The sequence below is a fragment of the Mesorhizobium sp. B2-3-4 genome (assembly GCF_006442315.1).
Lineage (GTDB): Bacteria > Pseudomonadota > Alphaproteobacteria > Rhizobiales > Rhizobiaceae > Mesorhizobium.
On the sequence record NZ_VFVY01000014.1, the window covers coordinates 55559 to 109821 of the forward strand.

62 protein-coding genes and 1 riboswitch (2 of these 63 running past the window's edge) are annotated in these 54263 nt (G+C 63.9%); of the genes, 24 read left to right on the forward strand and 38 right to left on the reverse strand.

Features of this window, described 5'->3' with window-relative positions; all coding sequences use genetic code 11:
* The 4 genes in view from FJ967_RS20475 to FJ967_RS20490 are tightly spaced (at most 37 nt apart) and all read right to left on the reverse strand, a layout consistent with a single transcriptional unit that may run on beyond the window.
* Positions 1 to 674: the 5' portion of a pirin family protein gene (locus FJ967_RS20475; RefSeq protein WP_140733639.1), read on the reverse strand. Its footprint begins 247 nt before the window's first position; only the first 674 of its 921 coding nucleotides appear in the window; its start codon is at positions 672 to 674; the stop codon falls past the left edge of the window.
* Between the two features lie 10 nt (positions 675 to 684).
* The gene (locus FJ967_RS20480) at positions 685 to 951 is read right to left on the reverse strand and encodes a DUF2277 domain-containing protein (protein WP_140733640.1); all 267 of its coding nucleotides are present in this window, start codon (positions 949 to 951) and stop codon (positions 685 to 687) included.
* A gap of 37 nt (positions 952 to 988) precedes the next feature.
* Positions 989 to 1240, reverse strand: coding sequence for an exodeoxyribonuclease VII small subunit (locus FJ967_RS20485; RefSeq protein ID WP_115139957.1), 252 nt, complete (start codon positions 1238 to 1240; stop codon positions 989 to 991).
* A gap of 3 nt (positions 1241 to 1243) precedes the next feature.
* Complete coding sequence (locus FJ967_RS20490) at positions 1244 to 2170, reverse strand: histone deacetylase family protein (protein WP_140733641.1); 927 nt, start codon at positions 2168 to 2170, stop codon at positions 1244 to 1246.
* A gap of 186 nt (positions 2171 to 2356) precedes the next feature.
* Positions 2357 to 2532, forward strand: a riboswitch (cobalamin riboswitch).
* A gap of 59 nt (positions 2533 to 2591) precedes the next feature.
* Here FJ967_RS20490 and bluB point away from each other — a divergent pair.
* Positions 2592 to 3419 carry a 5,6-dimethylbenzimidazole synthase gene (gene bluB / locus FJ967_RS20495; RefSeq protein WP_246675324.1) on the forward strand — a complete coding sequence of 276 codons (828 nt, stop codon included), beginning with the start codon at positions 2592 to 2594 and terminating at the stop codon, positions 3417 to 3419.
* Here the strand turns inward: bluB and FJ967_RS20500 are convergent.
* Positions 3317 to 4300, reverse strand: a complete 984-nt coding sequence (locus FJ967_RS20500; RefSeq protein ID WP_140733643.1) for a hypothetical protein — start codon at positions 4298 to 4300, stop codon at positions 3317 to 3319. The genes bluB and FJ967_RS20500 overlap by 103 nt on opposite strands.
* A gap of 56 nt (positions 4301 to 4356) precedes the next feature.
* Positions 4357 to 5001 (reverse strand): TetR/AcrR family transcriptional regulator, encoded by a 645-nt coding sequence (locus tag FJ967_RS20505; RefSeq protein ID WP_140733644.1) that lies wholly within the window; start codon positions 4999 to 5001, stop codon positions 4357 to 4359.
* A 120-nt stretch (positions 5002 to 5121) separates the two neighbouring features.
* On the opposite strand from FJ967_RS20505, the gene FJ967_RS20510 reads away from it, so the two are divergent.
* Positions 5122 to 6345, forward strand: coding sequence for an MFS transporter (locus FJ967_RS20510; protein WP_140733645.1), 1224 nt, complete (start codon positions 5122 to 5124; stop codon positions 6343 to 6345).
* A gap of 96 nt (positions 6346 to 6441) precedes the next feature.
* On the opposite strand, the gene ribB is transcribed toward FJ967_RS20510, so the two are convergent.
* Positions 6442 to 7542: a 3,4-dihydroxy-2-butanone-4-phosphate synthase gene (gene ribB, locus FJ967_RS20515; protein ID WP_140733646.1), complete on the reverse strand. Its 1101-nt coding sequence runs from the start codon at positions 7540 to 7542 to the stop codon at positions 6442 to 6444.
* 77 nt (positions 7543 to 7619) lie between these two features.
* A complete protein-coding gene (gene aroC, locus FJ967_RS20520) occupies positions 7620 to 8735 on the reverse strand; it encodes a chorismate synthase (protein WP_140733647.1) in 1116 nt (371 codons plus the stop codon).
* A gap of 185 nt (positions 8736 to 8920) precedes the next feature.
* Here aroC and FJ967_RS20525 point away from each other — a divergent pair, with 185 nt between their 5' ends.
* Positions 8921 to 9181, forward strand: a complete 261-nt coding sequence (locus FJ967_RS20525; protein ID WP_140733648.1) for a DUF1344 domain-containing protein — start codon at positions 8921 to 8923, stop codon at positions 9179 to 9181.
* Between the two features lie 78 nt (positions 9182 to 9259).
* Here FJ967_RS20525 and FJ967_RS20530 read toward each other — a convergent pair whose 3' ends face one another.
* The 4 genes from FJ967_RS20530 to FJ967_RS20545 form a co-directional block, all read right to left on the reverse strand.
* Positions 9260 to 9847 carry a histidine phosphatase family protein gene (locus FJ967_RS20530; RefSeq protein ID WP_140733649.1) on the reverse strand — a complete coding sequence of 196 codons (588 nt, stop codon included), beginning with the start codon at positions 9845 to 9847 and terminating at the stop codon, positions 9260 to 9262.
* A 46-nt stretch (positions 9848 to 9893) separates the two neighbouring features.
* Positions 9894 to 10712, reverse strand: coding sequence for an enoyl-ACP reductase FabI (fabI, locus tag FJ967_RS20535; RefSeq protein WP_140733650.1), 819 nt, complete (start codon positions 10710 to 10712; stop codon positions 9894 to 9896).
* A gap of 107 nt (positions 10713 to 10819) precedes the next feature.
* Positions 10820 to 11752 (reverse strand): J domain-containing protein, encoded by a 933-nt coding sequence (locus FJ967_RS20540; RefSeq protein ID WP_140733651.1) that lies wholly within the window; start codon positions 11750 to 11752, stop codon positions 10820 to 10822.
* A 100-nt stretch (positions 11753 to 11852) separates the two neighbouring features.
* A complete protein-coding gene (locus tag FJ967_RS20545; protein WP_140733652.1) occupies positions 11853 to 12314 on the reverse strand; it encodes an RT0821/Lpp0805 family surface protein in 462 nt (153 codons plus the stop codon).
* 58 nt (positions 12315 to 12372) lie between these two features.
* Here FJ967_RS20545 and pdxH point away from each other — a divergent pair, with 58 nt between their 5' ends.
* Complete coding sequence (pdxH, locus tag FJ967_RS20550; RefSeq protein WP_140733653.1) at positions 12373 to 12990, forward strand: pyridoxamine 5'-phosphate oxidase; 618 nt, start codon at positions 12373 to 12375, stop codon at positions 12988 to 12990.
* Between the two features lie 7 nt (positions 12991 to 12997).
* Here pdxH and FJ967_RS20555 read toward each other — a convergent pair whose 3' ends face one another.
* Both FJ967_RS20555 and FJ967_RS20560 read right to left on the reverse strand, forming a co-directional pair.
* Positions 12998 to 13750, reverse strand: a complete 753-nt coding sequence (locus FJ967_RS20555; protein ID WP_140733654.1) for a crotonase/enoyl-CoA hydratase family protein — start codon at positions 13748 to 13750, stop codon at positions 12998 to 13000.
* Between the two features lie 18 nt (positions 13751 to 13768).
* Entirely contained in the window at positions 13769 to 15538 is a 1770-nt protein-coding gene (locus FJ967_RS20560) for an acyl-CoA dehydrogenase family protein (RefSeq protein ID WP_140733655.1), read from the reverse strand.
* A 197-nt stretch (positions 15539 to 15735) separates the two neighbouring features.
* Here FJ967_RS20560 and FJ967_RS20565 point away from each other — a divergent pair, with 197 nt between their 5' ends.
* Both FJ967_RS20565 and FJ967_RS20570 read left to right on the forward strand, forming a co-directional pair.
* The gene (locus tag FJ967_RS20565; protein ID WP_140733656.1) at positions 15736 to 15972 is read left to right on the forward strand and encodes a hypothetical protein; all 237 of its coding nucleotides are present in this window, start codon (positions 15736 to 15738) and stop codon (positions 15970 to 15972) included.
* A 78-nt stretch (positions 15973 to 16050) separates the two neighbouring features.
* Complete coding sequence (locus tag FJ967_RS20570) at positions 16051 to 17208, forward strand: glycoside hydrolase family 25 protein (RefSeq protein WP_140733657.1); 1158 nt, start codon at positions 16051 to 16053, stop codon at positions 17206 to 17208.
* Between the two features lie 22 nt (positions 17209 to 17230).
* Here FJ967_RS20570 and purD read toward each other — a convergent pair whose 3' ends face one another.
* On the reverse strand, positions 17231 to 18508 hold the full coding sequence (gene purD, locus FJ967_RS20575; protein ID WP_140733658.1) for a phosphoribosylamine--glycine ligase: 1278 nt from the start codon (positions 18506 to 18508) through the stop codon (positions 17231 to 17233).
* Between the two features lie 157 nt (positions 18509 to 18665).
* Positions 18666 to 19487, reverse strand: a complete 822-nt coding sequence (locus FJ967_RS20580; protein ID WP_140733659.1) for a phytanoyl-CoA dioxygenase family protein — start codon at positions 19485 to 19487, stop codon at positions 18666 to 18668.
* Between the two features lie 90 nt (positions 19488 to 19577).
* Here FJ967_RS20580 and FJ967_RS20585 point away from each other — a divergent pair, with 90 nt between their 5' ends.
* From FJ967_RS20585 to ubiA, 3 genes are read left to right on the forward strand one after another with little or no spacing between them, the layout of a single operon-like run.
* On the forward strand, positions 19578 to 20489 hold the full coding sequence (locus FJ967_RS20585) for a LysR family transcriptional regulator (RefSeq protein WP_140733660.1): 912 nt from the start codon (positions 19578 to 19580) through the stop codon (positions 20487 to 20489).
* Between the two features lie 45 nt (positions 20490 to 20534).
* Positions 20535 to 21113, forward strand: a complete 579-nt coding sequence (locus FJ967_RS20590) for a GNAT family N-acetyltransferase (protein ID WP_140733661.1) — start codon at positions 20535 to 20537, stop codon at positions 21111 to 21113.
* Between the two features lie 31 nt (positions 21114 to 21144).
* Positions 21145 to 22128, forward strand: coding sequence for a 4-hydroxybenzoate octaprenyltransferase (gene ubiA, locus FJ967_RS20595; RefSeq protein WP_181176039.1), 984 nt, complete (start codon positions 21145 to 21147; stop codon positions 22126 to 22128).
* 47 nt (positions 22129 to 22175) lie between these two features.
* On the opposite strand, the gene FJ967_RS20600 is transcribed toward ubiA, so the two are convergent.
* The 3 genes from FJ967_RS20600 to FJ967_RS20610 form a co-directional block, all read right to left on the reverse strand.
* The gene (locus FJ967_RS20600) at positions 22176 to 22742 is read right to left on the reverse strand and encodes a DUF6101 family protein (protein WP_140733662.1); all 567 of its coding nucleotides are present in this window, start codon (positions 22740 to 22742) and stop codon (positions 22176 to 22178) included.
* Between the two features lie 184 nt (positions 22743 to 22926).
* On the reverse strand, positions 22927 to 24357 hold the full coding sequence (locus FJ967_RS20605) for an FAD-binding oxidoreductase (RefSeq protein WP_140733663.1): 1431 nt from the start codon (positions 24355 to 24357) through the stop codon (positions 22927 to 22929).
* Between the two features lie 9 nt (positions 24358 to 24366).
* The gene (locus FJ967_RS20610) at positions 24367 to 25341 is read right to left on the reverse strand and encodes an L-threonylcarbamoyladenylate synthase (RefSeq protein ID WP_181176041.1); all 975 of its coding nucleotides are present in this window, start codon (positions 25339 to 25341) and stop codon (positions 24367 to 24369) included.
* A 161-nt stretch (positions 25342 to 25502) separates the two neighbouring features.
* Between FJ967_RS20610 and FJ967_RS20615 the strand changes: the two genes are divergently transcribed.
* Positions 25503 to 25943, forward strand: coding sequence for a hypothetical protein (locus FJ967_RS20615; protein WP_246675325.1), 441 nt, complete (start codon positions 25503 to 25505; stop codon positions 25941 to 25943).
* Between the two features lie 170 nt (positions 25944 to 26113).
* Entirely contained in the window at positions 26114 to 26500 is a 387-nt protein-coding gene (locus FJ967_RS20620) for a hypothetical protein (protein WP_140733665.1), read from the forward strand.
* 105 nt (positions 26501 to 26605) lie between these two features.
* Here FJ967_RS20620 and FJ967_RS20625 read toward each other — a convergent pair whose 3' ends face one another.
* Positions 26606 to 26953, reverse strand: a complete 348-nt coding sequence (locus FJ967_RS20625; protein WP_140733666.1) for an ATPase — start codon at positions 26951 to 26953, stop codon at positions 26606 to 26608.
* A 146-nt stretch (positions 26954 to 27099) separates the two neighbouring features.
* Entirely contained in the window at positions 27100 to 29478 is a 2379-nt protein-coding gene (glyS, locus tag FJ967_RS20630; protein WP_140733667.1) for a glycine--tRNA ligase subunit beta, read from the reverse strand.
* 231 nt (positions 29479 to 29709) lie between these two features.
* Here glyS and FJ967_RS20635 point away from each other — a divergent pair, with 231 nt between their 5' ends.
* Positions 29710 to 29898, forward strand: a complete 189-nt coding sequence (locus tag FJ967_RS20635) for a hypothetical protein (protein ID WP_140733668.1) — start codon at positions 29710 to 29712, stop codon at positions 29896 to 29898.
* Here the strand turns inward: FJ967_RS20635 and FJ967_RS20640 are convergent.
* Both FJ967_RS20640 and FJ967_RS20645 read right to left on the reverse strand, forming a co-directional pair.
* On the reverse strand, positions 29859 to 30548 hold the full coding sequence (locus FJ967_RS20640; protein WP_181176043.1) for a DUF4328 domain-containing protein: 690 nt from the start codon (positions 30546 to 30548) through the stop codon (positions 29859 to 29861). The genes FJ967_RS20635 and FJ967_RS20640 overlap by 40 nt on opposite strands.
* 89 nt (positions 30549 to 30637) lie before the next feature.
* Positions 30638 to 31582, reverse strand: a complete 945-nt coding sequence (locus tag FJ967_RS20645) for a glycine--tRNA ligase subunit alpha (protein ID WP_140733670.1) — start codon at positions 31580 to 31582, stop codon at positions 30638 to 30640.
* 181 nt (positions 31583 to 31763) lie between these two features.
* On the opposite strand from FJ967_RS20645, the gene FJ967_RS20650 reads away from it, so the two are divergent.
* On the forward strand, positions 31764 to 32225 hold the full coding sequence (locus tag FJ967_RS20650) for a GNAT family N-acetyltransferase (protein ID WP_140733671.1): 462 nt from the start codon (positions 31764 to 31766) through the stop codon (positions 32223 to 32225).
* 97 nt (positions 32226 to 32322) lie between these two features.
* Here the strand turns inward: FJ967_RS20650 and FJ967_RS20655 are convergent, their stop codons facing one another.
* From FJ967_RS20655 to FJ967_RS20675, 5 genes are all read right to left on the reverse strand, one after another.
* A complete protein-coding gene (locus tag FJ967_RS20655; protein WP_140733764.1) occupies positions 32323 to 34095 on the reverse strand; it encodes a tetratricopeptide repeat protein in 1773 nt (590 codons plus the stop codon).
* A 205-nt stretch (positions 34096 to 34300) separates the two neighbouring features.
* Entirely contained in the window at positions 34301 to 34720 is a 420-nt protein-coding gene (locus tag FJ967_RS20660) for a DUF1284 domain-containing protein (RefSeq protein WP_140733672.1), read from the reverse strand.
* Positions 34717 to 35310, reverse strand: coding sequence for a biotin transporter BioY (locus FJ967_RS20665; RefSeq protein ID WP_140733673.1), 594 nt, complete (start codon positions 35308 to 35310; stop codon positions 34717 to 34719). The genes FJ967_RS20660 and FJ967_RS20665 overlap by 4 nt, the downstream gene beginning before the upstream one ends.
* A gap of 107 nt (positions 35311 to 35417) precedes the next feature.
* A complete protein-coding gene (locus tag FJ967_RS20670; RefSeq protein ID WP_140733674.1) occupies positions 35418 to 36086 on the reverse strand; it encodes a GntR family transcriptional regulator in 669 nt (222 codons plus the stop codon).
* A 108-nt stretch (positions 36087 to 36194) separates the two neighbouring features.
* Entirely contained in the window at positions 36195 to 37211 is a 1017-nt protein-coding gene (locus FJ967_RS20675; protein ID WP_140733675.1) for a polyprenyl synthetase family protein, read from the reverse strand.
* A 154-nt stretch (positions 37212 to 37365) separates the two neighbouring features.
* Between FJ967_RS20675 and FJ967_RS20680 the strand changes: the two genes are divergently transcribed.
* From FJ967_RS20680 to FJ967_RS20715, 8 genes are all read left to right on the forward strand, one after another.
* Positions 37366 to 39012, forward strand: coding sequence for an alpha/beta-hydrolase family protein (locus tag FJ967_RS20680; RefSeq protein WP_140733676.1), 1647 nt, complete (start codon positions 37366 to 37368; stop codon positions 39010 to 39012).
* 73 nt (positions 39013 to 39085) lie between these two features.
* Complete coding sequence (locus FJ967_RS20685) at positions 39086 to 39310, forward strand: DUF2007 domain-containing protein (protein WP_027142312.1); 225 nt, start codon at positions 39086 to 39088, stop codon at positions 39308 to 39310.
* Complete coding sequence (locus FJ967_RS20690) at positions 39310 to 40110, forward strand: methyltransferase (RefSeq protein ID WP_140733677.1); 801 nt, start codon at positions 39310 to 39312, stop codon at positions 40108 to 40110. The genes FJ967_RS20685 and FJ967_RS20690 overlap by 1 nt, the downstream gene beginning before the upstream one ends.
* A 77-nt stretch (positions 40111 to 40187) precedes the next feature.
* Complete coding sequence (locus FJ967_RS20695) at positions 40188 to 41051, forward strand: S49 family peptidase (protein WP_140733765.1); 864 nt, start codon at positions 40188 to 40190, stop codon at positions 41049 to 41051.
* An 83-nt stretch (positions 41052 to 41134) separates the two neighbouring features.
* Positions 41135 to 41320: a hypothetical protein gene (locus tag FJ967_RS20700; RefSeq protein ID WP_127277518.1), complete on the forward strand. Its 186-nt coding sequence runs from the start codon at positions 41135 to 41137 to the stop codon at positions 41318 to 41320.
* Between the two features lie 5 nt (positions 41321 to 41325).
* Positions 41326 to 42234: a 4-(cytidine 5'-diphospho)-2-C-methyl-D-erythritol kinase gene (locus FJ967_RS20705; protein ID WP_181176051.1), complete on the forward strand. Its 909-nt coding sequence runs from the start codon at positions 41326 to 41328 to the stop codon at positions 42232 to 42234.
* A gap of 1 nt (position 42235) precedes the next feature.
* On the forward strand, positions 42236 to 42790 hold the full coding sequence (moaB, locus tag FJ967_RS20710) for a molybdenum cofactor biosynthesis protein B (RefSeq protein ID WP_140733679.1): 555 nt from the start codon (positions 42236 to 42238) through the stop codon (positions 42788 to 42790).
* A gap of 140 nt (positions 42791 to 42930) precedes the next feature.
* The gene (locus FJ967_RS20715; RefSeq protein ID WP_140733680.1) at positions 42931 to 43356 is read left to right on the forward strand and encodes an aldehyde-activating protein; all 426 of its coding nucleotides are present in this window, start codon (positions 42931 to 42933) and stop codon (positions 43354 to 43356) included.
* Between the two features lie 7 nt (positions 43357 to 43363).
* Here the strand turns inward: FJ967_RS20715 and FJ967_RS20720 are convergent, their stop codons facing one another.
* Together FJ967_RS20720 and FJ967_RS20725 are read right to left on the reverse strand one after the other, a co-directional pair.
* Entirely contained in the window at positions 43364 to 44338 is a 975-nt protein-coding gene (locus FJ967_RS20720; RefSeq protein ID WP_140733681.1) for a hypothetical protein, read from the reverse strand.
* A gap of 143 nt (positions 44339 to 44481) precedes the next feature.
* A complete protein-coding gene (locus FJ967_RS20725) occupies positions 44482 to 45003 on the reverse strand; it encodes a glycosyltransferase (RefSeq protein WP_140733682.1) in 522 nt (173 codons plus the stop codon).
* Between the two features lie 149 nt (positions 45004 to 45152).
* Between FJ967_RS20725 and FJ967_RS20730 the strand changes: the two genes are divergently transcribed.
* Positions 45153 to 46307 (forward strand): PA0069 family radical SAM protein, encoded by a 1155-nt coding sequence (locus FJ967_RS20730; RefSeq protein ID WP_140716982.1) that lies wholly within the window; start codon positions 45153 to 45155, stop codon positions 46305 to 46307.
* Between the two features lie 154 nt (positions 46308 to 46461).
* Positions 46462 to 47157: a ribonuclease HII gene (locus FJ967_RS20735; RefSeq protein WP_140733683.1), complete on the forward strand. Its 696-nt coding sequence runs from the start codon at positions 46462 to 46464 to the stop codon at positions 47155 to 47157.
* A 121-nt stretch (positions 47158 to 47278) separates the two neighbouring features.
* Here FJ967_RS20735 and FJ967_RS20740 read toward each other — a convergent pair whose 3' ends face one another.
* The 7 genes from FJ967_RS20740 to FJ967_RS20770 all read right to left on the reverse strand — a co-directional run bounded on the left by FJ967_RS20740 (position 47279) and on the right by FJ967_RS20770 (position 52828).
* A complete protein-coding gene (locus FJ967_RS20740) occupies positions 47279 to 47770 on the reverse strand; it encodes a F0F1 ATP synthase subunit B (RefSeq protein ID WP_140733684.1) in 492 nt (163 codons plus the stop codon).
* A 10-nt stretch (positions 47771 to 47780) separates the two neighbouring features.
* Positions 47781 to 48377, reverse strand: a complete 597-nt coding sequence (locus tag FJ967_RS20745) for a F0F1 ATP synthase subunit B (RefSeq protein ID WP_140733685.1) — start codon at positions 48375 to 48377, stop codon at positions 47781 to 47783.
* A gap of 62 nt (positions 48378 to 48439) precedes the next feature.
* Complete coding sequence (locus tag FJ967_RS20750; RefSeq protein ID WP_013896722.1) at positions 48440 to 48664, reverse strand: F0F1 ATP synthase subunit C; 225 nt, start codon at positions 48662 to 48664, stop codon at positions 48440 to 48442.
* 75 nt (positions 48665 to 48739) lie between these two features.
* Positions 48740 to 49498: a F0F1 ATP synthase subunit A gene (locus FJ967_RS20755; protein WP_140733686.1), complete on the reverse strand. Its 759-nt coding sequence runs from the start codon at positions 49496 to 49498 to the stop codon at positions 48740 to 48742.
* Between the two features lie 54 nt (positions 49499 to 49552).
* Positions 49553 to 49954 carry an AtpZ/AtpI family protein gene (locus tag FJ967_RS20760; protein WP_140733687.1) on the reverse strand — a complete coding sequence of 134 codons (402 nt, stop codon included), beginning with the start codon at positions 49952 to 49954 and terminating at the stop codon, positions 49553 to 49555.
* A gap of 257 nt (positions 49955 to 50211) precedes the next feature.
* Positions 50212 to 51393, reverse strand: coding sequence for a cell wall hydrolase (locus tag FJ967_RS20765; protein ID WP_140733688.1), 1182 nt, complete (start codon positions 51391 to 51393; stop codon positions 50212 to 50214).
* Between the two features lie 145 nt (positions 51394 to 51538).
* Positions 51539 to 52828 (reverse strand): MFS transporter, encoded by a 1290-nt coding sequence (locus tag FJ967_RS20770; protein WP_140733689.1) that lies wholly within the window; start codon positions 52826 to 52828, stop codon positions 51539 to 51541.
* 116 nt (positions 52829 to 52944) lie between these two features.
* On the opposite strand from FJ967_RS20770, the gene FJ967_RS20775 reads away from it, so the two are divergent.
* Entirely contained in the window at positions 52945 to 53865 is a 921-nt protein-coding gene (locus tag FJ967_RS20775) for a LysR substrate-binding domain-containing protein (protein ID WP_140733690.1), read from the forward strand.
* Between the two features lie 36 nt (positions 53866 to 53901).
* Here FJ967_RS20775 and der read toward each other — a convergent pair whose 3' ends face one another.
* Positions 53902 to 54263, reverse strand: partial view of a ribosome biogenesis GTPase Der gene (der, locus tag FJ967_RS20780; protein WP_140733691.1) — the final stretch only. The gene runs 1072 nt beyond the window's last position; only the last 362 of its 1434 coding nucleotides appear in the window; the start codon falls outside the window, past its right edge; the stop codon is at positions 53902 to 53904.

Here is a 54263-nt window from a genome sequence, read left to right on the forward strand (position 1 = left end):
CCGGCGATCGAAACCTCGCCCTCCAGCGTATAGATGGCACGCTCCTCGGCATCTGCCGGGATTTTCACGCTGGCGCCGGCCGCGAGCCGCAGGTCGGCGTAGAGCGTGTCGGAGGCAGCCGAGACCGGCGAGCGCAGCCCTGAAAATTCGCCGATGACGACGCGGCCGCCAATGCCTTCAGCATCGATTTCCGGCAGGCGGATCGCAGCGGTGTTCTCGAATATCGGAGCAATCTCTTCCTTGCCGTCCGGCAAGGCCAGCCAGGTCTGCAGACCGGAGATCGACATCGGCGCGCCGCGCAATTCCTGCGGCGTGCGCTCCGAATGGACGATGCCGCGGCCTGCCGTCATCAGGTTCACGTCGCCCGGCGCGATCACCATTTCGGTGCCGAGCGAGTCCCTGTGTCTGATCTTGCCGTCGAACAGATAGGTGACGGTCGAAAGCCCGATATGCGGATGCGGACGTACATCGAGCGCGGTGCCGGCACGCAAGATGGCCGGGCCCATGCGGTCGAAAAAGATGAACGGCCCGACCAGCCGGCGTTTCGCCGTCGGCAGCGCGCGACGCACCTCGAAGCCGCCAATGTCCTTGGCGTTCGGAATGACCATCAACTCGATCTGGTCGCAGGCGAAAGCGTCGCCGGGCTCGGGATCGTTTCCGGGAAAGAAGCTCATGGGCCAGCCCTCAGGCGAAACGCAGCGCCGACCTGGCTTTCGCCTTGGCCGCCTCTTCCTCGCGGTTGCGCGGTTCCTGGTTGGTTTCGAGCGTGTCGATCAGCTCGCGCGCGATGGCAGCGATCGCCTCGACCGCATGGTGGAAAGCATGCTCGTTGCGCTTGGAAGGCTTGGTTGAACCGCTCAGCTTGCGGACGAACTGAAGTGCCGCGTCATGCACCTCGTCATTGGTCGCCGGCGGCTCGAAATTGGCCAGGGTCTTGATGTTGCGGCACATGGCTTGAACTCCTTACCTGTTTGCTCTGCCCACCAAACTACTCAGCGTCGAGCGGCTCCGTTCCCACCGGCTTGCCGTCGCGCGACAGCCTGATCTTCTCGACCTTGTCCTCGGCGGCCTTCAGCAGCCGGTCGCAATGCGCCTTCAGCGCCTCGCCGCGCTCATAGATCCTTATCGACTGGTCGAGCGGCACATCGCCGCGCTCCAGATCATCGACGATCTTCTCCAGCGCGTCGAGTGCCTGTTCGAAGCTCATCGCCTTGACGTCTTCGTTGGTTTCACCAGCCATCATTCATCCTTTCATCAGTCGCCCGACATGGGCGGCGACCGAAAATGCCAATCCCTGCAGATCGTAGCCGCCCTCGAGCAGGCTGACGAGCCGGTTGCCGCTATGACGCGCCGCGCGCTGCATCAACTGGCCGGTCGCCCAGTCGAAATCATCCTCGGTCAGATTGATCTCGGCCAGCGGATCGCGGTGATGCGCGTCGAAGCCGGCCGAAATGATGATCAGATCGGGGGCAAAGTTGTCGATCGACGGCAGCACGCGCGACAGGAACGCATCGCGGAAAACCTCGCTGCCGGTCTGCGGCGCAAGCGGCGCATTGACGATGTTGCCTGCGCCGGTCTCTGTCTTCGCGCCGGTGCCGGGATAGAGCGGCATCTGGTGCGTCGAGCAATAGAGCACCGAGGGATCGTCCCAGAAGATATCCTGCGTCCCATTGCCGTGATGCACGTCCCAGTCGACGACGGCGACGCGCTCGGCGCCGTGCTTCTTCTGCGCGTAGCGGGCGGCGATCGCCGCCGTGTTGAAGAAGCAGAAGCCCATTGCTGTGGTCTTTTCGGCATGGTGACCGGGCGGCCGCGCGGCGACGAAGACATTGTCGGCGCGGCCGGCAAAAACATCGTCGACGGCAGCATTGGCGGCCCCGATCGCCGTGATCACCGCCTGCCAGCTCTTCGGGCTGGCCGTGGTATCGGCATCGATGCGGGCAATGCCCTCTTCGGGAATGGCCGCGCGAACACGGGCAACAAAATCTTGCGGGTGCGCGTAAAGGATGGTGGCTTCGTCACCTTCCGGCGCCTTGACCCGATCAAGCGCTGAAAAAGCTTCGTCGTCGAGCACGCGCTCGATGGCGCGCAGGCGATCCGGCCGCTCGGGATGACCGGGCGGGGTGAGGTGATCGAGGAAGATCGGGTGCGTGTAGAGACGGGTGGCCATATTCCCTATCTAGTGCCGCGACGGCGCAAAGGCCATGCGCGACGCCTTGATCGCTGGGGAAAATCACGCCTGCGTCCATTCGCGTCGCAACGGGCATTGGCGTTCCCGGCGCTTCGGCGTAAGGTCGCCGCCACTGCCTGGTGCCCGCCGGTCTGTTTGTTCTAGCCGCATCCTGCGGCGCCAAGTGTACCACTTGGCGCGGCAAGTGTTCTGTCGGGAGAATCGGGAACACGGTTTGATTCCGTGGCGTGCCCAACGCTGTAAGGGGGACCGCGCCGGTAAATGCCACTGTCGATGACGGGAAGGCACCGGAGGCGGATTGATCCCGAGCCAGAAGACCGGCCTGGCAGGCATCGATATCCGCATGGTCAGGCGGATATCACGGATTGCAATCGCAAGGGGACACGCGATGCCGGAAGCCATGACCGCTCCCACGGGCGACGGATTTGACCAGAAGGCGCGCGACGCCGTCTATCGCGCCATGTTTACGCGGCGCGATGTGCGAAGCCATTTCACATCGGAGGCGATCGACGACGAGGTACTGGCGCGGCTGCTGCTTGCCGCCCATCACGCGCCCTCGGTCGGCTTCATGCAGCCATGGAATTTCATCGTCATTCGCGATGTCGCACGCCGTGAAAAGGTACGCGACCTGTTCCTGGCGGCGCGAGAGCAGGAACTTCCTGAAATGGAGGCGGAGCGTCAGGCGCTCTATCGCAAGCTCAAGCTGGAAGGCATCAGCGAAAGCGCGCTCAACATCTGCATCACCTGCGACCGCGAGCGCTCGAAAGGCTCGCCGCTGGGCCGCTGGCACAATCCGGAAATGGATCTCTACAGCACGGTCTGCGCGGTGCAGAATTTCTGGCTGGCGGCGCGCGCCGAAGGCGTCGGTGTCGGCTGGGTCAGCATCATCGAGGCCCACGCCCTGAAAGCCCTGCTGTCCATCCCCGGGCATGTGACGCCGGTCGCCTATCTCTGCGTCGGCCGGGTTTCGCAGTTCGCGCCTAGGCCGGATCTCGAGACGCATGGATGGGGACAGCGGCTGCCGCTGCCCGAGCTGATCATGAGCGAAACGTATCGCGGGCAAGGCGAAGCGCCGCTGAAATCAACCGTCGCACGCCTCAAGTCCGTTGAGGCCGAGCCGCACGGTCAGCGTGTCGCGCCGGCCGTGCCCCAGCGCGAGCCGCCGAAGGAGGCCAGCGCCTTGTCCTTCAATTCCCTGAACTTGGAGGACGCTTCGGCCAGCCGCTGATCCCACTGCGGATCCGGCACCTGGCCCTCGATGGTCTTGAAATAGACCTGCATCAGGCAAGCGATGGCGAAGGGCTCGATAAAGGCCGCCTTGAAGGCCCAGGCAAAGACGATCGCCAGCACAAAGGCCCAGCCGGCAAGCTGCCCGGGCATCATGAACAGAATGGCGCCGGCAGGCGCCAGCATCAGCAGGAAGATCACAAACGACACCACCCACATGATGACCGCCAGCCAGACGGCGTTCTTGACCATGGTCTTGCCGTTCTGGGCGTAGAGCACGACGCCCTGGCGCGCGGTTTCGAAGGGCGAGGACGAGTTGATGCGGATGTTATAGCCGAGGATGATCTCGTCGACATAGGTCAGCGACAGGCGGATTACCGTGTTGATGAAGGAGACGAGGCCGCTCAGCCCCGGAATGGGCAGGAAGGCGGCGATGCCGCCAAGCAGGCCGGTGATGGCGCGGATGGCGCCCTTGACCAGCTGGTCGACGACGAAAAGGATATTGGCCTCGGCGAAGCGCTCGGTCACGACCTCTTTTGCATAGGCGATCTGGTTCTGGCCGTCGGGAACGTCATGACCGTCGATGAGATGGACCATGACGGCGATGTGGCCTGCCTTGACGACATAGAGGATGTATTCGCGCAGCCAGTAGACGGCGATCGAAACGACGCCGAAGCCGACCACCCCGCCCCACAGGGCAAAGGACAGCGGGCCGTCCGGATCAGTGGAGATATGGCCAACGCCATAACCGACGGAAGCGCCCGTGCCGGTGGCCATGATGTAGGCCAGCGTGATGCCGAAATAGACGATCATGCGAAAGACAATGAAAGGCCAGGTCCGCATCATGATGGACACCGACCTGCCGATATCGAAATCCCACATGCTCCGAATCTCCCCCTCAGAGATGGCTGGGGAGGATGCGCTCAAACCCGCCGATGTCAATTGCGGACCGTCCCGAGACCCTCATCGCGGTTCGGCTCAGACGCGCTTGGCGGCTTTCTGAGCAGGCCTTCGAGCAATTGCTTGAAGGCGACAACCACCTTCCTCGACGTTGCTTCGGGATCGCTCGAATTGGCGATTCGCTGCGAGGCCTGGCTGCTCGCACCATTGATCAGCCGAGCGGCGGTCTCTGGATCGAGGCTCGGCACGACCACTCCTTCCCGTTGCAGCGCGGTCAGATGATCGGTCATTGAACCGACGCATGCATTGGCATTCGACCATTGCGCCGGATCGCCCAACACGGCCGGGCCATCCCGGAACATGATGCGCTGGATTTCCGGTTCCAAGGCCATTTCGATGTAGGTCGTGCATTCGTCGACGAAATGCTGCCAGCGGGTCGGCGCCCGAGACGCGACCTCGTTCACCCGGGCGGCCATTTCCGCGTCGATCTCGGCGATGACCGCCTCCAGAAGTCCTTTCTTGTCGCCGAAGTGATGATAGAGCGCGCCGCGCGTCAGTCCCGCCGAAGCGGTGAAATCGTCCATCGACGCTTCGGCATAACCGATCGTGCCGAAAGCCTGACGCGCCGCCGCGATCAGCTTGGCGCGCGTCTCCGCAATCATCTCCTTGCGCGGTCGGTGCATGGCTCTGGCCTCATCTACATACGTTGCGTATGCCAATTGACATACGCGACGTATGATTTATCTAACACTTATACGTCTCGTATGTAATTGTCAGTTCACCGTTTGTCGAGGAACCAGATCATGCAGAACCCCTATGCCGAAATCTTCCGTGCCCCTGGGGCCAAGGGCTTTGCGGCCGCTGGCTTCATGGCGCGGCTGCCGATTGCCATGGCTCCGATCGGCATCGTGGCGATGTTGTCGCAGACGCGGGGCGAATACTGGCTGGCCGGCGCGGTTTCCGCGACGTTCGCGCTGGGTAACGCCTTCGTGGCGCCGCAGATATCGAGGCTGGTGGACCGCCTTGGCCAGACGCGCATCGTGGTCCCCACCACCATCATCACCGTGATCGCCTTCGCGGTTCTGATCGCGGCGGCCAATCAGGATTGGCCGGTCTGGACGCTGTTCGTCTCGGCGCTGGCGGCCGCGGCCATGCCCAGCATGCCGGCAATGGTGCGCGCTCGCTGGACGGAGATTTTCAGGGGGCAGCCGCAGATGAACACCGCTTTCGCCTTCGAATCGGCGGCGGACGAACTGGTTTATATCGCCGGCGCCTCATTGTCGGTGGGGCTCAGCGCGGGCCTCTTTCCCGAAGCCGGCGTTCTGGTCAGCACCGTGCTCCTCGCTATCGGTTCGACGGCTTTCATCCTGCAGCGCTCGACCGAGCCGCAGGTGCGGCCGGTGGACCCTGTCACCAGCGGTTCGGCAATCCGGCTGCGTCCGGTGCAGATCATCACTCTTGCGCTGATCTTCATCGGCGCGACCTTCGCCACGACGGAGGTGAGCACCGTGGCGATCACCAAGGAACTCGGCCAGCCGGGCGCCGCCAGTCTCGTCATCGGCGTCTATGCGCTGGGATCCTTCGTGCTCGGCATCATCGTCGGCGCCCTCAATCTGCAGGCGCCGCTGCAGCGCCAGTTGGCAATCGCGGTCGCCCTGGTCGCGCTGGGCACGCTTTTGCCGCTCACCGCCGGTTCGGTGCCGCTGCTGGCGCTGACCGTGTTCATCAGCGGCGTGGCGATCTCGCCAACTTTCATCACCGCCTTCGGCCTGATCGAGCGCCATGTGCCGGAAGCGATGCTGACCGAAGGCATCACCTGGGTGATGACCGGCATCGGCATCGGCATGGCGCTGGGTTCCTTCGCCGCCGGCGCGGTGGTGGACGCGTTCGGCGCCCAGAACGGGTTCTGGGTCTCGGTGGCATCGGGCCTTGTAGCACTGATCACGGTGTTGCTCGGCCAACGCAGCCTCGCCACCCAGAAATGCGACCTCGAAGGATGCGACGCGGCCGCCGTGCCTGCTGAGTGATTGCGGTCGGAATGGCTTGAGCCAGCGCGACCTCGTCATCCACGGGCGAAGCGGAGCGCAGACCCAAGGATGACGACGTCGCGGGCTTCCGGCCAACTACATAATCTCGGTCTTGGCGATGTGTATGCCGAACCCTTCCAAGCCGACATAATGGCGTTCGCGCGAGGCGATCAGATTGATCGAGGAGATGCCGAGATCTTTCAGGATCTGGGCCCCAAGGCCGATCTCGCGCCATTCGCTCTCGCGCCGGCGCGCCTCTTCATGGTCCTCGCGGTCGCCCGACTGCGGACGCTTGCGCTCCTGGTGGGCGACGCCGACCGAGCCTTCCCTGAGATAGACGATGACGCCGCGCTTGCGCTCGCCCATCGCCTTCATGATGGCGTCCAGCCGGTGGCTGGTGCCGAACACATCGGTTACCACATCCTCGGAATGCAGCCGGACCGGCACGTCCTCGCCGTCGCGGATATCGCCGAAGACGACGGCGACGTGGTGCATCGTGTCCCATGGCAGCGTGTAGGTGAAAACCTGCGCCTTGCCGCCCAGCGTGTCGATTTCGGAGCAGGCTACACGCTCGACCAGCGTTTCCTTGCGCTGCCGGTAGGCGATGAGATCGGCGACCGAAACCTGCTTCAGACCATGCTCTTCGGCGAAAGCCTGCACCTGCGGACCGCGCTTGACGGTGCCGTCGTCATTGACCAGTTCAGAAATGACGCCGATCGGCGGCAGTCCGGCGAGCTTGCAAAGATCGACCGCCGCCTCGGTATGGCCCGAGCGCATCAAGACGCCGCCTTCGCGCGCGATGAGCGGGAAGATGTGACCGGGGCGGACGAAGTCGGAGGCGCCGACATTGCCGTTGGCCAGATTGCGCACGGTCAGCGTGCGGTCGTCGGCCGAAATGCCCGTTGTCGTGCCGTGCTTGAAGTCGACGCTGACGGTGAAGGCGGTGGTGTGCGCGGAATCATTGTCGGCGACCATCGGCGCAAGGTTGAGGCGCTTGGCCTCCTCGCGCGGCATCGGCGTGCAGACGATGCCCGACGTGTTGCGGATGATGAAAGCCATCTTCTCCGGCGTGCAATGGACGGCGGCAACGATCAGGTCGCCCTCGTTCTCACGCCCGTCATCGTCCATGACGACGACGATCTCGCCGCGCTCAAAGGCGCGGATGGCTTCGACGATCTTCTTCTGGTCGTAAGGCATGGGAGTGCTCGCTTCGCTCGCAGGAATAGGGAGTAGGTCAGTAGGGAAAAGAAAGGCTGTCTCGGGCGGCCTACTGCCTATTCCCTACTGCCTATTCCCTTCCCCGTCTGTCCTCGATGCCGCAGATAATGATCTGCGATCGCGCAGGCGACCATGGCCTCGCCGATCGGCACGGCGCGGATGCCGACGCAGGGGTCGTGGCGGCCCTTGGTCATCACCTCGACATCGTGGCCGTCCTTGTCGATCGACTTTCGCGGCGTCAGGATCGACGAGGTCGGCTTGACGGCAAAGCGCGCGACGATCTCCTGGCCGGTCGAAATGCCGCCAAGGATGCCGCCGGCATTGTTGGACAGGAACACGGGTCTGCCGTCATTGCCCATGCGCATCTCGTCGGCGTTCTGTTCGCCGGTGATGCGGGCGGCCTCGAAACCATTGCCGATCTCGACGCCCTTGACCGCGTTGATGGACATCAGGCCGGAGGCGATATCCTGATCGAGCTTGGCATAGATCGGCGCGCCGAGACCCGGCGGTACGCCGTCGGCGACGATCTCTATGACCGCGCCGACCGAAGAGCCCGCCTTGCGGATGCCATCTAGATACTGCGTGAAGATTGGAACCGATGTGGGGTCGGGAGTGAAGAACGGGTTCTCGGCGTCGCCGATGAAGTTCCAGTTCCAATTGGCGCGATCGATCGATTTCTCGCCCATCGAGACCAGCGCGCCGCGTACCACCATGCCTGGGACGACCTTGCGGGCAAGCGCCCCGGCGGCCACGCGCGCCGCCGTCTCGCGCGCCGAGGAGCGACCGCCGCCGCGATAGTCGCGTATGCCGTATTTGACGTCATAGGTGTAATCGGCATGACCCGGCCGGAACTGGCGGGCGATTTCGCCATAATCCTTCGAACGCTGGTCGACATTCTCGATCAGCATCGAAACCGGCGTGCCGGTGGTGATCATGGTCACGCCGTCCTCGTCGAACACGAAGCCGGACAAGACCTTCACTTCGTCGGGTTCGCGCCGTTGGGTGACGAAGCGCGACTGGCCCGGCCGGCGCTTGTCGAGTTCGGCCTGGATTTCGTCGCGCGTGAAGCGGATGCCCGGCGGGCAGCCGTCGACAACGCAGCCCAGTGCCGCTCCGTGGCTTTCGCCCCATGTGGTGACGCGGAAAAGATGGCCGAACGTGTTGTGAGACATGCAAAAGCGCCCTGCCCGGCATTCGAGCCGGCTGAAGCCAGCCTTCTATTGGCGTTTTCCACAGTGGTCAAACTGTCATCCCCGACGTTTAAGTTTTGACACATTCGGCTGGTTTCTGCTTTCTTCCATTCGCCGTTGAGGATCCGCCGCCACCCAAGCCGGCGCAATGACCAAAGAGGACGATGATGCGTACCCTGATTGGCGCTGTTGCCGCCACCCTGCTGCTTACCACCGCCGCTCTTGCCGGCCAGACCGAGGGCCTGATCAAGAAGATCGACAAGGATGCCCTGACGCTGACGCTGGACGACGGCAAATCCTACAAGCTGAACGCCGAGACCGATCTCGACTCGCTGAAGCCGGGCATGGACATCGTTATCGCCTATGACGTGACCAATGGCGAAAACGTCATCACCGATATGCAGTTGCCGGACAGCGACACGAACTGACGCCCCGAATTGCACCAATGCCGAGAGCGCTCAGTCAAGCACTGAGCGCTCTCGGCATATTTGCCCGGGCTGAACGACCTAGAGCCACTCCAGGCTGTTGCCTTCGAGCTTGAGCACGCGGTCCTGCGGCACTTCCAGGTTCGCGGCCTGGTCCTGCGGCATGCCGAGCACGAAGCGGAACAGGGTGCGAATGACCCCGCCATGGGTGACGCAGACCGCTTTGCGTTTCAGGTGATCGAAGCTCGGCTTCACCCGTTCGAGCAGCATCTGGTAGCTCTCGGCGCCGTCGCCGGGTGGTTGAAAATTCCATTTGTCCAGGGCGCGCGAACGGCTGGCGCCCGGCGACTGCCGCTCGAGTTCGGCGAAGGTAAAGCTCTGCCAGTCGCCGAAATTGACCTCGATGAGCCTGACATCGGTTCGATAGGCACAGGGGTCGAGCTTCATGGCGGCGCGGATGCGCTCCATAGTCTCGCGCGTGCGTCTCATCGGACTGGCGACGAAATCGAAATCCTCGGGATCGGGGACCAGCCCGGCCAGAAGTCGTCCGTTCGCGGTGGCCTGCTCGCGCCCAAGCACGTTGAGGTCGGTATCGGCCTGCCCCTGGAGGCGGAACTCGGCATTCCACGCCGTCTGGCCGTGGCGCACGATGTAGACGAGCGGGTACATCAGGTCTTCCCGTGGGCTGGCCAGGTCAGGCGGAAAGGCGGATGCCTTATTCCTTGATGGTGGAAATGTCGGGCGCGTCGACCGCCTTCATGCCGACCACATGATAGCCGGAATCGACATGGTGCACCTCGCCGGTGACGCCGCGCGACAGGTCCGACAAGAAATAGACGCCGGAATCGCCGACTTCCTCCTGGGTGACCGTCTGCTTCAGCGGCGAATTGTATTCGTTCCACTTCAGGATGTAGCGGAAATCGCCGATGCCGGAGGCGGCGAGCGTCTTGATCGGGCCGGCCGAGATGGCGTTGACGCGGATCTTCTTGGCGCCGAGGTCGACGGCCAGATAGCGTACGCTGGCCTCGAGCGCCGCCTTGGCGACGCCCATGACGTTGTAGTGCGGCATCACCTTCTCGGCGCCGTAATAGGTCAGCGTCAGCAGCGAGCCGCCATCGGTCATCAGCGCTTCGGCGCGCTTGGCGATGGTGGTGAAGGAATAGACCGAAATGTCCATGGTGCGCAGGAAATTGTCGCGCGTCGTCTCGACATAGCGGCCGGTCAGCTCGTCCTTGTCGGAAAAGGCGATGGCGTGGACGAGGAAGTCCAGCTTGCCCCAATGTTTGGCGACGTTGGCGAAGACCTCATCCAGGCTTGCCGGATCGGTGACATCGCAATGGCCGGCGACATAGGCGCCCAGTTCCGCCGCCAACGGTTCGACACGCTTCTTGAACGCCTCGCCCTGATAGGTCAGCGCGATCTCGCCGCCATGGTCGACGCACGCCTTGGCGATGCCGAAGGCGATCGACCTGTTGTTCGCGACGCCAAGTATCAGGCCGCGCTTGCCGGCCATCAGGCCCTGTCCACCCGCCATGTGCGTGCTCTCCGCAAGAATATATGCTTTGTGGAGAGCCCTATCGCACAGGCACAGTGCCCCTTCAAGCGCTCAAACCGGACAGTTCGGGGGACAAAAGCCCTCGATCAGCCTTTTTGGCCGCGCAACATTGCTTCGAGAGCATTGTCGCCGCCTTCGGGCAACATGATGCGCACATGGGCGTAGAGATCGCCGTGACCTCCGGCTTTTTCCGGCAGGCCCCTGCCTTTCAGGCGCAGCACCTTGTCCGAACTGGACCATGCGGGAATATTGAGCGCGAGCCGACCGGTCGGCGTTTCCACCGGCACCTTGGCCCCCAGCACCGCGTCCGCCAGCGATACCGGCAGATCGGCATGCAGGTCGCGGCCCTCGATGCGGTAGCGCGAATGCCGGCGGATATGGATCTTGACCAGCGCGTCGCCTGGCTGGCCCGGCCCCTGCTCGCCCTGCCCTTTCAGCCGGATTGTCTGGCCATCCTCGACAAAGGCCGGCAGCTTGACGGCCACCTTGCGGCCGTCAGGGAACATTGCCGTCACTTTCTCGGCATTGGCCGCTTCCTCGATGGTGATGTCGAGCGTCACGTTGAGATCGGCCGCCGTCGCCGGCTGGCGACGGTCACCCTGGCCTGGACCGCGTGCGCCGGAGAAAGCGTCGCCGAAAATCTGGCTGAAGATGTCGCTGTTGCCGTCGAACGGATCACCACCGGGGCGGCCCGAGCGGAACTCGAATCGCGAGCCGCCGGCGCCCTGCTGCTGCCGGCGAAACCCGGCAAAGGGATCGCCACCGCCGGCGGCGCCCTCAAAGCCCTGGAATCGCGGTTTGCCGTCGGCGTCGATCTCGCCGCGATCGAAAGCCGCGCGGCTCTTTTCGTCGCCGACGATCTCATAGGCCTGGTTGGCCGCGGCAAAACGATCCTTCGCCTTGGGATCATTCGGATTCTGGTCCGGATGATGTTTCTTGGCGAGTTTCCGGTATGCCGATTTTATGTCCTTGGCCGATGCGTTCTTTGCAACGCCCAGAACCTCATACGGGTCGCGCATGCGTCCTGCCCTGGAGATGAGTTGAGTCCATACTTGCCTCCTATATGCGCTCGCATAGGAAGAAATTCCAGTAGCGGACCATCATATCAAAAGCGGAAAATCAGAGCGCCTTGAAGCCCTGCATGCGCCAGCCGCCTGCGCTGGCCAGGCACAGTTCGCCCTCGAACATGGCCACGCCGTCAAAGCTCTCGCGCGACGCCTTGAAGCGGCGGCATGTCTGGCCGCTGTCCTTCAATTCGGCCAGTTCGGTGATGGAACCGCGCGAGCCGGTGCCGGCATTCGCCCAGGGCACGGCCTGGCCGCCGAGTTGCTCGATGTCGGCGGAGGAGACGGCATTGCCGATCGTGGTCTGATCGGAGTCGCGGTCCGAATCGGCGGGCTTGGCCGAAGCCGAAGTGCTGGAGGTCAGGATCGAGCGGTCGACCTCTGCTTTTTCCAGGCTGAAACCGCCCGCTCCGCAGGCCGCGAGCGGCAGGGCGGCCAACACGATCATCGCTTTCGCGCTGGCCGAAGCGATAACGCTCCATTGCCTGCTGTCAAAGGCTTGCGCGATACGCGACAATCGGCAATCCCCCTTTGCCCGGCAAAAATCCGGGTTTCGTGACAATTTGAGAAAAACTATGAGTGATGCAGAGTTAACAAGCAGTGACTTTACCGAGGCCGCGGAACCGTTTCGCCTCTTTGCCGCATGGCTGGACGACGCCACCAAGAGTGAAATCAACGATGCCAACGGCGTCGCGCTGGCGACCGTCGATGCCGAGGGCATGCCGGACGTACGGATGGTGCTGCTCAAGGGGTTCGATGAAAGCGGCTTTGTGTTCTACACGAATTTCGAGAGCGCCAAGGGCCAGGAAATTCTTGGCAGCATGAAGGCGGCCATGTGTTTCCACTGGAAGTCGCTGCGCCGCCAGGTGCGCATTCGCGGTCCGGTCGAGATCGTCAGCGACGCCGAAGCCGACGCCTATTACGCGACACGCCCGCGTGGCAGCCGTATCGGCGCCTGGGCCTCGAAACAGTCTCGACCGCTGGAGAGCCGCTTCGCACTGGAGAAGGCCGTCGCCGAATATACGGCCCGTCATGCAATCGGCGAAATCCCGAGGCCAAAGCACTGGTCCGGGTTCCGCATCGTACCGAAGACGATCGAGTTCTGGCACGACAGGCCATTCCGCCTGCATGATCGCGTCGTCTTTTCACGCAACGCCACCGGCGGGTGGGACAAGGCGAGGCTTTATCCCTGAAAAGGGCTCAGCTCTTTTTCCTGGTCATGAAGGCCGTGAGCGCGGCGCGCGCTTCGTCGGATTTCAGCCGCTCACGGAAATGCTCGCTTTCGACGCCGATGCGCGCGACCAGGTCGTCGCGCGAGCCGCGCATGAGATCGCGCGCGATCCTCAGCGCCTGAGGCGGCTTGGCCGCGATCTGGCCGGCGGCCGCCAGCACCGAGGCCTCCAGGGCGCCTTCCTCGACCACTTCGTAGATGAGCCCGGCGGCCTTGGCGCGCTCCGCCGAGAAGCCCTCGCCGAGACCGAGCAGCGCGAACGCCCCTTGCTGGCCCAGAATGCGCGGCGCCAAAAGGCTCGATCCCGCCTCCGGCACCAGGCCGAGGTCGACGAAAGGCGTGCGGAACACGGTGCGCGGCGTGGCGAAGGTCAGGTCGCAATGCAGGTTGATTGTCGTGCCGATGCCCACCGCGATGCCGTCGACGCCGGAGACAACAGGTTTTTCGACCCTGGCCAGCGCCATCAGGAAATCCCAGACTTCGGTGCCGCCCTCGCCGCCGGTGGCGATGACCATGAAGTCGGCAAGGTCGTTGCCGGAAGAGAAGGCACCGGGCACGCCAAGAAATACATGGACGCGCACCGCTGGATCGGCGTCGCCTTCGGCAAGGGCCGCCGACATCCTGGCATACATGGCGCGCGTCAACGCGTTCTTCTTGTCGGGACGGTTGATGCGGATGATCTGGATGGCGCCCTGGCGCTCGACGAGAATGTGGTCTGTCACAGTTTTCCCCAGTGGCTGTCAGGCTGACATCAACGCCCTGCCGGCCGTGGCAAGGCTGTCGCCGCCGTCGATGACGCGGTCTTTCAACGCGCCGACCTCGCCGAGCAGATTTTCGGCGAAGAAGCGGCAAAGCGGGATGCGATCCTGGTCGGCAAGGGCACCGCGCGCCAGATAGGCACCACCGGCGGCCAGCGAGATCAGCCTGAGATAGGGCGTGGCGGCAGCCAGCGCCTTGTCCGTCTCGCCGTCGGCCGAGAATTTCTGCAGGACACGCGTTGCCTGCGTCAGATCGGAGAGCGCCCGATCGAGCGTGCCGGCGGTGCGGCCGAAGCCGTCGAGGTTCGATATGCGCACCGCATTGGCGATATCGGCCAGTTCGCCGATATAGCCATGCACGTGCTCGCCGCCGCCGAGCGGCAGTTTTCGGGTCACCAGATCGATCGCCTGGATGCCATTGGTGCCCTCATAGATCGGCGCGATGCGGGCATCGCGATAGAGCGCGGCCGCGCCGGTCTCCTCGATGAAACCCATGCCGCCATGAACCTGGACGCCGAGCGAAGCGACCTCGACACCGACATCGGTCGAAAAGGCCTTGGCGAGCGGCGTCAGCAGATTGGCACGGTCGCGCCAATGCGCCGCTTCGTCGCCGGACGATACGCGCGCGAGATCGATGGCATGGGCGCAGGAATAGCTGATGGCGCGGGCGATCTGTGTCAGCGCCTTCATGGTCAGGAGATTGCGCTGCACATCCGGGTGATGGACGATAGGCGCCATGCCGGCGCCACCATAGTCGCTCGCCTTGCCCTGTCGGCGCTCATTGGCATAGGCAATCGCCTTCTGGGTCGCGGTTTCCGCGACCGCGACGCCCTGCATGCCGACGGCCAGGCGAGCGTTGTTCATCATCGTGAACATGCAGGCCAGACCCTTGTTCTCCTCGCCGATCAGCCAGCCGATGGCGCCGGGGCTGGCGCCCTGGAAGCCGTCGCCATAGATCATGGTGCAGGTCGGTGAGGCGTGGATGCCGAGCTTATGCTCGATACCGGAACAGAAGACGTCATTGCGCGCGCCGAGCGCGCCGTCGTCCCCGACCAGGAATTTCGGTACCAGGAACAGCGAGATGCCACGCGTGCCGGCCGGCGCATCCGGGAGGCGCGCCAGCACCAGGTGGATGATGTTGTCCGTGAAATCGTGCTCGCCATAGGTGATGAAAATCTTCTGGCCGAAGACGCGGTAGCTGCCGTCGCCGGCGGGCTCGGCGCGGGCGCGCAAGGCAGCGAGATCCGATCCGGCCTGCGGCTCGGTCAGGTTCATCGTGCCCATCCACTCGCCCGACACCAGCTTTGCGAGATATTTCGCCTTGAGGTCTTCGGAAGCGTGCTTGTCGAGCGCCTCGACCGCCCCCATGGTCAGCGTCGGGCCGATGCCGAAGGCCATGGCGGCCGAGTTCCACATTTCGAGCGCGGCGACGCCCAGCATGGTCGGCAGTGCCTGGCCGCCATACTCCTCGGGTCCGGATAGCGCGTTCCAGCCGCCCTCGATCCAGCGGCGGTAGAGTTCCTTCCAGCCCGGAGGCGTGGTGACCGCGGCGTCCTTCAGCACGGCGCCATGTTCGTCGCCGATCTTGTAGAGCGGCGCCACCTCCTCGGTGGCGAAACGGCCAGCCTCACCCAGCACGGCATCGACCAGGTCCTCGCCGAGGTCGCCGAACGCACCGCCATCGAGCGCTGGCTTCATGCCGGCGACGTGCTTCAGCGTGAACGCGATGTCCTCGACCGGTGCGCGATACATGTTCTGCTCCTCCTGGCGACCAACCCTATGCGCAAGCGCCGACGCAGACCACCCGTGTTCGGGTGGTCCAGCGACCTTCTTTTTACGTAAACGTCAAATTTTGTCACGTGGATTTTGCAATCGCGCCGGCCTGTACTAAATTCGACCGATGCCGGATCAATCGACCGGCGACAGACCCAGCCGACCGGACCATTGCCATGCTTGCCAGACCCGACGCCTATCGCTGTATCGAATGCGGCCTGCCCTACCGGGCAACGGGATTTTCCTATTATCACGGCGACCTGGCGAACGGCGCCGCCTACTGGTCGGATCGCGGCATACTGTGCTCGCCGAAATGCTCGCTCGCCCATCACCGCAAGCGTGCCGCCGAAGGCACGCTGCAACAGGAGCCGGCGCCAGATCCGTTCGAGTTTCAGCCGAACGGCAGGCGCTAGTTCCCTAGGGAAGCATTTCTTAACCATAGCGGTTCAGCATTCGCCTTTGATCAACGGGGATTCCCTGTTTTGAAAAGGATGGCGCGCCTCCTTCGCCGCATATTGCTTCTTGCTTTCGCGGCAACAACGGCGATGTCGGCGGCAAAGGCTTCGGACTTTTCCGAACCGTGGAAGAGTGCCGATCGCGCACTGGTGGTCGATGCCTACGAGTACAATTCCATCGACTGGGCGCAGCTTGCCACCGACAAACGCGTCGCCGCCTTCATCAACAAGGCGTCCGACGGCATGCCGCCACCCTATTTCTGCTTCGGCGGCGACACCGAGGTGAAACTGTGCAAGGCGCTCTGGAAACGCCATGCGGTGACGCGCGAACTGTTCCAGACGCGCAGGGTCGTGGCCAAGGCGCTCGGCATGAAATGGGGTGCCTATCACCTCGCCCGGCCCGGCAATCCGGTCGAACAGGCCAATAACTTCCTCGATTTCGCCGACCCTGCGCCGGACGACCTGATGGCTCTCGACATCGAGGGCATCGACCCAACGCAATGGATGTCGCTCGATGACGCCGAGGAGTTCGTGCGCCAGGTGCACCGGCGCGTCGGCCGTTTCCCGGTGCTCTACACCAACGGCAAGACCGCGCAGTACATCGCCGACAACCGCTACAAATACCGGCTCCTGTCGCGGCTGCCATTGTGGTACGCGCGCTACAAGCCAGACATCGACGTGCATTTTCCGATGGGTAACTGGCAGAGCTACGCGCTCTGGCAGTTTGCGGCGCAGGCCAATTGCGGCCGCTTCCGCTGCCCCTACAGGGTCGCCGGCACGCCCGACGATATCGACGTCAATGTCGCGCCGACGGATGCCGCCACACTGCGCCAGCAATGGCCGTTCGGCAGCCTGATCGACGTGCCCGCGGATTATCTTGCCAGCGTGCCGGTGCCGCTCTCGCGGGAAGCCGCGCTGGCCGGCAAGGCGACCATCACCTACGCCGATGTGGCGACGCCGCCGACTGTCGAGGAAATGGTCGCGGTGCTCGGTTCGCGCTGGTCGAAACTCCGCGATGGTTTCCGCATGCCGGTCGTGAGGACGGTGCCGCAACGGCCTGGTTTCGGCATTGTCCAGTATGTCGCCTGGAAGCGGGCCGGACAGCGTTCGCCGGCACAACTCGACGCCGCTTTCGCGGCGGCCGCCGACCCGCTCAGCACGGCCTCGACCGAACTCGATCGCGGCCAGCGGTAGCCATCTCTCGCCGGTTGAAGCCTCAGCCTGCCCGCTCGCGCGCCACGGCCTGCCAGCCTATGTCGCGCCGGCAGAACCCGTCCGACCAGTCGATCCGGTCGAGCGCGGCATAGGCCCGCGCCTGCGCCTCGCCAACGGTGGCGCCGGTCGCCGTGACATTGAGGACGCGGCCGCCATTGGCGACCAGGGCGCCGCCATTGATTGCGGTGCCGGCATGGAAAATCTGGACGCCCTCGCCCGCGGCGTCCTCGACGCCGCGAATGACGGAGCCTTTTTCCGGCGTGCCGGGATAGCCCCTCGCCGCCATCACCACGGTAAGCGCCGCCTCGTCGCGCCAGCGCACGGAGGTATGCGCAAGCTGACCATCGACGGCGGCGTTGAGCAGCACCAGCAGATCGTCTTTCAACCGCATCATCAGCACCTGGCATTCGGGATCGCCGAAGCGTGTGTTGTATTCGATCAGCTTCGGCCCCTTGTCCGTGATCATCAGCCCGGCGAACAGGATGCCGGCGAAGGGCGCGCCAAGCTCGGCCATGCCGCGCATGGTCGGCTCGATGATCTCGCGCATGGTGCGCTCGACCACGTCAGGCGTCATCACAGGCGCCGGCGAATAGGCGCCCATACCGCCGGTGTTGGGGCCGACATCGCCGTCGCCGACACGTTTGTGATCCTGCGCGGTGCCGAAAGGAAGCGCCGTGGTGCCGTCGCAGAGGCAGAAGAAGCTCGCTTCCTCGCCGGTCATGAATTCCTCGATCACCACTTCCGCGCCGGCAGCGCCGAAAGAACCATCGAAGCAGGAAGCAAGTGCCGCCTGGGCTTCATCCACCGTCATGGCGACGGTGACGCCCTTGCCGGCGGCGAGCCCATCGGCCTTGATGACGATCGGCGCACCCGTCTTTTCGACATAGGCCCTGGCGGAGGCCAGATCACCGAACCGGCCATAGGCGGCGGTCGGGATGTCGTAGCGGGCGCACAGGTCCTTGGTGAAACCCTTCGAGCCTTCCAGCCGTGCGGCGGCCTTCGAAGGCCCGAAGACGCGAATGTTTTCGGCGCGCAAATCATCGGCGATACCGGCGACGAGCGGCCCTTCCGGGCCGACCACGACGAGATCGATTTTTTTCTCCCGGCAGAAGGCGGCGACGGCGGCGTGATCGGCGATGTCCAGCTTGACCAGCTCGGCCTCACGGCCGACGCCCGGATTGCCGGGGGCCGCATAGAGCTTGGTCAGCAGCGGCGAAGCGGCGATCTTCCAGGCCAGCGCATGTTCGCGGCCGCCGGAGCCGAGAAGAAGAACGTTCATGGCCACCTCTTGATGCCGACTTAGAGAGAACAACCCGCTATTGCTCTCCGGGCGACGGGTCAAGGCATCAGGGTGGATTGATCGAAATTGCGCACGGGAACGTTATCCCAGCCGAATAGGGGCGCCGACTATCGGCGTTCCTATTCTGGCAAGTCTTTCAGCTCTGAAAAATAACCGGGAACCAGTCCTCGCGCAGCTTCTGCCCGGGCTGCATGCCATGGCCGTGATAGGGCGGCGAGGTGCGGCCGGGGCGCTCGACATAGTGCGCGTCATCGCCGACCCAGCGCAGCGACAGCGCCCGGCGCCGCGCCGCGGTCAGGTTGCCGCGCGCGCCATGCGCGGTGCGGAAGTCGAACAGGATTGCGTCGCCCGGCTCCATCTCCCATTCGAGAACCTTCATCGACGGATCGTTGTCGGGGTCTGGCACCGGCCGGTAATCGCCTTCGCCAGCATAGAAATTGTCGTCGTTCAGCCAGCGCACCGGCAGCACCATCTTTTCCCATTTGTGCGAACCGGCGATCAGCCTCAGCGTCGCCTCCTTCACCGGATCGATCGGAATCCAGAAACTCACCGTCTGGCTGCCGTCGACGAAATAGTAGGGAATGTCCTGATGCCAGGGCGTCGGCTTCTGTGTGCCCGGTTCCTTGACCAGGACGTGATCGTGGAAAAACTGCGCACTACGCGACTGCATCACCGAAGCCGCCAGTTGGGCGGCCGGCGAATTCCTCACCACATCGACAAATTCAGGGATGCGCTCCCAATTGCAGTAGTCGTCGAAAAAGCTGCCTTTGCCATTGGCGATGTCGGACGCCGTGGCGCTGCGGTTCTGCATGTTGCGCTCGATGCCGGCGGCGATCGTGTCGACCCAGCCCTTGAAGGCGCCGCGGATGCAGACTGCGCCGTCGCGCTGGTAGTCCGCGATTGTCTGGGTGTCGATGATTTCGGTGTCGATGGCGCGCGTAGCGGTCTGGGAAGCCATGTTGTCCTCCTTTCAGGATCGAGGTGACTATCGCAACGGCAAGTCATTCAGTAAAATAATAACTTCTCATCTGGCACATAGGCTTCAACTATGAGTCTCAGCCTCACCCAGCTACGCTATCTCATCGCCGTCGCCCGCCATGGCAGCGTCACTGGCGCGGCCCGGGCACTCAACATCTCGCAGCCGTCGGTTTCGGTGGCGATCGACGCGATCGAAAGGGATTTCGGCCAGAAGCTTTTCGTTCGCCAGCGAGGGAGCGGCGTGTCGCTGACCTCCTTCGGCCGCACCGTGGTGGCGAAGGCAAAGCAGGTTCTTGCCGAGACCGAAGAACTCATGAGCCTCGGCAGGGCCAGTTCGGCGATTGGCGGCGAACTGGTGCTTGGATGTTTCGAGGACCTGGCGCCCTATTTTGCGCCCGGCCTCATCCGCGCCTTTTCCGAACGCCATGGGGCGGTCGACATCGTCGTACGCGACGAGACGTTCGAGACGCTCGGGCGACGCCTGTCGGACGCCGCCGTCGATCTCGGCCTCACCTACGATCTTGGCCTGCCGTCGCACTTCGCCCGCATCCTGCTGCACGAGTTGCGGCCGCATGCGCTGTTGCCGGCGGGCCATGCGCTGGCCGAACGTTCCGAGGTCAGCCTGGCTGATCTCGCCGCCTATCCGCTGATCACGACCGACCAGCCGCAGAGCTGGCAGCATATGCTCGACCTGTTCCGGGGTCGTGGCCTGTCACCCATTGCCGACAGGCGTACAAGCTCGTTCGAACTCCAGCGCAGCATGGTGGCGAACGGTTTTGGTGTCGCCATCAGCTACACCCGCCCGCATGGCGACCGCAGCTATGACGGACTGCCCTTGATCTGCAAGCCGCTGTCGGATCCGTTGCCGATGCAACGGATCATCCTCACCCATGACACGCATCAGCGCGTATCGAATGCGGCGCTCGCCTTCATCGAGACGGCGAAAGCCTGGTTTTCGACGCGCGATATCTTCTCGTCGTGAGATGACTCGCTTACGGGACAACTTCGATCGGCCATGGAGCAAGGCATGACTATCCTCATCATCCGCGCCGTTGTCGCACTGGCCCATATGGTCGAAGATCGGGATTTCAGCTTTTTTGTCGAGGCATTCCATGAGCCGATCTTCGGCCGGCCGGTGGCGCAGTGGCCGCGCACGCCTGTCCCGGCCTATCGAAAGGACTATCGCGCCCACGTTGAAAGCGAGTCGGCGGGCGACGCAAGCGATGCGCTGTTCCTCGCCTGGGGCGATCAGGTGCCTGTCGGGCGGGCAATGATCAGCCGCAACTGGAACAATTACGCACTGGTCGACAATATCGCCGTCGACGCGGGCTGGCGCGGCGCGGGTGTCGGCCGCCTGCTGATGGACGCCTGCGTGGCGTGGAGCCGCGATGAGGGCCTCGCCGGCATCATGCTGGAGACCCAGAACAACAATATCGCCGCCTGCCGCTTCTACGAACGCTACGGCTTTGAGCTTGGCGGCATCGACCGCCTGCTCTATCGCGGGCTTGATCCGCAAAGCCGGGAGATCGCCCTGCTCTGGTATCTGCGGTTCGACGAGCGTCTTAAAAGACGCGTTGCGACCGCCACCGCCGACGAGCAGCCTTGACGCCCGACTGCGTCGCTGCCACTCCATAGGCATGGAAACCATCCAGTCGAAAGCGGCCCAGGGCCGCGTTGCCGATGCGCCGAACGGCCATTGGGTCTACCGTGTGCTGCCGCGCGCGATCTGGTCCTATGCGCAGCTTGCGCGGTGGGACAGGCCGATTGGCTGGCAGTTGCTTCTGTGGCCATGCTGGTGGTCGGCAGCGCTCGCGGCGAGCGCTTATCCACGACCCGGTGACCCGCTGCTCTCGCTGCTGCCGGCGCCCTTGTACCTCGTGCTGTTCCTGGTCGGCGCCATTGCCATGCGCGGTGCCGGCTGCACCTATAACGACATTGTCGACGAGGACATCGACAACCAGGTCGAGCGCACCCGCTCGCGTCCGCTGCCGTCCGGCCAGACGACGCGGCGGAGGGCCTGGCTGTTTCTTCTCCTGCAAGCCCTTGTCGGCCTTGCGGTGCTGCTGCAGTTCAACAGCTTCGCCGTCCTGCTCGGCGTCTGCTCGCTGGTCATCGTCGCCGTCTATCCATTTATGAAGCGGATAACAAACTGGCCGCAATTGTTTCTCGGCCTTGCCTTTTCCTGGGGCGCGCTCATGGGATGGGCGGTCGAGTTCGGCGACCTCGATGGCCCCGCCATCATGCTCTATATCGGCTCGATCCTGTGGGTGATCGGCTACGACACGATCTATGCGCACCAGGACAAGGAAGACGATGCCATTGTCGGCGTGCGCTCCACCGCGCGGCTGTTCGGCGACAACACCAAGTCATGGCTGGCAGGGCTCTATGGCGGCACGCTGGTTTGCTTCGCCATCGCCTTCGCTTCGGCGCAGGCTCCCGTGGTGGCGCTGGCGGGATTGATTGCCGCCGGCGCCCACATGGCCCGCCAGATCGCGGTTCTCGACATCAACGATCCGGACCAGTGCCTGCGGCTGTTCCGGTCGAACAACCAGGTCGGCTGGCTGGTCTTTCTCGGCCTGATCGGCGGTGCGCTTTGGGTGGCGCTGAAGCCGCTGGTATAAGCTCCCTTCTCCCCGTCACTATGCGAGGAGAAGGCGGCGGCAGCTAGCTAGTCTCTTGAAATAATCTCCTGGCCGTCGATGACGAGCCTCAGGCCAAGATCGCCCGTTCTGCGGCGGGCAAGGAAGCGCGGGCGGCGCGTGGTCGAAACACGGCCCTTGCGACGGTCCTGCGGCGGCAGCGTCTTGATGGCGGCGCCGAGCGATTCTTCCAGCGTGCGGGCGACGCCGTCCGATTCGATCAGCAGCATCGGCAGACGGTAAGCGTCGGCCCAGGCACGCCAGTCGGCGGCGACGTCTTCGAGATCGTCAGCGACCAGCAGCGGCACCGACAGCATCGGATCGTTATGCAGGAGCTCCAGGGTGACCGTGACATTGCCTTCCGGGTCCTCCATCGCCCGGGCGGCGACGCCGCGGAACGCATTGGCAGGCAGAGCGATGATCGCCGGCACGCCGCTCATCTCGAGCATGCGGCGGATCACGGCGCCGCGATGGTCGATCGTGAAGGTCACGTCGCCATAGTCGTCGCGCGTCGCGTAGCTCACCACCTGCGGCAGGCGGAATGGGTCGAGGCGCATATTGCGTCCCGCCCAGACTGGCTTCAGTCCAGTGTTCATAGAGTGCCTTCCTGTCTGTCTCCTGAGAGCCGGTGTCCGGTTCTCTCCGGGCCAGTTTTCCCGGCCTCGTTATGGGGAAACAGTAGCGCCGGCTCCTTACCGCCGCGCTTAAGAAAGTCGGTTAAATTTTGCTGATCTCAGGGATGGTTATCGGAATGCCACCGACCACAAGATGTTGAAAGGATCAGATAACCTTACCGGGATTCATGATGCCCGCCGGATCGAAGGCGGCCTTTACCCGGCGCATCAAATCGATGGCCATCGGCGGCGCGGTGGCGATCAGTTCATCGCGCTTCAACTGACCGATGCCGTGCTCGGCCGAGATCGAACCGTGGAAGGAGCGCACGACGTCGTGCACGGCCTTGTTCATGGTGTGATAGAGGCCGAGGAACGCCTCGTCGTCGCCGTCGACGGGACGCGAGATGTTATAGTGGAGATTGCCGTCGCCCATATGTCCGAAGCAGACCACGCGCGCGCCGGGACTGACGGACGCCACGGCGATCGCGCCTTTTTCAATGAATTCCGGGATCGATGCGATCGGCACCGAAATGTCGTGCTTGATCGAGGCGCCCTCCGGCTTCTGGCATTCCGGCAGCGTCTCGCGGAAATTCCAGAAGGCGTCGCCCTGGGCAAGGCTTGCCGCAACCACCGCATCGCCAACGATGTCTTGCTCGAGGCCATCCGCCAGCACTTCCTCGATCAGTGCCTGGCCGTCGGCTTCGGAGCGGCCGGAGGAGACCTGCATCAAGACATACCAGGGCCAGTCATCGGCCAGCGGGCGCACGACACCTTGACCATGCCTGAGCGTGAAATCGTATGGCCGCTTGCCGATCAGTTCGAAAGCAGTAAGCGCGGTTCCGGCGCGGTCCATGGCCTTGCCGAAGAGGGAAAGCGCTGCTTGCGGCGACGACAGGCCGACGAAGGCGACTTCCCGCCCCTTCGGCTTGGGAAACAGTTTGAGCACGGCGGCGGTGATGACGCCGAGCGTGCCTTCGGCGCCGACGAACAGGTTCTTCAGATCATAGCCCGTATTGTCCTTCTTCAGCTTGCGCAGATCGTCGAACACCTCGCCCGTCGGCAGCACCACCTCGACGCCGAGACACAGCTCGCGCGCATTGCCATAGGCCAGCACGCCGGTGCCGCCGGCATTGGAAGAGAGATTGCCGCCGATCTGACAGGACCCTTGCGCGGCAAGCGACAGCGGAAACAGTCGGTCGGCGGCGTCGGCCGCCTCCTGCAGCGTCTGCAGGATGACGCCGGCCTCGACCGTCACCGTGTTCGACAGGACGTCGATCTCGCGGATGCGGTTGAGCCGCGACAGCGACAGGATGATCTCATGGCCGGATCCGTCCGGAACCTGGGCGCCGACCAGCCCTGTATTGCCGCTCTGCGGCACGATCGGCGTTCCGGTCTCGCTCGCCAGCCGCATGATCCGGCTGACCTCCTCGACGCTGCCCGGCCGCAGCACCAGCGACGTCGCGCCGTGCCAGAGCCCACGCCGTTCGAGGAGATAAGGCGCGATGTCCTGCTGGTCGCGCAGCGCATATTTCTCGCCGACGATCGCCGCGAAGCGATCGATGAGAGCCGGATCGAGTGTCTTTGTCGTGTCGGTCATGTGGGAAAGCTACGTTGTGGGCTGTGTGTTGTCACGGGGAGCCGCGGCGCGGGAGAGCCGGTCGTTGATCGCCTCGCCGAGCCCGTCAAGGGGAATAGGCTCGACGACGATGGTGCGCGCGCCACTGCGGTCGAGATCCTGCATGTAAGCGAAGAGATTGCTCGCCGCTTCGCGCAGGTCGCCCGATGGCGAAAGATTGAGGAAGGCGGCCGCGCCGCGCCAGCCTTCTGCTCGCTCGCCACCAAAGGCGAGCAGGGCCTCGCCCGCGCCGATCGACCGAGCATTGAGCCGGACGCCGGCGCCCGGCGCATAATGCGAGGCGAGCATGCCCGGCGCTTCGACGCCGGCGGCACCGCCACGCAACAGCTCCATGCCGATGGCCGCCTCGATTTCCTCTGCGGCAATGCCGCCGGGCCGAAGCAGGCGCAAGTGTTCGCCCTCCGCTTTGAGGATGGTCGATTCCAGTCCGACCGGCGTGGCGCCGCCATCGACCACCAGCTTGATGCGCGCGCCCAGATCCGCCGCCACGGCTTGCGCCGTCGTCGCGCTGATCTTGCCGGATGAATTGGCGCTGGGGGCGGCAAGCGGCCGGCCAAGCCTGGCGATCAGGTCGCCGCCAAAGCCCCTGGGCATACGCAAGGCGATCGTATCGAGCCCGGCGGTGACCAGCGGATGAATGCCGTTGCCGGCGCGCTGCGGCAGAACCAGCGTCAGCGGCCCCGGCCAGAAGGCAAGCGCGAGTTTCCTCGACAGCGGATCGAACAAGGCGATGCGGTCGGCCATCGCCATGTCGGCGACATGGGCGATCAGCGGATTGAAGCGCGGCCGACCCTTGGCCTCGAAGATGCGCGCCACGCCGATGCCGTTGGTGGCGTCGCCGGCCAGTCCGTAGACGGTTTCCGTCGGAATGGCGACGACATCGCCGCCGTCCAGCAGCGCCAATGCTCGTCCCATCGCTTCGCCGACGGCCAGTATTTCAGCCACTCTCGTCTCCTCGCGGATGCCGGCTGCGTAATACGGCGGCGGCGCCGGGGCAAGCGGGCATTGGCAATTCATCAATTCCTAAAATGTTATGTTTCCATGAAAGCCGGCATCAATCGCCCGGCTTTATCGTGCGGCTTTCTGGGCAATGGGGAGCTATTTCGGTGCGTATCTGGGGAACGCTTGCTATCATTCTGGCCGCCACGGCTGGCGGGGCTCAGGCCTCGTCGCTGGTCTTTCCCGGCGCGCCGTCCTCGACGCCATCCATCCTCGCCCTGAAAGCAAGCAACACCGCGACGAGCGATGTGGTGTCCGTCATTGCGCTTGACGAGTCCGACGTCACCTATGAAAAGGTGGCAGCGATCCCGGACGGGGCAGAGGCGAAGCACGCCTTCCAGCAAAGCCCGATGATCATTCGCGGCGGCGTTGTCGGCGGCGCCTTCTCGACACCGGCGCAAGCCAAGGCGCCGGCCACGGCGACAGCCCCGGCCACGGCGACAGCCTCGGCAGCGCCCGCGCCGGCGGCACAAGGCAAAGCACCGGCGGCAGCCGTGCCGCCAGCGGCAGCCCAAGAGCCGGCTGCGGCAACCGGCAAGGCCAAATAGCGACTGCTCACCGACCGGTCGAAATACCCGGCGGCTTGACGGCGGTCCGGCACCCTGCGAACCATGTCCGGCGAATCCTGGTGTATCCTGCCCGCCGACGCTGCCGCCTGAATTTCGCCAAGCGGCTCCGGCAGACGTAATTTGCATTGTTCAAGGCAAGGGGGTTGCTCATGAAAAAGTCGAAGACCGTTACCGTGGCAGGGCTTCTGCTGGCGTCGTTGCTTGGCGGCGTGGCGCATGCGGACGACATGCTGGGATCCTATGTCGCGCGCATTTCCGATAGGGATCACCAGGCGAGCGACGGCTATGCGCTGGATAGCGCCGCGCAGATGGTGCGGCAGGACCGCGCCAACTGGCACAAATTCCATCGCCGCGACAGCGACGACCAGGGTGATGCCTGGTTCAGGACCAATGAACAGCGCGCCGACCTTCAGCGCATGCTGGAACGCCCCGGCGCGATGAGTGCCTCGACCAAGCGCGCCATCGTCAATGGCGAGCCGCTGGTCCAGGTCGACGTCTACGAAAACAGCGTGCGCGTCAGCATTCTGGAAAACTGAAAAGTCGGCGTTTGGGAACTGATTCAAGTCAGTTTGGCGAGATCGACGAGAAAGGGCGGTGCCGAAGCGCCGCCCTTTCATTGAGAAAGCCGGTCGCCTGAGAAATCAGGCTGCTTCTTCCTTGTCGTCTTCGTCGGACTCGCCGTCCTCGGTTTCTTCTTCGCCTTCGGCGTCGTCGCCCTCGGCCTTCACGCTGTCGTCGGCGTCGTCTTCGTCCTCATCTTCGTCTTCGTCGTCGCCCGAGAGCGTGGCGGCTTCAGCGTCGTCTTCGTCGGACTCTTCGCCGTCCTCGTCGTCACCTTCCTCGTCTTCGCCATCCTCGTCTTCATCAGACAGATCGGCGGCTTCGACCATGTCGTCGGCATGATCGAGGGCGGTTTCGGAAGCGGATTCAAGCGTCTCGGCGGCGGCCGGGTTTTCTTCAGTCACTTCGATTTCGTGATCGGAATTCATGGAAGCCTCCGTTGGGTTGGGGAACATGTCCCTTTTGCCACGGAGAGATCATCGTCATATGACTGTAAGCCGGCTCGAACGGCCGGCCGGGCGATATTTTTTCAAGGCACCGGAACCTGGTTTCCGATGCCTTTTGAACGACCGATCTAGCCTGCGATCTTGGAAAAATCGGCGACCTGACCGGTGGCGGCACGGATGCGGGCAAGCAGCGCAAGGCGGTTGGCGCGCACCTGCTGATCCTCATCGTTGACGAGCACGCCTTCAAAAAATGAATCGACAGGTTCACGCAAAACGCTAAGCGCCAGCATGGCGGCGGAAAAGTCTTGGTTTTGAATCGCTTCGCCGGCTTGCTTCTCGGCTTGATTCATCGCCGCGAACAGCGATTTCTCGGCGTCGAGGCGCAGCAGAGCCGGCTCAACAGTTGGAGCGATCTGCGTCTTCTTCTTCTCCTCGGCGGCCAGGATGTTGGCTGCGCGCTTGGTGCCGGCGAGCAAATTCTTGCCGTCCTCGGTGTCGAGGAAGGAGCCCAGCGCCTCGACACGCCGCACGATCTGCAGAAGGTCGTCCGAGGCTGGTGTGATGACGGCGTCGATGAGGTCGTGGCGGGCACCTTGGTCGCGGAGATAGACCTTCAGGCGGTCGTGGAAGAAAGACAGGAGATCAGCAATAAATGGCGATAGCGATGCGTCCAGTTCCATCAAACGCTGGCCATCGAAGAACTCTCGCTCCTGATCGTTGGACCCAAAGGTTTCCAGATTTGCCTTAGCCAATCCACCCTTCAGCAATTCGGAAATCAAGCCCGCCTCCGACAACAGCTGACTTACCCCCTTGTAGTCGCGAATGCGGCCATCGAGCATCGCGACAACGCCACGGCTCTGGGCTCCTTCACCTTTTTGTTCATAGGCCGCGAGGGCCGACGACACCGCGGCAGCAATGGCAAAGCCCAGCGAAAGCTTGAGCTTGTTTTCCAATATGATCCTCACCACGCCCAGCGCTGCTCTTCTCAACGCAAAGGGGTCCTTTGACCCCGTGGGCTTTTCGTCGATGGCCCAAAATCCAACCAGCATATCGAGCTTGTCAGCGAGCGCGACAGCGACCGACACCAAATCGCTCGGCACGTAGTCGGATGGGCCCTGCGGCTTGTAGTGCTCCTCGATGGCTGCGGCCACGGATGCGGGCTCTCCCTGCAGCAGCGCGTATTTGCGCCCCATGGCGCCTTGCAATTCAGGGAATTCGCCGACGACTTCTGTCGTGAGATCGGCCTTGGCAAGAACCGCGGCGCGGCTTGCGAGCGCGGGATCGGCGCCGATGATCGGCGCCAACGCCTCCGCGAGCCGGGCAATCCGCTCCACCCGCTCGCCCTGCGTGCCGAGCTTGGCGTGGAAGGTGACGTTGAGATGGTCGAGGCGGGCCATGCGCTGGTCGAGCGGCTTCTTCAGGTCGAGCCCGAACTTTTTCGCCGATGCCTGCAACTGGCCGAGATCCGGCAGATCGCCCTGGTCGGTCGTCCAGAAATAAAGCGCGTCGGAGAGGCGCGCGCGCACCACCTTGCCATTGCCGTGCGCAATCTCCTTGCCGCCATCCCTGGCCTCGATATTGGCGGTCAGCAGGAAGCGGTTGGACAGCGCCTCGCCTTCACCTTGCGGGCGCGTCACGAAGCATTTCTGGTTGGCGCGGATGGTCAGCCGGATCACTTCGGCCGGAATGGCCAGGAATGCCTCTTCGAACTCGCCCATCAGCACGACAGGCCATTCGACCAGCCCGGACACTTCCTCAAGCAGCCCCTCGTCCTCGACCAGGTCGAGCCCGTTGGCGAAGGCGAGATTGCGGGCGTCGGCCAGGATGATCTCCTTGCGGCGGTCGGCGTCGAGCACGACCTTGGCGGCCTCGAGCTTGCCGACATAATCGTCGAAGCGGCGCACGGTGATTTCGCCCGGCGCGAGGAAACGGTGGCCCCAGGTGACGTTGCCCGAGCGGATGCCGTCGATCTCGAAATCGACCACGACCGGCTCCTCGGTCTCGGGACCGAAGGTGCACAGGATCGATTGCAGCGGGCGCACCCAGCGCAGCGAGCCGGGTTTTGCCGAGGCCGGCCCCCAGCGCATCGATTTCGGCCAGGGGAAATTGCGGATGATATCGGGCACCAGTGCGGCGATGATCTCTTCGGCCGCCTTGCCCGGCTTCGAAATGTGCGCGACATAGAAGTCGCCCTTCTTCGGGTCGGAATGGACATGCGCTTCGGCGATCGAAGACAGGCCGGCCTTGCGCAGGAAGCCCTGGACCGCCTGTTCAGGCGCCGTCGTCGACGGTCCCTTGATGTCCTCGTGAATGTCCTTCGAGCGTGCGGTGAGCCCGCGGATATCGAGTGTCAGGCGCCGTGGCGTCCAATATTCACGCGCCGCCTCATAGGTGAGACCCGCTTCGACCAGACCGTCGGTCAGCATCTTCTTCAAATCGCCCGCCGCCTTGCGCTGCATGCGGGCAGGGATTTCCTCGGAGCGAAGTTCAAGCAACAGATCGGGCATCAGGGTCAGCTCATGCGGGAGAGTGGTCCGCGCGGGGCATAGCAACTCGGCCGGCCGCTGTCTCCCCTATAATCGCAGACCAATCGGCACAACCACCGTCAATTTCCAGAAATTCTCAGCACCCTGTCGGGACGGGCCGAACCCACCCGTCCTTGGATCAAAGATTTCCATGAACCGAAGGCTGCGCTGAAGCGACCCACGCTCAGGCAGGGAACTATTGGCTGAACGATCATGAAAACGGCATCCAGGCTTCTGCAGATCCTCGCGCTCGGCGCCTGCTTCACCGCGCAAGCACATGGCGCCTTCTCGATGCCGGGCGTGCGGCAGGCGCTGCGCACCATCGATAGCGCCGGCGCTCAAGCCATCCTTGCACCGATCGCCTACAGCGTATCGCCCGCCACCGGCGCGGGCACATTCTGAGATCGCGGCGCCGCGGCCCAGTTCGACTGCCGCCGATGAATTTCCTTGATGATATCCAGAAAGAGCACGGAAAGTACGATACTGGCGATATCGGCGGCCGTGGTCGCTATCGAGGCATTCTTGATCTCGCCGATCGCCTCGGCCTTCATCATCAACTGGAAGGACAGACGGCCGAGCCCATTGGCCGCCAGCCAGGCAATCCACCAGCCGATCAGGTCACCCGAGGTCTCGCCTGTTTTCCAATCCGGCGAGCCGCTGCTTGCCCGCCATATCTCGGCCATGGCTTGATAGGGTTTCCACAGATTGGCGACCGGGATGAAATACCAGCCGATTGCCCAGCCCGGCGTGAACTCCATATCCCTGGCGCCCAAGGCGCGGACATTCCTGTTGGCAAGCCTGATCCACGCCAGGATGATGACCGCCTGGGCCAGCCAGATAATCAGCTGGACAATGCCTATCGCCTGCTGCCTGGTGTCATTCCTCTCGGCGGCGGCTGCCAGATCATAGGCATGGTTGCCGCTTTCGATGTCGCTGAGCAGCCAGATCTCCGACAGACCGGACAGAACGGCGATGACATCGACCAGAATGCCCAGCCAAAGCAGCCTGGTAAGCCAAGTGGTGTTGGTCGAAAAATTCCTGAAGATGCCCACTTTCAGCCCCCGCGCCGCTGCTTGCAACTGCGGACAACCTAAACGGGAAATATTATACCTTCAAGCGGATAAGTTGTTTCCAAACCCTGCTAGGCGGCCAATCCACCCGCCTGCGTCTTCAAAAACGCCTCGCCGCAGGCTTTGGCCAGATTGCGCACGCGCAAAATGTAGCTCTGGCGTTCGGTGACCGAGATCACGCCGCGCGCGTCGAGCAAGTTGAAGACGTGGCTGGCCTTGATGCACTGGTCATAGGCGGGGAAGACCATTTTGTGCATCGGCAAATTGTCGTTCGAGGCCGGTGCGCCCGCTTCCAGCAACGCCTTGCATTCGGCCTCGGCGTCATCGAAATGCCGAAGCAGCATCGCCGTGTTGGCGTACTCGAAATTGTGGCGCGAATATTCCTGCTCGGCCTGCAGGAAGACTTCGCCATAGGTGACCTTGTCGGCGCCTTCGCGGCCGTTGAAATTGAGGTCGTAGACATTGTCGACGCCCTGCACATACATGGCCAGGCGCTCCAGCCCATAGGTGAGTTCGCCTGCCACGGGGGCGCATTCTATGCCGCAGACCTGCTGGAAATAGGTGAACTGCGATACTTCCATGCCGTCGCACCAGCATTCCCAACCAAGGCCCCAGGCGCCCAGAGTCGGGCTTTCCCAGTCGTCCTCGACGAAGCGGATGTCGTGCAGCAGCGGATCGACGCCGATCGCCTTGAGCGAGCCGAGATAGAGCTCCTGCAGGTTCGGCGGATTGGGTTTCAGGATCACTTGGTACTGGTAATAATGTTGCAGCCGGTTCGGGTTCTCGCCATAGCGGCCGTCCTTGGGACGGCGCGATGGCTGGACGTAGGCGGCATTCCAGCCCCTGGGGCCGAGCGCGCGCAGCGTCGTTGCCGGATGGAAAGTACCAGCCCCCACTTCCATGTCGTAGGGTTGCAGGATGACGCAACCATAGGCGGCCCAGTAATTGTGCAAGGTCAAGATCAGCCCCTGGAACGAGCGGCTGGGGTGCATGTGGGCGGGAATTTCAATCGTCACGATGGCCTCGACAACAAAGGCATGCTTGCTCGCCCGTCCTAGAGACACGGCGGCGAAGCGTCAAGCAAGGCGGCTCGTCGCGGGCATGCCGCGCAATGTTGAAGCTTTGCCGGGCATTGGCCCATTGCCGCGCCGGGTAACCTGCGGTCTGCTTCATTCCTGACAACAGATAGGTCGACCCATGCCCAACCCCATCACCATCCGCCCCGTCATGCGCCAGGATTTCGAGCGGTGGCTGCCGCTGTGGGACGGCTACAACGCCTTCTACGGCCGCTCGGGCGAGACAGCACTGGCAAGCGAGATCACCGCGATGACATGGTCGCGCTTCTTCGATGCTTATGAGCCCGTCCATGCGCTGGTCGCCGAGAGCCAGGGCGAACTCATCGGCCTCGTGCACTATCTCTACCACCGCAGCACCACCGCGATCGCGCCGAACTGCTATCTGCAGGACCTTTTCACCACGCAGGCTTCGCGTGGAAAAGGTGTTGGCCGGGCGCTGATCGAGGGTGTCTATGAACGGGCGCAATCAGCCGGTTCAGGCCGTGTGTACTGGCTGACCCATGAGACCAATCACACGGCGATGAAGCTCTATGACAAAGTCGGCGAACGCTCGGGCTTTGTCGTCTATCGAAAGATGTTTTGAGGCCGCTTTCCCACGCCGTGCCACGTCTCGGCTTCATATCGACCCGCACGAAAACGGGGCTCCGAAGAGCCCCGTTAGCATTCCAGGAAAAAAGATCTCAACCCTTCGGGGCCGGCGTCACCGGCTTTACCTTCGGCGTTTCCTGCGCCGTATTGGATTCGATCGGCGGCAAGCCCTTCATCAGCTTCTGCTGCAAAGCGGCCAGCACATCGGGGTCGGGCTTCAGGTCGCGGGCCTGGTTCCACTGGAAGGTGGCTTCCAGCTTGCGGCCAACGCGCCAATAGGCGTCACCGAGATGGTCGTTCAGAACCGGATCTTCCGGCTTCAGGGAGACGGCGCGTTCCATCTCGCGCACCGCGTCATCGAAGCGGCCGAGGCGGAAATAGGCCCACCCCAGGGAATCGACAATGTAGCCATCGCTCGGCCTGAGATCGACGGCCTTCTGGATCATCTCCAGGGCTTCCTTGAGGTTCGTATTCTGATCGACCCAGGAATAGCCGAGATAGTTAAGCACCTGCGGCTGATCCGGCTGCAACTCCAGCGCCTTGCGGAAACTCGGTTCGGCCTTCGGCCATTCCTTCAGCCGCTCATAGGCGATGCCGCGCTGGTAGAAGATGTTCCAGTTCGCCGCGGTCGGCGTCTTCAGCACGTCGACGGCCTTGTCGTAGAGATTGGCCGCCGAGCGGAAATCCTCTTTCGAGGAGTAGACGCCGCCGAGCGCCAGATAGGCGCGCATATCGTCGGGATGGGCGTCGACGAAGGCCTTCAGATGGGTGATCGCCTCGTCCTGACGATCGAGGTCGGCCAGGTTGAGGCCAAGCTGCAGGTCCGAAATCTCCTTCAGCGGCGAAGAGTCGGGGATGCGCCGATAGAGCGCGATGGCGCCCTCGCCGTCCTTCAGCTGTTCGGCGACCGCCGCGAGCTGCACGAGAGCCGCATCGCTGTCCGGCTTCAGGGCAAGCGCATACTGCAGGTAAAGGCGCACGAATGGTTCGCCGCCGCCACGGTTGAGCGCGGTGGCGAGATCGAGCAGGATTTCGGAAGCACCGTCGGACGGACCGGAGACGAAGGGGGCGACCTTGTCGCCTTTGCTGATCCTGTCGCGCAAGGCGACGATTTCCAGCTTGCCCGGCGAAAACGCCTCGGCCTGGTCGAGCACCGAGATCGCCTTGGCCTTGTCGCCCTTGCGGACCAGGAACGAGGCATAGGCCTGCGCGTTGCGCATCCAGGTCTCGGGCGCCGCACCGCCGGCGGCGGTATCCTGCATCGTGGCGGCGTAGATCGCCTCGGCCTTCTCGGGCATGTTGGAGGCATCGGCGATCAGCGCGCGGTGGAAGGACTTGAACAGGCCAAACCAGTCTGGCCCCTGCAGCTTGTCGATCGAAGCCATCGCATCGCTGGCCTGACCGGCACCTTGCTGGGCCCAGCCCGACATGACGCCGGAGATCAACCGGTCGAGGTCGGATTCCAGCGACAGCTTGAGCCAGTACTGCGCCTTGGAGAAATCCTTCTTGTGGAAGGAATCGACCGCCAGCGCCAGGCGCGAGAAGCGCTCGACGTCGGGCACTTCCTTGAGCTTGTCGGCATAGACCAGGGATTCATCGAAACGGCCTTGAGCGATCAGCGACAGCATCAGGCTCTGCTGCAGGCTGGTATCGCTGGGGTTGAAAGCCAGGGCTTGCTTGTAATAGGCGATGGCGCTGTCGAGGTCGTTGTCGCCTTCGGCGATCCGGGCTGCCAGATAGGCGCCCGAGAACGACGAGATCTTGACCGGCTCGGTGGATTGCTTGGCATAGGCCGGCAAAGCCGAGATCGCCATGCCCGTCACAATTGCCAGCCTTGTCAGCCAGCGCGCACGTCCTTGCTGCATCGTATCCCTTTCAGCCAAGCGCCGTCTCCGCATCCGCGGAATCGGCCCAGACTCGATCTTTCCGGGCAAAGCATGGCCTTTTTGGGGTCGCGCTTCAATCCGCCTGAAATTCACAATCGGGTCACCCGATTAACAAAGAATGCCACTGCGGGATAGCTTTTTGGCGTGACATTCGCGCCGGTCAATGCGTTTGCTCGCGCGGTGCTCAGCGCAGCAGCACATGCTGGTAGCCCTCGCCGGCAACGGCGCTGCAAAGTCCGTTCCACTCGCAGCCCTGACAGGCCTGGCGCGTGAGGCCCGACGCAAAGCCCTGCCGCATGCTCGCCAGCATCGGCGCATCGAGATCGAGCCGGTCGCCGGGCCGGATCGGCCGCCCGACGAGAGAGCCCACGTCACGCGCGGCAAGCCGGTCACGCTCGGCCGCGCTTTCGCGCAGGCAATGCGGCTCGGCCTCGTCAAGCAGCGGCGCGCATATGTCGTCGGGACCGGACACGACCAGAATGTCCTCGCCCCGCCCCAGGCGCCCCGCGATCAGGTCGTAGTTGGCGGTGAAGGCGGGGCTGTACCCTTTGCCCACATAGGTGAGCAGGCAAAGGAGATGATGGGCGCGAAGCCTGACTGTCACGGATTGGCCGGCTTGGCCTTGCCGCCGCGAAGCGCCATGAGCGTCGCGGCACCGAGCGCCGACTTCAGCAGGCCGCCGACGATGAACGGCACAAAGCCGAAGGTGATGGCCTGTTCGGCGCCGATCATCACGGCGAGCCATGCCGTGCCGAGCACGAGACAGGCAAGATTGCCGAGCAGCATGGCGGCGAAGGCAAGCACCACCCTGTTGCCGTTCCAGCCGCGTTCGGCCAGCCAGCCGACAAGCGCGCCGACAACCGGGAAGGCGAAGAGATAACCGCCGGTCGGGCCGACAAAATAGGACGCGCCCGCGGCGCCGCCGGACAGAACCGGGAAACCGACCGCGCCCTCGACCAGCCAGGCGGCGATGGTGATGGCCCCCAGCCGCCACCCATAAAGGGCACCGATCAGCGTCACGGCTAAGGTCTGCATGGTGACAGGCACCGGTATCATCGGCACTTCGATCTGGGACAACAGCGCCAGGAACAGCGTGCCGAGCACGACAGCGCCGACCTGCCAGGCAAGCGACCGCTGCTGCAGCCGTAGCGGGCTGAAAGACGGTCTGGCGGACGAGAATGCGAGGTTGGTCATGGGCTTCCCTTCAGTCGATCCAAAATTATAGATAATTTTTTCATTCGATCTATTATCGAATCCACACTTTTGGGTCCATGGCAAGCCTGGGCTCGGGAAAAGGCTGTTCAACCCACGATCGTGAAGGCTTCGCGTGTAGCGCCCGAGGCGGTCCTGACCGGTTTGCGGCCGATCCATTGGACATGCCGTCCCAGGGTCGCCGCTGCCGATTCGGTGTTTCCCTGCCGCAAGGCGACAAGGATTGCGCGGTGGTCCTGATCGGTGCGCGCCTCCCACTCCGAACGCCATGCCGCGAACAGGAAGCGGGCGCTGGCGGCGTGCAGGTCATCGATGGTGGCAATCAGCCGCGGCATGCCGCACGGTGTCAGGATCAGCCGGTGAAAGGCGCGGTTGGCTTCTTCCCAGGACCTGACGTCGCGGGACTTGTCGCCGGCCTTCGTCGCTTCCTCGGCCTGATCCAGGATGGCCGAGGTCAAATGCGGCGCGGCATGGCGAAGCGCCAGCACTTCGAGTGCCGCCCGCATTTCGGCGACCTCCTTGACCTCCCCAAGATCGAAGGCCGCCACGCGCACGCCCCGGCGCGGCTCGCTGACCGCCAGCCCCTGCGCCTCGAGCCGGCGGAACGCCTCGCGCACCGGCACATGGCTGGTGTTGAATTCCTCGGCGATATGATCCTGGCGCAACCGGGCCCCAGGCTCGATCGCGCCTGAGATGATGCGATCCGCCAGCGCCTTGCCGATGCGCACCGCTATGGTGTCGTCCGTGCCCTTTGCCATGATTTATAGATAATTTGCGGCAGGGCGGCTTGTCGAGGTGGCGAGACGGAAATCATCGTCGTATCCCCGGCACGGGCCGGAAGACCGATCCGCGAAAAACCGCCGCGCTCAGTTCACCCGGCTGATGCAGAAATCGATGACGTCGATCAGCGCCGATTTCTGCGGTGTTTCTTCCAGCGGCGCCAGCGCGTCGCGGGCGATCTCGCCGAAATGTCGCGCGCGCCCGATCGTGTCGGCGATTGCGCCGTGGCGGGTCATCAGGCCGATCGCCTTTTCCAGCCCGGCGTCGTCGGTGACATTGTCCTCGATGGCACGCTTCCAGAACGTGCGTTCGGCCTTGCTGCCGCGCCGATAGGCAAGGATGACAGGCAAGGTCACCTTGCCCTCGCGGAAATCGTCGCCGACATTCTTGCCGAGATCCTTGCTGGTGCCGCCATAGTCCAGCGCATCGTCGATCAGCTGGAAGGCAAGGCCGAGATTCATGCCATAGGAGCGCAGCGCCGCGCGATCGTTCCGGGTCGCCTGGGCGATGACCGGGCCAACCTCCGCGGCGGCCGAAAACAGCGCGGCGGTCTTGGCCTTGATGACGGCGAAATGCTCGTCCTCGGTGGTTTCGAGGTTCTTGGCGGCAGCAAGCTGCATCACCTCGCCCTCGGCGATGATAGAGGCCGCGCTGGACAGGATGTCGAGCGCTTCGAGCGAACCGACCTCGACCATCATGCGGAAGGCCTGGCCAAGAAGGAAGTCGCCAACCAGGACGCTGGCCTGGTTGCCCCAGATCATGCGGGCGGTCTTCTTGCCGCGCCGCATGCCGCTCTCGTCGACGACATCGTCGTGCAGCAAGGTCGCGGTGTGCATGAACTCGACCGCGGTGGCGAGCCTGACATGGCCTTCGCCGGCATAGCCGAACATCTGCGCGGCGGCGAGCGTCAACATCGGCCTGAGCCGCTTGCCGCCCGAAGAGATCAGATGGTTGGCGACCTCGGGAATCATCTCGACGTCGGAACCGGCCTTGGACAGGATCAGTTCATTGACGCGACCCATGTCGGTCGCCGTCAGATCGATCAAATCCTTGATGGATGCGGGTTCCCGCTTCCCGTTTTCGATGTTGAGAACGACACCCACGACAATCACTCCCGTCTTGGTATAACGCGTGCGACGGCACCCTTAGTCCCTGGCTGGACTCTAGGGCGGCGGATACGGGCACGGCAAGTGGCGAATTGGCGCGGCGGCGGCGAGAGCCTGTAAACCGATGGCGAAAGGGAGTTGAACACAGCCGATGATGCGAGGTTGGACAATCCGGCTGCTGCACTCGTTCTCATTGGTGGGCCTGCTCACGGGCACCCTGTTCTTCGCGGCATCGCTGACACCCTCGCTCAACCCGCGCGCCGCGCTCATGCAAGGCGTTCTCTCGGGCCTTTGCCTTGCCGTAGGCTACGGCATCGGTGTTTTCAGCCTTTGGCTGTGGACCTATCTGGAGCTTCCCATGCCGGCGCCGGGCAAGGCGCGGCCGGTCAAGCGGATCGCGGCCCTCATCTGCGCGGCGATCGCCCTGGTCTTTCTCTGGCGCGCCTCCGAATGGCAGAATTCGATTCGAACACTGATGGAACTGAAACCGGTCGACAGCGCGCAGCCGCTCAAGATCGGCCTGATCGCGCTGATCACCTTTGTCCTGGCCCTGATGCTGGCGCGGCTCTTCCAGATCACGTTTCGCCTCGTGTCCGGCTGGCTTGCCCTCTTCATCCCCAGACGGATCGCCATCGTCGCCGGCGTTTCGGTCGCCGTCCTGCTCTTCGGCAGCATCATCAACGGCGTTCTCTTGAGATACGCGCTGCACGTCGCCGACGGTTCCTATCAAAAGCTCGACGCGCTCGTGGAAGATAAGGCCCGGCAACCGGCTGATCCCGCCAAGACCGGGAGTGCGGCCTCGCTGATCGATTGGGAGCATCTTGGACGAACCGGCCGGGAATTCGTCACCACCGGACCGGCGAAACAGGACCTGCAATCCTTCCTGAAACGCGATGCGCTCGAGCCGATCCGTGTTTATGCGGGACTGCGCTCGGCCGACACGGCCGAGGAGCGGGCGAGGCTGGCGCTGGCGGAATTGAAGCGCGTCGGCGCGTTCGATCGCTCGATCCTGGTCATCATCACGCCGACCGGGACCGGCTGGATCGATCCGGCGGCTATCGATACGCTCGAATACCTGCGTGGCGGCGACGTCGCCAGCGTCGCGATCCAGTACTCCTATCTGCCAAGCTGGCTGTCGCTGATGGTCGAGCCCGGCTATGGCGGCGATGCCGCGCGAGCGCTGTTCGCCGAGGTCTATCGCTACTGGACCACTTTGCCCAGGGATCACCGCCCGAAGCTCTATCTGCATGGGCTGAGCCTGGGCGCGATGAATTCGGAACAATCAAACGAGTTGTTCGAGGTGCTGGGCGACCCCTACCAGGGCGCGCTGTGGAGCGGCCCGCCCTATTCGAGCCGTATCTGGCGCTCCATCACCAGGAACCGCAATCCAGGCTCGCCGGCCTGGCTGCCGCGCTTTCGTGACGGCTCCTATGTACGCTTCACCAACCAGAACAATGCGCTCGACATCCCGAATGCGCATTGGGGGCCGATGCGCATCGTCTATCTGCAATATGCCAGCGATGCGGTGACTTTCTTTGAACCCAAATCCTTCTACAGGAGGCCCGACTGGATGGCGCAACCGCGCGGGCCCGACGTTTCGGCCGATCTGCGCTGGTATCCCATCGTGACGTTCCTGCAACTGGCGGTCGACATGGTGGCGGCCGCGACCATGCCGATGGGCCATGGCCATGTCTACGCGCCGGAGCACTATATTGATGCCTGGATCGAGGTGACGGACGTTCAGGGCTGGACAACGGACGATATCGTCAGGCTGAAACGCCACTTCGCCGAGCGCTAGAATCAGGGGCGCTGGAAATGCCGCAATCCGCGCGCCCGTTTACATCGGCGCCGCAAACTGAGAGTTTCGCCCGATGATAGAGCTCATCCGAACCAACGACGCCGTCATCATCTCCTTTGTCGAATCGCTGATGCGCGACGCCGGCATAGGCTGTTTCGTCGCCGACCAGAATATGAGCGTGCTCGACGGCTCCCTCGGCATCCTGCCGCGGCGCGTCATGGTCGATGCCGATCAGGCCGACGCCGCGCGACGCATCCTGACCGATGCCGGCATCGCCAACGAAATCCGCCAGAAATAATGTCCGCCGCGCCAGCCGCCATCGCCACGGATATGCCGGCCCATACGGTCGACGCTTTCCATCGCGGCCGGTTCTGGCTCGTGCAGCCCAAACATGGCGGCCACCGCGCCGGGATGGACGCCATGATGCTGGCCGCATCGGTGCCGTCCTCGTTTGGCGGACGGCTCGCCGATTTCGGCGCCGGCGCCGGAGCCGCCGGCCTGGCGGTGCTGTCGCGCTGTCCGGGCGCGACGGCCGTGCTGGTCGAACGCGCGCCCGAAATGGCGGCCTTCGCCGCGGCCACGCTTGCCCATCCCGGCAATGCGCATCTCAGCGATCGCGCCGCCGTACTTGTCGCCAATGTCACGGTGTCGGGCCGGGGCCGCGCCGCCGCCGGCCTTGCCGACAATGACTTCGACTTCGTCATCATGAACCCGCCTTTCAACGCCGCGCGGGACCGCGCCACGCCTGAGCCTCTGCGAAAAGAGGCCCATGTCATGGAGGACGGGCTGTTCGAAAGCTGGATCCGCAGTGCGGCGGCGGTTGTCAGGCCGCGCGGCGGGCTGGCCGTCATTGCGCGGCCCGAACAGCTCGGCGCCATTCTCGATGCGATGTCGGGCCGCTTCGGCGAAGCCGAAATGCTCGCCGTACACCCTCGTCCGGACGCGGCGGCAATCCGCATTGTCGTGCGGGCGGCACTTGGCGCACGGGGAAAGCTTGCCATCCGCCCGCCCCTGATGCTGCACGCGCAAGCGGGCAATCGGCCCGACGAGCGCAGCGAAATGATCACCAATGGACTAGCATCGCTGTTCGGAGACTGAGTTGTTCCTGGCCCGCGCATTGCCGTTGGCCGGGAAATCCCTACATGCCTGCAACCATCGCCGGAGACCGCGCCATCGTGAAACGTCTTTTCAACCGCCTGCTGCCGAAATCCTGGCGCTCCACCGTCGTCACCATTCCGGTTATCCGGCTTCACGGCACCATCATGGCCGGCGGCGGCCAGTTCCGGCCGAGCCTCTCACTTGGCTCCACCGCCGGACTGATCGAGAAGGCATTCTCCTTCGACGCCCCGGCGGTCGCTTTGTCGATCAATTCGCCGGGCGGCTCGCCGGTGCAGTCGCGGCTCATCTTCAAGCGCATTCGTGATCTGGCGATCGAGAAGAACAAAAAGGTCCTTGTCTTCGTCGAGGATGTCGCGGCGTCCGGCGGTTACATGATCGCGGTCGCCGGCGACGAGATCTTCGCCGACCCGTCCTCCATCGTCGGCTCGATCGGCGTCGTATCGGCCTCGTTCGGTTTTCCGGAACTGATGAAGAAGATCGGCGTCGAGCGCCGCGTCCATACCGCCGGCCAGAACAAGGCGGTGCTCGATCCGTTCAAACCCGAGAAAAAGGAAGACGTCGAGCGGCTGAAAGCACTGCAGCTCGAAGTGCACGAGACGTTCATCGATCTGGTCAAGGAGCGGCGGGGTACGAAGCTGGCGGATGATCCGGACTTGTTCACCGGGCTGTTCTGGACCGGCAAGAGAGGCCTCCAGCTTGGCCTCGTCGATGCGCTCGGCGACATGCGCACGGTGCTGAAGACCCGCTTCGGGCCCAAGACCCAGTTGAGGCTGGTGACGGCGCCGCGCGGTCTGTTCGGCCGCTTCGGCCTGTTCGGCTCGAAAATGGGCTTTTCGGCGCCCGATATCGCCGCGGCTGCCGCCAGCGGCGTCATCGATGCGGCGGAAGAGCGCGCATTGTGGGCGCGCTTCGGGCTTTGAAAAAGCCATGAAAGCGTCTAGCATGGTTGCCCGAAAGACCCGACCGGCCGCCCTTACCGGCCCAGCGTGGTAGGAGTTTTGACATGCCGCAGCTCATTTTCTTCGCCGTCGTCGGCGTCGCAGCCTATTTCGGCTACCGCACCTTTCTGCGCGAGGCTGAACGCGTGACGGCCAAGGTGCGGCGAACCGAAAAACAGGCGGCCAACGGCGCCATGGGGACCCTGGTCAAGGATCCGAAGACCGGCGAATACCGGCTGGCCAAGGACTGACCCTCATTTCACTCGCAATCGAGACCGCGGAATCCGGTCCGGATGCCCGGACATGGGCGGCGCCCGCCAAGATAAACCTTGCCTTGCACGTCACCGGCAGGCGCGCCGACGGCTACCACCTCATCGAAAGCCTGGCCGTGTTCACGCGCTTTGGCGACAGGATCGAGATAAAACTGTCCGACGGCGATGCGTTCGGCGTCTCGGGCCGCTATGCGCCCGACGTCCCGCTCGATGGCGGCAATCTGGTGCTGAAGGCGCGTGACGCATTACGGCAGGCCGCCGGCCTTCAAGACACCCCCCCCGTGAGCATCAGGCTCGAAAAGAACCTTCCGGTCGCGTCCGGCGTGGGCGGAGGGTCGAGCGACGCAGCGGCCGTGCTGCGCGGGCTGGCGGCGATCTGGGGACTGGGCATCGACGGCGCCGAGCTGGCGCGGATCGGTCTCACGCTTGGCGCCGATGTGCCGATGTGCCTGTCGGCAAAACCGCTGGTGGCGCGCGGCATTGGCGAGGAGCTATCGATGGTGCCGGATTTCTCGGCGCTGGGACTGGTGCTGGTCAATCCGGGAACGCCGATCTCGACGGCCGAAATCTTCGCCGCACTTTCGCGTCGCGACAATGAGCCATTGCCGCCGCTGCCGCGCAGCATCGATTTTCACAGCCTGCGCAACTGGCTCGAGATCACCCGCAACGATCTCGAACCGGTGGCCGTTGCGATACAGCCCGCCATAGGCAGGGCGCTTTCCTGGCTCGACAAGGCCGGATCGGGATTTTCGCGGATGTCGGGATCGGGTGCGACGTGCTTTGGCCTGTTCGAGACCGGCAATGTGGCCAAGCGTGCGGCGGCCGAAATCCGCGCCCGCCAGCCTGACTGGTTCGTCGCAGCGACGCGCAGCGTGCCATCGGAGGCCGACTGAAATGGCCGGGATTGACCAGACCCGTTCCTTCCTCCCCGTGCGCATCGCGGTGCTGACGGTTTCGGACACACGCAGCCTCGCCGACGACAAATCCGGCCAGACGCTGGCCGAGCGCATCGTCGAGGCCGGCCATGTCCTGGCGGCCCGCGACATCGTCACCGATGACCGCGACAAGATCCGCGAAACGGTGCTGGCCTGGTCGCGCGACGAGAAGATCGATGTCGTGATCACAACCGGTGGGACCGGCTTCACCGGGCGCGACGTGACGCCGGAGGCGCTGGAGCCGATCTTCGAAAAGCGGATGGATGGTTTTTCGGAGGTGTTCCACCGCATCTCCTACGACAAGATCGGCACCTCGACGATCCAGAGCCGGGCGACCGGCGGCGTCGTCAACGCCACCTTCGTCTTCGTGCTGCCGGGCTCGCCCGGCGCCTGCAAGGACGCCTGGGACGGCATACTGAAGGCGCAGCTCGACTACCGGCACATGCCGTGCAACTTCGTCGAGATCATGCCGCGCCTCGACGAGCATCTGCGGCGCGGGACGTCGAGCCCGTAAAGCCGAGGTGAGGCGCCGGTATCGCAGCACCTTTGCCAGGCAGAATGGCGCCCTCGCCTTCGAAACACCATTCCAATCCGAATGCCGCGGAAGATAGCTTTGTCGCGACGGCCTTTGCGGTCACGACAAAGAGGCATGCGATGACGATACACGCCGGCGGTTGCCACTGCGGTAACATAAGCCTTCGATTTTCGACCAAACTCGACCCATCGCAAATGGAGGTCCGAGCCTGTCAGTGCTCGTTCTGCACCAGACATGGTTCTCGTGCCGTTTCCGACCCTGATGGCAGGCTGACGCTCTCGGTCCGGGACAAGAGGCGGCTGCGCAGATATCGGTTCGGGCTGCGAACGGCTGACTATCTCATCTGCGCGGAGTGCGGCGTCTACGTCGCGGCGATCGCCGGGGACGATGACGCTGCCAGGGCGGTCCTCGTCGTCAATGCCCTGGACGACCGGCAGGCGTTCGACCGGCAACCGATCCCCGTCGATTTCGACGCCGAAAGCAAACAACAGCGGCTGGCCAGGCGCCGCCTTCGCTGGATGCCTGTCGAGATGACTTTCGAATGACCCGCCTTCAGCGGATGACCGGCTCGCCGTGGAAACGGCGGCGCGAGGGCCTGGAGACGCCGAAACCAACTTCCATCATCAGCCGTGGCGTGCGCGCCGGTACCGTGCCCATGTGGAAACCGAACGGATCTTCGACGAAGCCGAGACCAGCCTCTCCGATCAAGGTCACCGGGCTCTGCTGGCCATAGACGTCGAGCACCTCTTCGGCCGGATGGCCGACCAGAAGGGTCAGCTGATGCTTGATGGCGCGCCTGTTATGGCTGCCCCTGACATAGACATGCGGCCCCGTGCCGGCATCGACCGGCACCAGGTAGAAGAAGAACTTCAACATCCGCCAGTCGTCGAGGTCGAAATGGTATTTGCCGAGCGAAGCCAGGTTCTTGTCGGCATCCGTGGCTTTGCCGGTCGGAAAGCTCCACCAGACGCGCGTCGTGATCAGCTTCGCCTGACCGCCGAGATAGTGCGCGGCAACGTCGAGAAGCAGCGGATCGCGCTGGACGGAAAGTGCCGCCGGACAGTCGAGGATGCGCTCGAAATAATGACCGCTGAGCAGCGAGCGGCCGAGGCGCTTCTCGGCCTGCCCATGTTCGTCCGGCATGAATTCGAGACGGCGATCGAAATTGCCGAAACAGGGCGTGCGACGGGCAAAATCCGCGATCTGCCGATGGATGTCGGACGGCAGGACCAGTCCTGAGAACAGCCCGTCCGAACGCAGCGCGCCGACAACGGCTTCGCGCTCCACGCCGGTAAACATCGTATCCCTTGCGTTGTCGACCGGACGGGCTCGCCTGGCGGCCAGCCAGTGCATCCGGCGCCCGGGCATGGTACGCGCCAGAACGAACATCGGCAGCCAGGCAGGGTTTTCGCGTAAATCGGTCAGATAGGTCGGAATGCGCACGGCGATGCGCCGCAGCAGGCTGCCGTTGCGCGCGATGGCCTCGAGGCTGGCGCCACCTGACTTGTCTGATGTCTGAAGGTTCATTGGGTCCTCGGCAATGAGCGTGCTCCCGATGCCGCATCGGTTTCACCACTCGCATGACCCAAACCCAGTTCAGCCGCCTTGTGGGAAATCTACCCTCGCGTCAGATTTTGTGCAATGCACAACAAACAGAGCAGCGGCAAAATTTATTTCGGTGAGCGGGGTTTCGGCGGCGCCGGCCAGATCTCGGCGTCGAGCCGCCTGGTTGCCAGGCCCCGCGCGAGAGCCTCGGCGGTGGCCGCACTCTTCGAAAGGGACGCCGCCTGTCGCTTGCTGATCACCAATCCTTCGGCAAGCGCGCGGTTTGCCGAAAAGACCCGGGCGAGGAACGGCGGACGGCTGCCCCGCGCCCGCGAGAACCTGGCCGCCATGGTCTGCCTGGCGGTATGGGCGACGACCGCGTCGATCCAGCCCTCGACCAGCCTCGCGCCCGGTTCGAGAAACAGCAGCCAGTCGCCCTTTGCCTGGCGGATGCCGGAGGCTATGCCGCCGCTCCCGACATAGTGGCAGCCGGCATGCTCGGCGACGCGATGCGTCTGGTCGGTGGAACCGGTGTCGCAGACGACGACCTCGCGCACCACGCCCTCGACCGCGCCGCCAATCAGCGTCGCCAGCGTGCGCGCGAGACCCTCCTCGTCATTGTGCGTTTCGATGAGAACACTGAGCATGTCAGCCGAATAGCGGAAACCACTGTCCGACGCCAGTTTTCGCAGTGCACCATAGAAAGTTCTTGCTTTGTTCTCATCAACAAAATAGGAATAATTTCATGAGCAGAGCGATTCGACACAATATGGAAAGTCCCTGGGAGCGGGCGAAGATGGAACCGATCATGCGCGCCGACATTGCAGCCTTCGGAGCAGGACGAGCCGAGATGGCCAATGCAATGATCGAACAGAGCGGCATGCGCGTCCGTCCGGACCGTAACCGCGGCCGGTCGGCGGGCATCAATCCGTCCGGCCGGTTCGAACCGGTCAGCCGCCATGTCTTCGACGATGGCTGGAGTTCGCTGGAGGAACTGCCGCCGTTCAAGACCGAGGTGCAGGTGGAGAAGCCGCGCACCATCATCACGCGCAACGAATCGCCCGACATTTCATTCGACCGGTCGATCAATCCCTATCGCGGCTGCGAACATGGCTGCGTCTATTGCTTCGCGCGGCCGACCCACTCGTTCATGGGGCTGTCGCCGGGGCTGGATTTCGAATCCAAGCTGTTCGCCAAGCCGGACGCGGCGCGCCTGCTCGACAAGGAGCTGTCGAAGGACGGTTACCAGCCGCGCACCATCGCAATCGGCACCAACACCGATCCCTACCAGCCGATCGAGAAGCAGTACCGGATCATGCGCGAAATCCTCGAAGTGCTGGAGGCGCGCGGCCACCCTGTCGGCATCGTCACCAAGTCGGCCCTGGTGGTGCGCGATATCGACATCCTGTCGCGCATGGCCGAGCGCGGACTGGCCAAGGTGGCGCTGTCGGTGACGACGCTCGACCGCATGCTGGCGCGGACCATGGAGCCCCGCGCATCGACGCCGACCAAGCGGCTCGAGGCGATCAGGCAGCTTTCGGACGCCGGCATCCCGACGTCGGTGATGGTGGCGCCGATCATCCCGGGCCTGACCGACCAGGAGATGGAACGCATCCTCGACTCGGCACACCATGCCGGGGCGCGCGAGGCTGGCTATGTGGTGTTGCGCCTGCCGCTGGAGGTCAGCCCGATCTTCAAAGACTGGCTGCTGCGCCACTATCCCGACCGCTATCGTCACGTCATGTCGCTGATCCGTTCGATGCGCGACGGCAAGGACTACGATTCGGAATGGGGCAAGCGCATGAAGGGCGCCGGACCCTATGCCTGGCAGATCGGCCGGCGCTTCGAGATCACAGCCAAGCGGCTCGGCCTCAATGCCGAACGGCGCACACTGCGGACCGACCAGTTCGTCGCCGCCGGCAAGGACCAGGAGCAGTTGATGCTGCTTTGAAAGACAGAGCGCGGTGGCCCGTTTGATTGCCGCCGTGGCGAGAAAATCCCGTCCGGCCTGCCCCGGCCTGCAGACGGTGCCCTCCCGGTCCGGCGCCCCACCCGACCCGGAGGGACTTGCGGAGAATCGGAGCCGATGCGAACCTCGCCGCAACATGGCTCGCGCGCGTTCCGATTCTCCGCTTCTCTTCGAAATCGTCGAGAAACCCGATTTCTCCTTCGAGACGAAGGCGATGGCTGACGGCCTGTGGCCGGTGGCCGGTATGGACGAAGCCGGCCGCGGCCCGCTGGCCGGGCCGGTGGTGGCGGCGGCGGTGGTGCTCGACCCCGCCAACATTCCCGAGGGGCTCGACGATTCTAAGCGGCTCAGCCATTTGCAGCGTGAGGCGCTGTTCCTGCGCATCATCGGCTCCGCGCTCGGGGTTTCGATGGCGTCGGTGAGCGCCGAGGGCATAGACAACAGCAACATCCTCAAGGCGAGCCTCGAAGCGATGCGCCGCGCGCTGGTCGGACTGCCGGTTCAGGCAAAGCTCGCGCTTGCCGACGGGCGCGACGTGCCGCCGGGACTGCCTTGCGAGGGCCGCGCGCTGATCAAGGGAGACCAGCGCTCGCAGTCGATCGCCGCCGCCTCGATCGTCGCCAAGGTGATGCGCGACCGCATGATGTGCGGCTGCGGCAGCCATCACGACCGCTACGGGTTCGAAGTCCATATGGGCTATGCCACGGCCCGGCACCGTACGGCGATCGAGGCGCATGGCCCGGTCGCGAGGCTGCATCGCGTTTCCTTCGCGCCGTTCAGGCTCGGTGGCGTCGAGATGACCGAAGAAGAGAGTTTTACCGGACTGGAGTGAGGCGGCGAAGCAGCCGATCTCTGCCCTCGTGAGGGAGATTTGCAACGCCGTCGTCGCGCCTCTGAAAACAAAAAAGCCGCCAGGTTGCAAGGGCGGCTTTCGATTTCTACGGTCTATCGGCTCAGTTGAGCTTGGCCTTCACATCGGCCACAGCGGACTTGAACAGGTCGGCTCCGGCCTTGGCGTCAACCTTGGCGGCGAGCAGCGTGCGGGCGGCTTCTACAGCGATGTCGACGGCGCTGGCGCGCACTTCGCCGATTGCCTCGCGCTCGGCCTGTCCGATCTTCTGCTCGGCCAGCGCGGTGCGCCGCGCGACGTAGTCCTCGGTCTTCTTGTGCGCCTCGGCGGCGAGCAGTTCGGCTTCACGCTTGGCGGCAGCGACGATGTCGGCAGCCTCCTGTTCGGCTTCCTTGCGCTTCTTCTTGTACTGGCCGAGCAGTTGCTGGGCTTCGTCGCGCAGCTTGCGTGCCTCGTCGAGCTCGTTGCTGATCCTGGCGGCACGCGCATCGAGCGCCTTGGCGATGATGCCAGGCACCTTGATGTAGATGGCGATGGCCAGGAAGATGACCAGGGCAATCGTGGCCCAGAGCGTTGCGAGAGATGTAGCGTCCATGATGCGCTCCTCACCCGGCCACGGATTTGACCGCGGCCGCGATCTCGGCCTTGGTGGCCTTGCCGCCGACCAGTGCCTCGACGATGGCCGAAGCGGTGTCCTCGGCGATGCTGCCGACTTCCTTCATGGCGTTGGCCTTGATGGAGGAAATGCGGGCCTCGGCCTCGCCGAGTTTCTCGTCGAGCGCAGCCTCGATCTTCTTGCGGGCAGTCTCGGCTTCCGCCTTTGCCGCGTCGTTGGCCTGCTGGCCGATCGCGTTGGCGTTTTTCTTGGCTTCCGCCAGTTCCTGCTCGTAGGCAGCAACGGCAGCGTCAGCCTCGCCCTTCAGCTTGGCGGCCTGGTCGAGATCCTGGCTGATGCGATCGTTGCGGACATCGATGATGCCCCCGACGCGCGGCACCACGACCCGCTTCAGGAAGAGGTAGAACAGCCCGAACGTGATCGCCAGCCATAGAAGCTGCGACGGGAACGTCGCCGGATCGAATGGCGGAAATGCACCGTGCTCGGCAGGCACGCTGGTGCCGGAATGCGTCTCGCCTTCCGTCGCAGCGTGGCTGGTGTCGGCAGCGGGCGCGGACTCTTGCGCGAAGGCAGATGTCACGAACATGGACTATCCCCAGATATCAGGCCCGCCGCTCACGCGGCCGGCCTGTCCAATCTTCTCAGTACTCAGCCGAACAGGGCCAGCAGCGCGATGAGAAGCGAGAAGATGCCCAGAGCTTCGGTCACAGCGAAGCCGAAGATCAGGCGGCCGAACTGGCCGTCGGCAGCCGACGGGTTGCGCAGCGCGCCCGAGAGGTAGCTGCCGAAGATGTTGCCCAGGCCAATGCCCGCGCCACCCATGCCCAGGCAAGCGATGCCGGCGCCGATGTACTTTGCTGCTTCTGCGTCCATTTGTTCAACTCCTTTGGATCTGAAATTCCGTTGCGATTCCATCCGGCGGCAATTCGTGCGCCGGAAACTCTTGCCTCAGTGCCCGGGATGCAGGGCGTCGTTGAGATACATGCAGGTCAACACGGCAAAGACATAGGCCTGCAGGAAGGCGACCAGCAGCTCGAGCGCCGTCAGCGCCACCGCCATGGCCAGCGGCAGGATCGAACCCGCCACGCCGACCGCGCCCAGCGCCGAGAGGCTGACGACGAAGCCGGAGAACACTTTGAGGGTGATGTGGCCGGCCAGCATGTTGGCGAACAGACGAACCGAGAGGCTGACCGGGCGCGACACGAAGGAGATGACCTCGATCAGCACCACCAGCGGCAGCAGGAAGACCGGCACGCCGTGCGGCACGAACAGTTTGAGGAAGCCCAGACCATGCTTCATGAAGCCGTAGACCACCACGGTTCCGATCACCAATGCGGCAAGCCCGAAGGTGACGATGATGTGGCTGGTGACGGTGAAGAAATAAGGGAACAGGCCGAGCAGGTTGGCGACCAGCACGAACATGAACAGCGAGAACACGAAGGGGAAGAACTTCATGCCCTGCGTGCCGGCGGCGTCGCGCAGCATGTTGGCGACGAATTCATAGGACATTTCGGAGATGGACTGCAGCCGGCCCGGAACCAGGCTGCGGCTCGACGTGGTCAGCAACAGGAAGGCCGCGGCAACGATCACGGTGGCGACCATGAACAGCGCCGAATTGGTGAAGGATACGTCGTAGCCGCCGATATTGATCGGTATCAGCTTGATGATATGGAACTGGTGGATCGGATCGACCTTGTCAGCTGCCACGTTCAAACCTCGTCAATGCCGCGTACGGCCAAATTACCATTTGCCGCGTCGCGGCTATTTGCTGTCGTCCCGGTCAGGGCGTGAATTCTTGCCCTGTCCAAATTCCGCCACAACGCCCGCCGAACGCATGACATTGAGCACACCGGCGCCAAAACCAAGCAGCAGGAACACGATCAGACCCCATGGCGATGTTCCCGCCAGACGGTCGATGATCCAGCCAATGCCGGCACCGACCACCACCCCGGCGACGAACTCGCTGGACAGCTTGAGTGCCTGACCGTATCCGGTCACTGGTTTCGCGTCGTCTTTCCCCTCGAGCCGGTTCGGCAGCCTTGTCGCAAGCGATGCTCCAAGTTCACGCCGACGTCGCTCAAGATCGTCGTCGCGGATTTCGGCGTCATGCTGCTTGCCGCGGCCGGTTTCTCCGGTTCCGTCTGGCCTGTTTTTCTCGGCCATCGCAACCCCCCTGCCCGGGCAGACCGTCACCGTCCGTCCGCTTCTAAAGTCGCCGGCAACATAGTTAGAGGGTTTGCGCCCGTCAAGCCACGGACGGAAGTTCCAAGCAGTGTATTTTATATAGTAAAATCAATATATTAGAAAGGTGCGACATCGTGCCCGGGACGATCGGGGCGATGCGCTGCGCGAATCCCCCGGACAATGGCTCTCCGATCGACGGTCCGGCCGGATGAAAAGAACGGCGGTCGACGGGCCGATCAGCTCCAGCCGCCACCATAGGTCCGGTAGAAGATATGCAGGCCGATCTTGGTCATCTTCTGCATCGTGCGCGCCCAGCCGGGATGGACATACTGGGCATAATAGTGGGTCGAGGATCCGACCTCCGGAATGAAGATCTTGCCGGCGGTGACGGCCATGCCGACGTCCTGCGCGGTCTTGTAGGCGACGGGGTTGTCGATGCGTTTCTTCCTGCCATCGCAAGCGAAGGAGAACTGGCAGCGGTTGAACCAGTTGTCGTTCTGGTAGACGACGCCGCAGATCGAATTGGGATAAGCGGGATTGCGGACCCGGTTGAGGATCACCTGGGCGACGGCGGCCTGGCCGCGCACGGTTTCGCCGCGTGCCTCGAAATAGATGCCGTTGGCCAGGCATTTCTGCTCGGGCTTGGAGAAGGCGCTGGCGGGAAGCGGATTCTGGATCCAGGCGTGGTCGCCCTTTGCCATCGGCGGGATGAACCGGCCGCTGTTGGGCTGCTCGTCCTGCAGCAGGGCCTCGAAGGGCGAGGCCTTGGCATAATCGGGTTCGGACTGCGCGTAAGCGGTCGCCAGGATATCGGCGTGGTCATTGTTGACCAGTGCGGCAAGCATGGTCGGGACGCCGGAATCCGGCTTCTTGTCCTCGCGCGCATGGAATGCCGCCGCGATCTGGATTTCCTTGCCTTTGATCTGGGGCTTGGCGAAAGCCATTTTCAGGTCGCCGTCGAGGCTCGGCCGCATCAAGGAAGAGGTGCGCTGGAAGATCGAGCCGGCATTGAAGTTCTTCGGCGGCGCCACCGGCGAGACCTGAACGATGCGGCCCTTCTTGTCGGCGCGCATGACGCGATCCTCGTCGGGCGACCCGCTGACCTTGCCGCCCTTGCCACGGAACGAGACGGCGCCGACGCCGGGAAGACGCACGCCCGAGCCCGAGATCGAGCCGGTAGTATCCGAATCGACGAATGGCATCTCGGCCGCGTGGACGGACCCGGCCACCGATTTCTCGACATAGGAGTTCCAGCGCGCGGTCGGCGATTCGAGGCCGGACACAAGGCTCGTCATGTCCTGGTAGGCGGCGACGGTCGGAAAGCCGATCCAGATACCGAGACCGATGATGAACGGAGACACAAGGCTGCGTTTCTCACCGGCGGCGGCGACCAGCCGCTTCAACACACGTCGATGCACGGAACTCTCTCCAGGAACGCTACTGACCCCACTGGAGAGCAAAATGATGCATTAACCTTGATGGGACGTTAACGGGATCAGTCGGGTTTTCCCGGTCGGCTAAGCGTCGTGGTTTCGGAGTTGGACGGTTTTGCGGCGACAGCGCTCAGCCCTGCCGCAGGAAGATCGGCCATGCGATGAGGGCGCAGGCGGCCGCCGAAAGCCAGACGCCGGGCCACGACCAGAGGTGCAGCAGCCCTGGAATGGCCACCGGAACCAGGAAGAAGCCGATGAAGACAAAGCTGTTGGCGAGGCTGAGCGCGGTTCCGACATGGCCGGCACCGGCCAAGGTGGCAAGCTCGGTATAGGCAACGCCGTGCCAGGCCGAGACCGAGATGCCGGCGACGACAAGCAGCAGGGGCAGGACAGCGATCACAAGGGGCTGGCCGCCAGGCATTGCGGGAACGGCCACAACCAGCACCCAGAGCATTGCGAAGGCCAGCGCGCTGAGCGCACTGCACAAGCGAAGAAACCGACGGCGGTTGCCGTGGCGATCGGTAAAGCGGCCGCTCCAGACGCGCATGACCATGGCGCCGACCTGGACCGCGCAGAGGCTGGCGCTGATTGCCGTCGTGCCAAGTCCGGCGAAGTCGTGCAGAAAGACCGATGCGAAGGTAAGGACAGCGACCTGCGGAAAGCAGAGCAGGCCGATGGCGATGGATATGCGCCAGACCTCGATGTTGCGCAGAGGCGCCGGTCCGGCCACATCGGATGAAGCGGCGTGACCGACAGCCGTCGGCGGCGGTTCGTGCAGCCAACGCCAGGCGAACAGGGCCGAAAGTGCGGACGCCGCCGCCAGGAGCCCGAACACCGCGGCAAAACCGAACGCCAGGGCAAGCGAAGGCAGGACGAGCGCGCCGAGGCCGCCGCCAAGCGGCACCGCCGTCTGCCGGATGCTCATGGCAAAGCCGCGCTCATTGTCCCGGAACCAGGCCATTATGGCGCGGCCGCTCGAGCCGTTGACACTGCCGCCGAGCAGGCCCGTGACGAGCAGGCTCGCCGCCAGTAGCGTGACATCGGGAATGCCCGATGCTGTCGGCACGACCAGCATCGCCATCGCAAGCAGCCAGGCCGCCGTCGCGCCGAGCCCGATCAGAAGCACGCGGCGGTCCCCCCAGCGATCGGTGAGCAGACCCCATGGCAGTTCGCTGAGCGCGACCCCCAGCCCGAGCAGGCCGAGCGCCAGGCCAAGTTCGGCATTGCTCAAATGATAGCCCTGGCGGAGCACGACCGCCGTGGCCGGTATGCCCGAGAAGGTGGCCGAGAAGCCGGCGTTGGCGGCAACGCCGATGCCAAGGACCTTCCAGCGATGGTTCGGCCCGAAGCTCCGGCCGGCGGCGGTGGCGGCGCCTTGCCCGGATGAGTGGCAATCGTTGCGCGTGATGATGGCGGACATGACTTCATTCCCGTGACGCCGGTCGAGCGGCCTTGACGGGACTGATGTAGCGCCGTAGCTTCATCCATAAAATCAGGAAGTTTTTGATCAATAATTCTGAAAATCAGGACAATCCCATGCGACGCGTCACATTCGATCTCGACGTCCTCAGGACTTTCGTCACCGGCATGGAGCTGGGAAGTTTCGCCAAGGCCGCCGAGCGGCTTGGCCGTTCGACCTCCGCCGTCAGCGCTCAGTTGAAGAAACTCGAGGAACAGGCCGATACGCCGATCTTCCGCAAGGCGGGACGCGGCCTGTCACTGACCGAAGCCGGCGAGACCATGCTCGGCTATGCGCGGCGCCTGATCGAGCTCAATGACGAAGCGGCGTCAGCCATCCGCGACGTCGAACTGGAGGGCTGGGTGCGGCTCGGCCTGCAGGAGGATTTCGGCGAGGCCGTCTTGCCGGAAGTGCTCGGGCGCTTCGCTCGCGCCCATCCCAAGGTTCGCATCGAGGCACGGATCGGACGCAGTCACGAATTGGCCGAGCGTGTCCTGTCAGGCAATCTCGACATCGCGCTCGCCTGGCATGACGGCGCCACGATGCCTTACAGCCGGCATGTCGCCGACGTGCAGGCGCGCTGGATCGGCCCGGCCAAGCCAATGGAGGCAGGCCCGCATACTGGCGAGGCGCTGCCGCTGGTGGTGTTCGAGGCGCCTTGCCTGCTGCGCACCGTGGCGACCGAGACGCTGGATCGCGCCGGGCGGCCCTGGCGCATGGCGTTCTCCAGCCCCAGCCTTGGCGGCATATGGGCGGCGGTGGCGGCCGGCCTTGGACTGACGATCCGCACCGATATCGGCCTGCCCGCCAATGTCAGGGCGCTGGCGCCCGGAGTGCTCGGCCTGCCGCCCCTGCCGAGGATGGCGCTGCACTTGCATCAGAAGGATGCCGAACTCGACCCGGTCGCGGCGCGGCTGGCCGAGATTCTGCTGCAAGCGGCTTTCGAGGCGTTGCCCGAGGGCGCCGAGACGCCCGGGGCGCTGCCGAAAGTCGCTTAGTCGCTGGTGCTGTGTGGAGGTTCGCGGACCCGAGCCTCAGCGCTTCTTGGCGCGGCCCGCGAATGGATTATCGGAAGTCCTCAGCGCAATGCGGATCGGCACGCCCGGCATGTCGAAGGCCTCGCGCAGGCTGTTGGAGAGATAGCGCACATAGGATTGCGGCATCGCTTCGGGCCGCGAACACTGGACGACGAAGCCCGGCGGCCGCGTCTTTGCCTGGGTGACGTATTTGACCTTCAGCCTGCGCCCGGCAACGGCGGGCGGCGGATGATGCGCCAATATGCCTTCCAGCCAGCGGTTGAGCCTGCCGGTCGAAACGCGGCTGTTCCACACCTTGTGCGTCTTCAGCACCGCATCCATCAGCTTGTCGAGACCACGCCCGGTCTCGGCCGAGACGG

What these genes read in the sequence shown, in the direction of transcription:
- FJ967_RS20480 (WP_140733640.1), bottom strand. Translation starts at nt 951, where the DNA reads ATGTGCCGCAACATCAAGACCCTGGCCAATTTCGAGCCGCCGGCGACC.
- FJ967_RS20485 (WP_115139957.1), bottom strand. Translation starts at nt 1,240, where the DNA reads ATGGCTGGTGAAACCAACGAAGACGTCAAGGCGATGAGCTTCGAACAG.
- FJ967_RS20490 (WP_140733641.1), bottom strand. Translation starts at nt 2,170, where the DNA reads ATGGCCACCCGTCTCTACACGCACCCGATCTTCCTCGATCACCTCACC.
- bluB (WP_246675324.1), top strand. Translation starts at nt 2,592, where the DNA reads ATGACCGCTCCCACGGGCGACGGATTTGACCAGAAGGCGCGCGACGCC.
- FJ967_RS20500 (WP_140733643.1), bottom strand. Translation starts at nt 4,300, where the DNA reads ATGTGGGATTTCGATATCGGCAGGTCGGTGTCCATCATGATGCGGACC.
- FJ967_RS20505 (WP_140733644.1), bottom strand. Translation starts at nt 5,001, where the DNA reads ATGCACCGACCGCGCAAGGAGATGATTGCGGAGACGCGCGCCAAGCTG.
- FJ967_RS20510 (WP_140733645.1), top strand. Translation starts at nt 5,122, where the DNA reads ATGCAGAACCCCTATGCCGAAATCTTCCGTGCCCCTGGGGCCAAGGGC.
- ribB (WP_140733646.1), bottom strand. Translation starts at nt 7,542, where the DNA reads ATGCCTTACGACCAGAAGAAGATCGTCGAAGCCATCCGCGCCTTTGAG.
- aroC (WP_140733647.1), bottom strand. Translation starts at nt 8,735, where the DNA reads ATGTCTCACAACACGTTCGGCCATCTTTTCCGCGTCACCACATGGGGC.
- FJ967_RS20525 (WP_140733648.1), top strand. Translation starts at nt 8,921, where the DNA reads ATGCGTACCCTGATTGGCGCTGTTGCCGCCACCCTGCTGCTTACCACC.
- FJ967_RS20530 (WP_140733649.1), bottom strand. Translation starts at nt 9,847, where the DNA reads ATGTACCCGCTCGTCTACATCGTGCGCCACGGCCAGACGGCGTGGAAT.
- fabI (WP_140733650.1), bottom strand. Translation starts at nt 10,712, where the DNA reads ATGGCGGGTGGACAGGGCCTGATGGCCGGCAAGCGCGGCCTGATACTT.
- FJ967_RS20540 (WP_140733651.1), bottom strand. Translation starts at nt 11,752, where the DNA reads ATGCGCGACCCGTATGAGGTTCTGGGCGTTGCAAAGAACGCATCGGCC.
- pdxH (WP_140733653.1), top strand. Translation starts at nt 12,373, where the DNA reads ATGAGTGATGCAGAGTTAACAAGCAGTGACTTTACCGAGGCCGCGGAA.
- FJ967_RS20560 (WP_140733655.1), bottom strand. Translation starts at nt 15,538, where the DNA reads ATGTATCGCGCACCGGTCGAGGACATCGCGTTCACGCTGAAGCACGTC.
- FJ967_RS20565 (WP_140733656.1), top strand. Translation starts at nt 15,736, where the DNA reads ATGCTTGCCAGACCCGACGCCTATCGCTGTATCGAATGCGGCCTGCCC.
- FJ967_RS20570 (WP_140733657.1), top strand. Translation starts at nt 16,051, where the DNA reads ATGGCGCGCCTCCTTCGCCGCATATTGCTTCTTGCTTTCGCGGCAACA.
- purD (WP_140733658.1), bottom strand. Translation starts at nt 18,508, where the DNA reads ATGAACGTTCTTCTTCTCGGCTCCGGCGGCCGCGAACATGCGCTGGCC.
- FJ967_RS20580 (WP_140733659.1), bottom strand. Translation starts at nt 19,487, where the DNA reads ATGGCTTCCCAGACCGCTACGCGCGCCATCGACACCGAAATCATCGAC.
- FJ967_RS20585 (WP_140733660.1), top strand. Translation starts at nt 19,578, where the DNA reads ATGAGTCTCAGCCTCACCCAGCTACGCTATCTCATCGCCGTCGCCCGC.
- FJ967_RS20590 (WP_140733661.1), top strand. Translation starts at nt 20,535, where the DNA reads ATGACTATCCTCATCATCCGCGCCGTTGTCGCACTGGCCCATATGGTC.
- ubiA (WP_181176039.1), top strand. Translation starts at nt 21,145, where the DNA reads ATGGAAACCATCCAGTCGAAAGCGGCCCAGGGCCGCGTTGCCGATGCG.
- FJ967_RS20600 (WP_140733662.1), bottom strand. Translation starts at nt 22,742, where the DNA reads ATGAACACTGGACTGAAGCCAGTCTGGGCGGGACGCAATATGCGCCTC.
- FJ967_RS20605 (WP_140733663.1), bottom strand. Translation starts at nt 24,357, where the DNA reads ATGACCGACACGACAAAGACACTCGATCCGGCTCTCATCGATCGCTTC.
- FJ967_RS20620 (WP_140733665.1), top strand. Translation starts at nt 26,114, where the DNA reads ATGAAAAAGTCGAAGACCGTTACCGTGGCAGGGCTTCTGCTGGCGTCG.
- FJ967_RS20625 (WP_140733666.1), bottom strand. Translation starts at nt 26,953, where the DNA reads ATGAATTCCGATCACGAAATCGAAGTGACTGAAGAAAACCCGGCCGCC.
- glyS (WP_140733667.1), bottom strand. Translation starts at nt 29,478, where the DNA reads ATGCCCGATCTGTTGCTTGAACTTCGCTCCGAGGAAATCCCTGCCCGC.
- FJ967_RS20635 (WP_140733668.1), top strand. Translation starts at nt 29,710, where the DNA reads ATGAAAACGGCATCCAGGCTTCTGCAGATCCTCGCGCTCGGCGCCTGC.
- FJ967_RS20650 (WP_140733671.1), top strand. Translation starts at nt 31,764, where the DNA reads ATGCCCAACCCCATCACCATCCGCCCCGTCATGCGCCAGGATTTCGAG.
- FJ967_RS20655 (WP_140733764.1), bottom strand. Translation starts at nt 34,095, where the DNA reads ATGCAGCAAGGACGTGCGCGCTGGCTGACAAGGCTGGCAATTGTGACG.
- FJ967_RS20665 (WP_140733673.1), bottom strand. Translation starts at nt 35,310, where the DNA reads ATGACCAACCTCGCATTCTCGTCCGCCAGACCGTCTTTCAGCCCGCTA.
- FJ967_RS20670 (WP_140733674.1), bottom strand. Translation starts at nt 36,086, where the DNA reads ATGGCAAAGGGCACGGACGACACCATAGCGGTGCGCATCGGCAAGGCG.
- FJ967_RS20680 (WP_140733676.1), top strand. Translation starts at nt 37,366, where the DNA reads ATGATGCGAGGTTGGACAATCCGGCTGCTGCACTCGTTCTCATTGGTG.
- FJ967_RS20685 (WP_027142312.1), top strand. Translation starts at nt 39,086, where the DNA reads ATGATAGAGCTCATCCGAACCAACGACGCCGTCATCATCTCCTTTGTC.
- FJ967_RS20690 (WP_140733677.1), top strand. Translation starts at nt 39,310, where the DNA reads ATGTCCGCCGCGCCAGCCGCCATCGCCACGGATATGCCGGCCCATACG.
- FJ967_RS20700 (WP_127277518.1), top strand. Translation starts at nt 41,135, where the DNA reads ATGCCGCAGCTCATTTTCTTCGCCGTCGTCGGCGTCGCAGCCTATTTC.
- moaB (WP_140733679.1), top strand. Translation starts at nt 42,236, where the DNA reads ATGGCCGGGATTGACCAGACCCGTTCCTTCCTCCCCGTGCGCATCGCG.
- FJ967_RS20715 (WP_140733680.1), top strand. Translation starts at nt 42,931, where the DNA reads ATGACGATACACGCCGGCGGTTGCCACTGCGGTAACATAAGCCTTCGA.
- FJ967_RS20720 (WP_140733681.1), bottom strand. Translation starts at nt 44,338, where the DNA reads ATGAACCTTCAGACATCAGACAAGTCAGGTGGCGCCAGCCTCGAGGCC.
- FJ967_RS20725 (WP_140733682.1), bottom strand. Translation starts at nt 45,003, where the DNA reads ATGCTCAGTGTTCTCATCGAAACGCACAATGACGAGGAGGGTCTCGCG.
- FJ967_RS20730 (WP_140716982.1), top strand. Translation starts at nt 45,153, where the DNA reads ATGGAACCGATCATGCGCGCCGACATTGCAGCCTTCGGAGCAGGACGA.
- FJ967_RS20735 (WP_140733683.1), top strand. Translation starts at nt 46,462, where the DNA reads ATGGCTCGCGCGCGTTCCGATTCTCCGCTTCTCTTCGAAATCGTCGAG.
- FJ967_RS20740 (WP_140733684.1), bottom strand. Translation starts at nt 47,770, where the DNA reads ATGGACGCTACATCTCTCGCAACGCTCTGGGCCACGATTGCCCTGGTC.
- FJ967_RS20745 (WP_140733685.1), bottom strand. Translation starts at nt 48,377, where the DNA reads ATGTTCGTGACATCTGCCTTCGCGCAAGAGTCCGCGCCCGCTGCCGAC.
- FJ967_RS20750 (WP_013896722.1), bottom strand. Translation starts at nt 48,664, where the DNA reads ATGGACGCAGAAGCAGCAAAGTACATCGGCGCCGGCATCGCTTGCCTG.
- FJ967_RS20760 (WP_140733687.1), bottom strand. Translation starts at nt 49,954, where the DNA reads ATGGCCGAGAAAAACAGGCCAGACGGAACCGGAGAAACCGGCCGCGGC.
- FJ967_RS20770 (WP_140733689.1), bottom strand. Translation starts at nt 52,828, where the DNA reads ATGTCCGCCATCATCACGCGCAACGATTGCCACTCATCCGGGCAAGGC.
- FJ967_RS20775 (WP_140733690.1), top strand. Translation starts at nt 52,945, where the DNA reads ATGCGACGCGTCACATTCGATCTCGACGTCCTCAGGACTTTCGTCACC.